Origin of the sequence: Pannonibacter carbonis (genome assembly GCF_003012935.1) — a bacterium.
In the GTDB taxonomy this organism is placed as follows: domain Bacteria; phylum Pseudomonadota; class Alphaproteobacteria; order Rhizobiales; family Stappiaceae; genus Pannonibacter; species Pannonibacter carbonis.
This window is the reverse complement of record NZ_PUDR01000007.1, coordinates 1-57,671: the sequence shown is the minus strand read 5'-3', so window position 1 is coordinate 57,671 and position 57,671 is coordinate 1. Positions and strand designations below refer to the sequence as shown.

Here is a 57,671-nt window from a genome sequence, read left to right as displayed (position 1 = left end):
CATCTGGAAACCGAGCTACCGCCCTATGCCTACAGCCTGACCAAGGCCGCGCGGCTGCGGCCGGTCCTTTCATCCATTCTCGAGACCGTGGCCTCCGGATCCTGGCGCTTATAAGCGTGGGACTGGGCGTCAATTCACTGCACATGAAACGTTGCTTCGGAGAGGAAACATGACCAATCCCCGCCATAACCAGCGCGACATCTTCCCGCCCACCGGCACGACGCTGAACGCCAAGAGCTGGCTGACGGAAGCCCCGCTGCGCATGCTGATGAACAACCTGCACCCGGATGTGGCCGAGAACCCGCATGCGCTGGTGGTCTATGGCGGCATCGGCCGCGCGGCGCGCACCTGGGACGACTTCGACCGCATCGTTGCGGCGCTGAAGTCGCTGGAAGACAACGAGACGCTGCTGGTCCAGTCGGGCAAGCCGGTCGGCGTGTTCCGCACCCATGCCGATGCTCCGCGCGTGCTGATCGCCAACTCCAACCTGGTGCCGCATTGGGCGACCTGGGACCATTTCAACGAACTCGACAAGAAGGGCCTGGCCATGTACGGCCAGATGACCGCCGGGTCGTGGATCTACATCGGCACGCAAGGCATCGTGCAGGGCACCTATGAGACCTTTGCCGAGGCCGGCCGCCAGCATTACGGCGGTGACCTCAAGGGCAAGTGGATCCTGACCGGTGGCCTTGGTGGCATGGGCGGCGCGCAGCCGCTGGCGGCCGTGATGGCCGGCGCCTGCTGCCTTGCCGTCGAATGCGACGAGACCCGCGCCGACTTCCGCATCCGCACCCGTTATGTCGATGAAAAGGCGCATACGCTGGACGAGGCGCTGGCGCTGATCGACCGCTGGACCAAGGCGGGCGAGGCGAAATCCGTGGCGCTGATCGGCAACGCGGCCGACGTGTTCCCCGAACTGGTCAAGCGCATGAAGGCCGGTGGCCCGCGCCCGGACATCGTTACCGACCAGACCTCGGCGCATGACCCGATCCACGGCTATCTGCCCTCCGGCTGGACCGTCGGCGAATGGCGCGCCAAGCAGGAGAGCGATCCGAAGGCGGTGGAGAAGGCGGCCCGCGCCTCGATGCGCGTGCATGTTCAGGCGATGGTCGACTTCTGGAACGCCGGCGTGCCGACGCTCGACTATGGCAACAACATCCGCCAGGTGGCCAAGGACGAGGGCCTGGAGAACGCCTTCGCCTTCCCCGGCTTTGTGCCGGCCTATATCCGGCCGCTGTTCTGCCGTGGCATTGGGCCGTTCCGCTGGTGCGCGCTGTCGGGCGACCCGGAAGACATCTACAAGACCGACCAGAAGGTGAAGGAGCTGATCCCGGACGACGCGCATCTGCACAACTGGCTGGACATGGCGCGCGAGCGCATTGCCTTCCAGGGTTTGCCGGCGCGCATCTGCTGGGTGGGCCTGGGCCTGCGCCACAAGCTGGGTCTGGCGTTCAACGAGATGGTGCGAAAGGGCGAGCTGACGGCGCCGATCGTCATCGGCCGCGACCACCTTGATTCCGGCTCCGTCGCCTCGCCGAACCGCGAGACGGAAGCGATGAAGGACGGCTCGGATGCCGTGTCCGACTGGCCGCTGCTGAACGCGCTGCTCAACACCGCGTCCGGGGCGACCTGGGTGTCGCTGCACCACGGCGGCGGCGTGGGCATGGGCTTCTCCCAGCACTCCGGCATGGTGATCTGCTGCGACGGCACGGAAGCGGCCGACCGGCGCATCGCCAATGTGCTGTGGAATGATCCGGCCACCGGCGTGATGCGTCACGCCGATGCCGGCTACGAGATCGCGCTCGATTGCGCGCGCGAACATGGCTTGAACCTGCCGGCAATCCTGAAAGACTGAACAAGAAGGGACAGGACAAGCAATGACAACCAACCAGAATGGAGGTCTGACCATGAAAAGACGTGATTTCCTCAAGACCGCAGGCATCGGTGCGGCGGCAGCAGCGGGTACGGCGGCGCTTGCCGCCCCGGCCATCGCGCAGGACGTGATCAAGTGGCGCATGGTCAGCGCCTGGCCGAAGAACCTGCCGGGTCCGGGTGTTGCCGCCCAGGCGCTTGCCGACCGCATCACCGCCCTGTCGGGTGGCCGGCTGCAAGTCGAGCTGTTCGCCGCCGGTGAAATCGTCCCGGGACCGGGCGTGTTTGATGCTGTTGCCGAAGGCACGGCCGAGATCTATCACGCGGTGCCGGCCTACTGGGGCTCCAAGTCGAAGGGCATCCTGCTGTTCGGTTCGCAGCCGTTGGGCCTCACCGCCATCGAGCAGATCGGCTGGATGCAGCAGGGCGGCGGCCAGGCGCTCTATGACGAGATGTACGGCCGCTTCGGCCTGAAGCCGTTCCTGTGCGGCAACTCGGGTCCGCAGTGGTTCGGCTGGTTCCGCAACGAGATCAAGACGGTCGACGACCTGAAGGGCCTTAAGTACCGCACCACCGGCCTCAACTCGGAAGTCTGCGCCAAGCTCGGCATGGCCGTGGAAGCCATGTCCGGACCGGCGATGTTCCAGGCGCTGCAGTCGGGCGCGCTGGATGCGGGCGAGTTCATCGGTCCGTGGTCGGACAGTGCGCTGGGTCTGCAGCAGGTCGCAAAGAACTATTACGCCCCGGGTGTTGGCGAGCCGTCCTCTGCCGAGGAATGCGCCATCAACATGAAGGCCTGGGAGGCGCTGCCGGATGACCTGAAGCAGGTCGTTACCTTTGCCTCGCAGAGCCTCTACAATCCGGTGCTGACCGAGTACAACACCAAGCACGCCCTGGCGCTGCGCGAGCTGAAGGACAAGCATGGCGTCACCGTGCACAAGCTGCCGGACGAGATTGTGGTTGCGATGGGCAATGCCATGGGTGAGGTGGTCAGTGAACTGCGCGACAACAGCGACGAGTTGGTGAAGCGCATCACCGAGAGCTTCCTTGCCTACCGGTCGCTGATGACCGAGTACATGCCCTATGCGGACGCCGGCCAGATGAACGCCCGTGGCCTGAGCTACAACTACGGCTAAGATTGAACGGCCCCGGCGCGGCGTGTTTCGCGCTGGGGTCTTGCTTGGGGCGAATGCCGGCTTCTCCTCTCTCCCCCCTTGAGGGGGAGATGTCTGCGTCAGCAGACAGAGGGGGGTAACGGCGCTGCGGCTGGTGACCACTGCTGGTGTGCTATGAGGGGCTGCTTACCCCCCTCTGCCCCCTCAAGGGGGCATCTCCCCCTCAAGGGGGGAGAGGGGCGCTGCGGCGAGGGGAAAGTGCACACCTTCTCCTCCCACCCGGTGTAAGGCTGCCAAGCGCCGGGGGGACTGGATCCCCGCATGCGCGGGGATGACGGGGACCTAGACGTCCGGACAAAAAGAAGACCGCAACAGGGGACGGGGGAATGGAACAACTTGCGAATGCGCTGGACCGGGTAAACCGGGCGGTGGCGGCGGTGACGATCTGGTTTGCGCTGGCGATGGTGCTGTTGCAGTTCGTGATCGTGCTGCTGCGCTATGTCTTCGGTTATTCCTCGATCTTCCTCAACGAAGGCGTCCTCTACCTGCATGCCAGCGTGTTCATGCTGGGGGCTGGCTACACGCTGCTGGTCAATGGCCATGTCCGGGTGGACATCTATTACGCCAAGGCGTCCCAGCGGGCGAAAGCGATGATCGATCTGTTCGGTCATGTGGTGCTGCTCGGTGGCTCGCTGGCGATGTTGCTGTTTTACTCCTGGCCCTCCGTTGCCCGCTCCTGGGCCATTCTCGAAGGGCCGATCTCGGTTGGTGGCATACCCGCCTCGTTCCTGCTCAAGAGCCTGGTCCCGGCGTTCTGTGTCTTGCTGCTGCTGCAGGGCCTTTCGGCGTTTCTGCGTGATTGTCTGCGTCTTTCGGGCCGCGTTTCAGAAGGCGCCATGTGATGCCGCTTGATCTGCTGATGTTTGCCGCGCTGATCGGGTTCATCCTGCTCGGCTATCCGGTGGCCTTCACCATCTCCGGTGTCGCGACGCTGTTCGCGCTGATCGGCTATTTCACTGGCGATTTCTCGCTCGGCCTCATGGGCGCGCTGGGGCAGCGGTTCTTTGCCGTTCTGACCAATCCGGTGCTGACCGCCATCCCGCTGTTCGTGCTGATGGGCGTGATCCTGGAGAAAAGCCGGATCGCGGAAGACCTTCTGGAGACCATGGGCCGGCTGTTCGGCACCATGCGCGGGGGGCTCGGCGTGTCGGTCGTGCTGGTCGGCGCGCTGCTCGCCGCCTCGACCGGCATTGTCGGCGCGACGGTGGTGGCGATGGGCATGATCGCGCTGCCGGCGATGCTGCGCAATGGCTATAACCCGCGGCTCTCCTCGGGCCTCATCTGTGCCTCCGGTACGCTCGGCCAGATTATCCCACCGTCAACGCTGCTGATCATCCTGGCGGACGTGATGTCCTCGGCCTTCCAGCAGGCGCAATACAAGCAGGGCAAGTTCTCGATCGAGACGATTTCCGTCGGGCAGATGTTTGCCGCAGCCCTTTTGCCGGGGCTGATGCTGGTCGGGCTCTACATCCTTTATGTCCTCGTGCGGGCCTGGCTGGTGCCAAATGATGCGCCGGCGATGAAGTCGCTGGACCGGCGGCCGTCTGCCGGAGAGGTGGCTGGCGCCATCCTTCCGGCCGTGGTGCTGATCGTTGCTGTCCTCGGCGCGGTGCTGTTTGGTGTGGCCTCGCCGAATGAGGCGGCTGCGGTCGGATCGGTCGGGGCGATCCTGCTGGCCGGTTACAAGCAGGGGGCCCCCAAGCGCCTGGTGCTGGCCGGGACGTTGTCGCTGTTCGTGCTGGTCCTGATTGCAGGCCTTTATCCGGTGCGGTTGCAGCGGTCCGACGCCGGCGCGCTGGAATATACGCTGGCGACCCTTTATGCCGGGCTGGCGCTGACGGGCCTTGCGGCCGTTCTCGTTTCGCTGCGCCAGTCGTTCAAGGTAAAGACGCTGATCCCGGCGCTGACCCAGACGATGGTTGTCACGTCGATGATCTTTGCCACGATCCTGATGGCCTCTTTCTTCTCGCTGGTTTTCGTCGGTCTCGGCGGCGAGCACCGGGTGGCGGAAATCCTGGCGGCCATGCCGGGCGGGGCGACGGGGGCGTTGATCTTTGCCATGGCCTTCATCTTCGTGCTCGGCTTCTTCCTCGACTTCGTCGAGATCGCCGTGATCCTGTTGCCGCTCTTGATCCCGCCGCTGATCCTGATGGGGCATGATCCGCTGTGGCTGGCCGTGCTGATTGCCATCAACCTGCAGAGCTCGTTCCTGACCCCGCCCTTCGGTTTCTCGCTGTTCTACCTGCGCGGGGCAGCGCCAAAAGAAGTGACCACGGGCATGATTTATCAGGGCGTGGTGCCTTTCATCCTCCTGCAGATCCTCGCCATGGCGCTGATCTGGGCGATGCCGGCAATTGGCACGGCGCTGCCGAAGATCATGTTCTGAGGCCCGACATGAACGTTGAAGAGAAGCCAAGTATCCGGGTGATCCGCTGGGGCGAGGCGAAGGCCATGCCCTGGAAGAATGGCGGCGGTGTCACGCACGAGATTGCCGTCTTTCCGGTGGGAGCGACCTTCGAGACCTTCGACTGGCGGCTCTCGATGGCCGAAGTGGCCGCTGATGGCCCTTTCTCGGCCTTTGCCGGAATCGACCGGACGCTGGCGCTGATGGATGGCGCAGGAATTGATCTGGACTTCGGCGACGGCAGGCGTGAACGGGTTGATGGGCCGGGGGCGTTGTGCCGGTTCGACGGCGGGGCGGCCTGCTCCGGGTACCTCGTTGATGGCCCCATCCTTGATCTCAATGTCATGATACGGCGGGGAAGATTGGCGCATGACCTTGTCCCGGTATCTGTAACAGTGGCCGGCCAGGACCTCTCGGACGTCACTGCGGTGATCTGTCACACGGGGAGTATCGCCATTAAGACTGCTGCCGGTGAGGTGGTGCTCGATGCGAGGGATGTGCTCATCTGCGGCTCCGTGTCCCGGATCTGGTGCAGGAACGCTGCAGAGGCAGGCGCGATGGCCTATGTCTTGCGGATCCGCAACGTGACCTGAGATCAAAAGGACACACGGGCAGGAAAACGACCCCGGAAGTTCCGGATCACCTGCGCTTGGCGTTTTGCGCTTCAGGCCTTGCAGGTGTATATGGAAGTTTGGGATTGACGTGATCCATCGGTTTGTCATCGGTCGGACATAAAACTGTCTCAACTAGCCGCTATGTGCCCCGGACTGAAAACGGTTCCGGGTTTTTCATTCCGCCAAAACGCGCGGGTGTCCTGCAGGCGGCCGGTCTGGGACATGCCCGACAGCAACAGGCTGTCCCGGCATGCATGAGAGGAAGAACAGGGTATAATGAAGAAGCGGACGCCCCTCGGGATCGCATTGGCGAAGTTCCGGACCATTCTCGGGACCACCTTCGTATTCAGTTTCTTCATCAACCTCCTGATGTTCATCGGGCCGCTCTACATGCTGCAGGTCTATGACCGCGTGCTGCAGAGCCGGAACGAGACGACACTGGTCATGCTCACGCTGATCGCCTGCGCCATGCTGGTGGTCTATGGCATCCTCGAATATGTGCGTTCGCGCATGCTGGTGCGTGCCGGGATGCAATTTGACGAGCTTCTGGCAAGTCCGCTGTTCAACCGGGTGCTGAAGGGGACGTTGGCCAACCCGGGCCAGAACACCCAGTATGCCCTCAGCGACATCGACAAGCTGCGCGAGTTCCTGACCGGCAACGGCCTGCTGGCACTGCTTGATGCCCCTTGGGTTCCGATTTTCCTCGTCGTCTGTTTCATTTTCGATCCGCTGCTTGGCTATGTTGCCACCGGTGGCGCCGTCATGATCTTCGTGCTGGCCTTGGCAAACGAGATCCTGACCCATCATGCGCTGCGGGACGCGGGCATTGCCTCGCAGACCGCCAGTCATTTTGCGAGCAGCTCGCTGCAGAACGCTGAAGTGATCCGCGCGCTCGGCATGGAAGGGGCACTGCGCGACCGTTGGAACGATCGTCACCGCGACATGCTGGTGCTGCAGGCCAAGGCCAGCGATCGCGCCGGCGTCATCATGACGGCCTCCAAGTTTGTCCGTATGGTGCTGCAGGTGTTCATCCTTGGCGCGGGTGCCTACCTGGTGCTCGAGGGTAAAGTGTCGCCGGGCATCATGATTGCCGCCTCCATCATGATGGGCCGAGCCCTGCAGCCCGTGGAAATGGCCGTTGGTCACTGGAAGCAGGTTGTCGGCGCCCGCACGGCCTATGCGCGTCTGACACGCCTGTTCGACCAGTATCCGGAAGAGAACGACAAGACCGACCTGCCGGCCCCGACCGGTGCTGTCTCTGTTGAAGGCCTCGTTTCGGTTATTCCGGGCAGCCGCAACCAGGTGTTGACCGGGATTACCTTTGCGCTGGAGCCGGGTGAGGTTCTGGCCGTGATCGGGCCTTCAGGCGCTGGCAAGTCGAGCCTGGTGCGTCATCTCGTCGGTGTCTGGCAGCCGCTCGCGGGGGCTGTGCGTATCGACGGTGCCGAGTTGCAGCACTGGGATCCAGAGAAGCTTGCCGAGTATATCGGCTACCTGCCGCAGGACGTGGAATTGTTCTCCGGGTCAATCGCAGAGAACATCGCACGGTTCAATCCGGACATGGACGAGGAAGTGGTCGCGGCCGCCAAGCTCGCCGGCGTGCATGAGATGATCCTCGGCCTGAAGGACGGCTATGACACGCAGATCGGGGAAGGCGGGCGGCATCTGTCCGGCGGCCAGCGCCAGCGAATCGGCCTGGCGCGGGCCTTGTTCCGGCGGCCGAAATTCGTCGTGCTGGACGAGCCGAACTCCAACCTCGACACCGATGGTGAAGAGGCGCTGATGCAGGCCATCCGTGCGCTGAAGGAAGGCCTGTCGACGGTGATCTTCGTGAGCCACAAGGCCAACCTGCTCGCCCTGTCGGAGAAAGTCCTGGTGCTGAACAACGGCAAGGTTCAGGCCTTCGGCCCCACCGCTCAGTTGATGGCCCCGACGGCCAAGCCGAAAATGGTTGATCCGCGCGCCCAGGGCGCAGCCTGATACCCGCGCAGGCGAGGCAGAGGCCCCGCCTGCAATGCTCCCCGTCCACGGTGCTGTCCTTGCGCCGGAACGGAAGGAATGGAAACTCCATGGCAGACGACAAGAACGACAAGAAATTCAGCACCCGGCCTTTCGTGATTGCCGGCTATGTGACCATCCTGATGACCTTTGGCGTATTCGGTGGCTGGGCGATGACTGCTCCCCTCGACAGTGCCATCATCGCGCACGGCGTTCTCTCGGTGGAGAGTTCGCGCAAGGTCGTGCAGCACCTTGAAGGTGGCATCGTCCGTGAAGTGCTGGTCAAGGACGGCGACCGGGTCAAGAAGGATCAAGTCCTCGTCCGGCTCAGCCCGGTTCAGGCGCAGGCCAATGTCTCTATGATCCGCACACGGCTTGAAATCGCAAGGGCCGAGGAAGCGCGTCTACTTGCCGAGCGATCCAATGCCGAGGATGTGGAGTTCCCTGAGGATCTTCTGGAATCGGACGATCCGCGCGTGAAGTTTGCGCTGCAGGGGCAGCGCAATCTGTTCATGGACCGTGTGTCCGTGCGCGACAGCCAGATCAATATTCTGAAGTCGAAGATGGAACAACTGAAGCAGCAGGCTAGCGGCCTGGAACTGCAGCGTGACTCCGCCAAGACCGAAGTGAGCCTCATCGAGGATGAAGTGTCGCGGCTTCGGGACGGTGAGGGCAAGGGGGTCGTTTCGGCGAACCGGCTGTCGGCGTTTCAGCGTGAAGCGGCGCAGCTCGAAGGCTCCTATGGCCGTTTGATCACGGAAATCGCCCGTGTGAACGAAGGCGTTGGCGAGACGGAACTGGAAGTTGTCCGCATTCGTCAGAGCTTTTCCGAACGTGCAGCAACCGAGCTGAAGGAAGCGCGGCAGCAGATCACCGATCTGGAAGAGCGCAATGTCGTTGCTGCCGATATCCTGGAACGGACCGAGATCAGGTCGGAAGTTGATGGCGTCGTGCAGAACCTTGCCGTGAACACGATCGGCGGTGTCATCCGCCCTGGTGATCCGCTGATGGAACTGGTTCCGGTCAATGACCGCATTGTCATCAACGCGCAGGTCCGGCCCCTGGATATTGACGCCATCCACCCGGGCCTGAAGGCTGAAGTAAAGATTTCCGCCTTCGCCAACCGCTATCTGCCGACCCTGTTTGGGGAGGTCGAATATATCTCGCCCGACATCATTGAGCGCCGCGGCACCAATGCCGAGCCATATTACCTTGCCCGCATTACCGTTCCGGAATCGACGATTCCCGAGGAAATGCTGACCAAGCTTGCTCCGGGCATGCCGGCCGAAGTTATCCTGCCGACCGGCGAGCGGACGATGGCGGAGTATCTCATCTCGCCGCTCAGGGACGCTGTGCGAAACAGCATGCGCGAGGAATAAGACGCGCCAGGCGCTGGACATGAAAAAGCCCGGACCCAAAAGGGTCCGGGCTTCCTTGTTTCGGCTAGGCCTTTATCGCGTTACAGGACCTTGGCGTAGAGGCTGGAGAGGCGGTCGCGGTAGGCGTCCGTCGAGAATTTCTGGGCCTGGGCGAGGCCACGGACGCGCAATTCGGCGCGCAGGTCATCATCTGCATCGAGCTTGCGCAGGCCGTCGCGGATGCTTTCGACGCTGATCGGATCAACCGTGACGGCGGCATCGCCCGCGACTTCGCTGAGTGAAGATGTGTTCGAGGTCAGGACCGGCGTGCCTAGCGCCATCGCCTCCAGTACCGGCAGGCCAAAGCCCTCGTAGAGCGAGGGGAAGGTGACGGCGCGGGCGCCCTTGATCAGGCTGACCAGGAACTCGTATGGCAGATAGCCGACGTGGATGATGCCGGAGTTGTCGGAGCGGCGCGGGTTTTCGGCAATCATCTGCAGCTCGACCTTGTTGAGCCAGCCGCCGGACGAGACAATGACGAGCGGGCGGCGCACGCGCGAGGACAGATAGGCCTCGATCAGGCGGCGGACGTTCTTCTTCGGCTCGATTGCACCGAAGAACAGGTAGTAGCCGTCCGGATCCAGGTTGAAGATGCCGGTGACTTCATCCTCCACATTGGCGCGGGGCTTGTCGATGGCGCTCCTGGGCAGGTCAATCGCCTGATAGGTGTTGGTGACCCGGTTCTCCGGCACGCCGAGAACGTTGATGATGTCCTGGCGCGAGTGCTCCGACACGGTGACGATATGGTCGGCCGTCCGGGCGATCTCCTTCAGCATGGCGTAGGAGTTCTTGCGGTTCTCCTGCGTCGCGTAGGGCATGATCAGCGGCACCAGATCATGCAAGGTGTAGAGATTGGCCGCACCTTTGACCCGCACCGGCAACTGGAAGGTGAAGTGGGCTGCGTCCGGCTTGTGATCGAAGGCAATCGGATAAAGCTTGCGATGGGCCGAGAAGAAGCGTCCGGCGATCGAGTAGAGGTTGCGCGCGATATAGCGGTGGTCCGTATCCATCATCCGGGCGCGGATCGGTTCCTCGAACAGGAAGCTGGCATCGGGCAGCTTGATCGCCTTGGCTGACTTCCAGGGGTTGGACCAGGCCTCGAGCATGTTGCGGACATGGTCGAGCTTTGTCAGCCGCTTTTCCTTGTCCTCGAACAGGATGGCCTTGGCGAGTTCTAGGTTCTTCGGGATGTCGCCCTGATAGTCGTAGATCAGTTCGCTCTGGTAGCCGAGCTGGGTGGCCGTGCGGATCAGGGCGCGGGCATAGGTGGCAACGCCTGTGCCCTTCGGCAGGACGATGTTGTAGGTGTCGAAAAGGATCCGGCCCTTGCTGCCGGTCTCCGTGGCCATGTCCATGTCAGTGTCCTGTGCTGGAGCCGGTCTGGCTTCCTGTCTGGCGGCGCTGGTCGGCAAGAATATCGGTGACCAGCTGATCAAGCGAAACGGCGGGACGCCAGCCGGTTTCCGCCATCAGGCGACCGGGATCAACGTCGACGCGGGGAATGTCGGAGGGGCGCAGGCGCGCCGGATCGATGCGGATCTCGATCGGCGTCCTGGCTTGCGCCAGCATCTTGTCCAGCAGCGCGCTGATCGGCACGGGAGTGCCGCTGGCGATGTTGTAGGTGCGGTGTGCAAGGCTGGGGGCGGCGCCTAGCAGCGCCAGCTCGGCCTCGATCACGTCATCCACATGCAGGAAATCCCGTTCCGCATCGAGATTGCCGACATGAAGGACAGGAGCGCTCTGGCCAGCCTCGATCTGCGCGATCTGGCGGGCAAAGGACGGCAGGACGAATTGCGCCGCCTGGCCCGGGCCGCTGTGGTTGGTCATGCGCGTGATGATCAGGCGGGTGCTGGCCGGCAATGTGTCGAGCAGCAGGTCCTCGGCCGCACGCTTGGAGCGGGCATAGGGGTTTTGCGGTGCGGTTGCTGCTGTCTCGTCGAGGCGGCCGGAGCGAAAGGCGAGGCCATAGACCTCGACGGTGCTGGCAAACAGAAGGATGGCGGCGGGAACATGGCGGGCGACGGCTTCGGCAAGCTGGCGGGTGCCGAACAGGTTGACGTCCCAGGTGCGCGCGGCACCTCCGGTCAGCGAGGCGCTGACGGAGGACTGGGCGGCGAGGTGGAGGATGATGTCCGGCTTTGCGGAGCCAAGGATCGCATCAATAGCCCCTGGCCGGACCAGATCGCAGGCTTCCGGGCGGAAGCAGGCGGGCAATTTGGCCGGGGCATCGGCGCCGGACGGGCCGAAGACCGCGACATGGCCGCCATCCGGATCCACCACTTCGGCCAGCCGCGCCAGCAGCGGGCGGGCGGCAAAGCCGCCTGCGCCGGTCACCAGCACCCGTCCGGGCAGTCTTGCCGTGCTGCGCATGATCGAATGGGTTTCCCGTAGCTGGTGGTGGCACCCGTTCGCCGGGCTGTGCCGTTATAGTCAGGCTGACCGACGATGTCATGGGGTAGTATTCGGGCTGGGCAGTCCGGCTCAGTGCAGCTTGAGGCGCGGGGCGGCTTGCGCCGGGCGGCGGGCCTCGTGCATCCAGTCGGGCCAGATGTCCGAAGGCCAGCCGGCTGTGTCGCTGGCGGCCATCACGATGGCCAGCCACTGGCGCAGTTCCTCGGCGAGGAAGGGGATCTCGGCGGCCAGTGCCGTGTCTGGTGCCCCGGCGCTGCCTTCCTGGGCCTTGAACACCAGCCGCATGGCATCATCAGCGGTGATGATGTCGATGCTGCGGGTGAGGAAGGCGTTGCCGTCAAGGGCTGCCGTAACGGGCGGCTGCGCCGCATGGCCGGCGACGGCGGCCTCCTGTGCCATTGTCTGGCGTACGTCGGCGAGCGGCTGATTGGCGGTCTGACGCTCCAGCCAGCCGGTCAGACGCGGCGTGAGCACGCGGAGCATCCGGGCAGTGAGCCAGATGACGATGGTACGGCCGGTCTCGTCTTCGCCGCGCAGGCACAGCCGGTCTTCCTCGACGCTGTACTCCGTCGTCAGGCGGGTGAGGGTAAGCGGGGCCATGGACGTCTCCTGTCCGGGATCTGCCGGCGCGCTGCGCGCTGGTCTCAGATGCCGAAGCGGCTCCAGTCGATGCTGTCGCTCTCCGTTGTGTCCATCTCGATCTTCGGCAGGGTGGCGGCGAGGCGCTCGTCGGCCTCGCGGTGGGCGTCGGCGAGCTGGCCGAGGTTGGCGAGATGCTGCATCGACAGCATCTGCGTATAGGCGATCACCAGCGCGCCGGCCTGGCGCAGTTCCTCAAAATCGGCGGCGGGCAGCGCGTTGAGCGCGGCCTCGTCGATGCGGTAGAGGCCGCTGACCGCCTGGCGTCCTTTCTCCTTCGTCTCGACCACGGCTTCCCAGGGGGCAATGACGCCCTTTTCCTGCAGCGCCGAAAGGGCGCGGCGGGTGCGCTGCTGGCTGCGGTCGGTCTCCATCAGGAATTCCAGGATGCGCCCAACTTCCGGATGCGGGCCGTTGTCCTCGCCGAAAAAGGGCAGGGCGGCGGGATATTCGTCGGCATCGACCAGCTGGCCGCTGTCCTCGTCGAAGCACAGCACCTGGCGGGCATCATCCAGCGTGGCGAGGCGGAACGGATAGGCGCGGATGGCGGCAGGCGTGTAAGGCACGATCCAGCGGCCGTCGCGGGTCAGGAACAGATTGCGGCCCGGCTCCAGCCCGGTGAGGGCGTAGAGGCCGAAAGCCTCGCCCTCGGGCAGCAGCGCGATCGGGTAATGCAGCACGGCCTTGGGCAGTTCCGCCCCGACGAGGGGTTGGACCGAATCGGCGGCGGCAAAGTCGAAACCCTGACGGCGGACCCAGGCCTTGGCGCCGTGGCGGTCGCGGGAGATGACGTGAAACGTGGGCATGGCGGGGGGATCCTGACGCGAAAACTGCCGCCACTTTAGTCATTGCGGGCGCAAGGTCCACCCGAAATTGCATTGGAATTCAAACAGCGGAGGCCCCGCAGTGGCGATGTCCTGAGCCGCGGCTCTGGTGCTGCGTCCTATCCAAGCGTCAGAACATTGGTGCTTGTGCCGTTGATGGTGGCGATGGAGAGATCGTAGAGGCCCACCAGCTTGACGACGACATCGGTGCCATTGGTGAAGGTGGTGTTGGCGCTGCGGTCCTGGACGAGATAGGTGTCGCCGCCGAACTGGAACCAGACCACCCGGTTGGCTGCTCCATTGGTGGCCGCCTCGAGCAGGTCCGCATAGCTGGGCGCGCCGCCTGCCGTGATCGCCGCCGACTGGAAGGACGCCGTTCCGGATATGAACTGGATCTTGTCACCTGCGTTCATGCCGGTGATCGAGGGGAAGATCGTGCCGTTCGTGTTTGCGGCCGTCAGGATGACTGTATCGTTGCCCGTGCCGACGTCGATCGTATCGGCACCGAGACCGGGAGTGATCGTGTCGTTGCCTGCACCGGCATCAATCGTGTCGGCCTTCGAGCTGCCAATGATCGTGTCATTGCCGTCGCCGGACTCGATAGTGACCGAAGCGGTTGACGCTGCCGCATCCAGCGTGTCGTTGCCCGTGCCCCCCTTGATCGTGGCGGCGTTCGCCAGTGCCCCTGTCGCCCAGTTGACGTTGCCAAGGGTGACACCGGAGGCATCGAATGAGGTCAGTGTTGTGCCGGTGAAGGTGAGGGCCAGCCCGGCATCGCCGCTCACCGTGATCTTGCTCGTGGCCGCAGCGACGAGGGTGGAGCTGTGCTGGATGGCGGTCGGTGTGGCGGATGTGTTGTCGGTCAGGAAGTTGATCGTCTCGACATTGGCCACATTCACCGTGTGTGCAGCTCGCGCAGAACTGCCGGAAATGCCGATGTTGAGGACATCAGCGGATCCGGTGGCCGCATCGATGATGTTGATGGTTGTCTGGGCCGTGTTGATGCCCCGGAACTCGACCGTGCCGCCCGTTGCCAGGCCATTCACCGTGAAGGGCTGATTGACGACAGCCGTCGAAGCGACCACCTTGGTGATTGTGTTCGCCCCGCCGCTGTTGAGGTTGGCAATGTTGACGTCAATTCCCGCAGCAAAGCTGTCCTTGAGGAGCAGAATCTCGAAATTCTTGGCCTGGGCAGCGAAGGCCGTCGTCGCAGTCACCGTCTTGGCGGTCAGAGCGCGCAAGACGAGCGTGTCCGTGCCCTCGCCTGCATCGACCAAGCCGCCAATGCCGATGCCAGTGCCAGTTGCTTCGTAGCTGTCATCGCCCTTGCCGAGCGTCATGGTGCGGGTCGTCGCGCTGGCAATGATCGACTCGTTCGCGTCGCTGCCAGTGAAGCCTACGCCCGACGCCAGAGTTGCCGTGATCGTGACGCCGGCGGTGTTGGTCGTGGTGATGGTTGCGTTGCTCGCAAGCGTGAGGCCAGATAGGCTGACCGACTGATCTCCGCTGAACGTCAGCGAGGTGGCATTGGCCGCAGTCAGCGTGAAGGCCTTGGAGCTGTTTCCAGTCGCCGCGAGTGTCACCGCCGTCGCTGTGGTGTCGATGATCGCTCCGCCGGTCTGATTGTTGAGCGTCAGGTCGAGAGTCCGGGCTCCTGCAGCCGCGGTGATGGTGACGCTCTGGTTCGAGTTCGCCAGAGACAGGCTCGTCAGCGCGTCGGACTGGATCGTCGAGGCGGAGCTGTAGCCGTCAAGGCTGACGGAGCTAAGTTTGTCGCCACCGGCCGTGGCGCGGTCGTTGATCGTGACCGTGGTGCCGCCCGTGACGGTGAGGGCGCTGACATTGCCGCCCGTGTCGACGGTGATCGCCGCCTTGGTGCCGGTCTGGGTGATCTTGGCCGTCTGCAGCTCGGCCCAGTTCCGCATGTCGGCCGTCACCGCGTTCTTGCTCGACTGCAGCTCGATGGTCTCGACGTTCTTGACCACGGCCGCCGTCGGCAGGGTCATGGTGCCAGCGGTGTTCACCAGTTTCAGTGTGTCATTGCCCGCGCCGCCGTCGATGCTGTCGACAGCGGTGAAGGTCTGGTTGACGCTGCCGTCGACGATACCGTCGATTGTGTTGTCGCGGTCGTCGCCAACATAGGTGTCCGCCGCGGTGGTCAGGGTGAAGTTGGCCGGGTTTGGCGTCGGCTCCGGCGTCTTCGGCGTCTCCACCGGCGCGGGCGGCAGCGGCGTGTCGGCAACAAGCTGCTTGATCTCGGTGACGCGTGGGGCAGACGTCTTCTGGAACTCGGCCGAGTTGGAGAAGCCGATCAGGATCTGCGTCATCGGCTGGCCGGTCGCCTTCCAGGCGTCGATCTCGGCCTGCGAGGGGATGCGGCCGAGGACGTTCTGGTACAGCGACTGCAGCACCGCGTCACTGACGCTGTTGTTGCCGTGGCGGTTCATCCACTCGGTCGAATTGACGAAGCCGAGCGCCACCTTGGAGAGCGCGGTCGGATCCTCGCGCAGCAGGTTGGTCCAGCCGTTGAGACCGACCGGATCCGGCGCGCGGCCGAAGGCGGCCTGGTAGATGCGGATGATCTGGTCGACGTAAGTTGTCGCTTCGGGGCTCGCCGCAATCGCATCGCGCACCTGGAGGAGTGTCATCTGCCCGGTCGTCACCATCGCCGAGAAGTGCAGCATCTCGCCAGGAGAGGGGGAGCGCTGCAGGATGTTGACGAAATACTGGGTGATCTGATCTGCCACTGCCATGCTACACCCAATAAAAATCGAACATTAACCAAGTCAGGACAATCGCTTAGCGGGGTTTGCTGTGGACTGGCAAGGTGTGCCGGAGGGCAGAACGGTGGAAGATTTTTGACGCCGGGAAGACACTCGCAAAACGAGCAAGGGTTAGGCAGTGCCGGGCTGAGAGAAGGCAAGGAAACCGGTGGAGTTTTGCCTGGGCGGCTGTGCGGGCCTGCAGCTCTTGCGGGAAATGGATCCACGCCCGTTTAGAAATGACTTTAGAAAGCGGCTGGTGTTGCCTGTGGAAAACCTGTGGCGATCTGCTGCCGGATCGGCGGCGGCAGCATTGCAAGGCCTCGAGTCTGCGACGGGAACGGCCTCCCGTCCCGTCGCATGGGGTGTTCCGGCCCTCAGACGACCTCAAGGCCGCGCAGGACGGGGAGGAGGGTTACGGCGAAGTCTTCGGCCTGGGCGAGCAGTTCGGCGCGGTTCTCGGCCTCTGTCTCCAGCGTCTTGCCGTCCTTGACCAGTTTCTGGCCCTGGGCGGTGAGGATCTGCAAGGTGAGATCGGCCCAGTCGGCCGGGCTCTTGCGGCCGGATTTGAGGGCGGCTGCGAAGAGCTGCTGGAAGCGGGTGACGGTGAGCGCGCCGCCGGTGACGGGCGAGGCGAGATAGGCGATGTCGCCGGAGCCACGGGCGCGCTGCATCAGATGGGCGTTGAGGCGGTCGGTGCGCTTCTTCACCTTGGCGACCACGCCGGGCTCCTGGGCGAGGGCCGTGGTGCCGGAGCCGGTGAGGATGACGGCGGCCTGAACCACCTGGGCAAGGTTGATGCCGGCGCCCCGGACGCCCGCCTCGATGTCGGCAAGGCTGCGCGGCTTGTGGTCGGACAGCAGGTCGAGGATCGGCGGATAGACCGTCTCGGACAGGTTGGCCTCGCCGAGCCCGCCCTGGGCGGTCATCTTGACGCCGGCGCGCGGCACGGTGAGCACCAGGCGCAGGGCGCGCAGGGCCTCGGTCTGGTCGAGCGGCGACAGGCGGCGCGGGCCCTTGACCCAGAGATCGCGGCGGAACTGCTGGTTGACGCAATAGTCGCGCAAGGTCTCGCGCAGCAAGGGATCGGGCATCTCGGCCAGCAGCGCCTGCTGCTCAGATGTCAGGTTGATCGCCGGGATGGCGTCGAGCAGATGCGCCGAGGCGGCGAAGCTCAGCTTGGCCGGGGTCAGCCAGCGCGCCATGTCGGCGACATACATCGGCTGCCAGTCGCGGTTGAAATATTCATGCGCCAGATAGGAGCGGTTCTGGGTCTTCAGCCGGTCGAAGCGCTCCTTGACGCCCGGATTGGCGCGCAAATAGGCCGGGTTGCTGGCCAGGACCTTGTCGACAAGGCCAAGCGCGCCCTCGACACGGGCGGTGCTGCCGCCGGCGGGCGAGGTCATGGCCGCGCCGATCTCCGTCATCAGATGGCGCAGCGGCGCGCCGGAGGCCCAGCCGGGCAGGGTGTTGTAGCTGACATAGACGATGCCGCCGACCTTCAGCTTGCGGGCGATGAAGTCGGTGATGACGGCGCGGTTCTCGTCGGAAATCCAGGTCCAGATGCCGTGCAGGCCGATGTAGTCGAAGTCCGGCAGGTCGGCCCTGGCGCAGAACGCGGCAAAGGCGGCGTCGCCGAGATCGGCGCTGACGTCGGCGGCCTGGCACAAGCTCTGCGCGTGGCCGGCCTGGGCCGGGTTGAAATCGGTGCCGGACCAATGGGTCTCGCTGGCGGCGGCATGGACGGCAACGCTGACGCCCTGGCCGAAGCCCAGCTCGCAGGCGGTGGCAATCTCCGGTGCGGCAATGCCGGCATTGAGCAGCGCCAGCCGCGCCCGGAGCGGGTTCAGCTCGGGATAATAGCCATGGGTGTAATTGATGTCGGCGACATAGCCCGCCGTCCAATCTGCATTGCCAGTCAAGGACATGTGAAAACTCTCTCCTGAAGTCCGGGCGCCATCCAAGCAGGGTTTGGGATGTGACGCAAGGGCGGGGTGGGGTGGCATCACAGGCCTCGCCGCTCCCCTCCCCCTGGTGGGGAGGGGGAAGGGGTGGGGGGGCTCTGGGCACGCTGCGGGCTGAGGTAACCTGGCAAGCTGCTCTGACTACACGCTTCTGATCCCCTTCCCATTGTCGAAACGACAACTGGATGGGTCCTTCGTTAGAGCCAATACTTTGTCTGGGTTCGGCTCAAAGTCCCCCTTTTCAGAACGGGGTCGAGCTCAGAGCCCCCCACCCCCAACCCCTCCCCACCAGGGGGAGGGGAGCGGAGAGGCTGCGCCCCTTTTGCCCCTGACCTGCGAGAGGAAATGAAGGCCTTGGCTACCTGACGCGACGCGCGGCAGTCCCTGCCGGCTCCCCGCCCGGACCTGAACAGGGGGCGGGGAGCCGGGAACCCCGGTGCCGGAGGGTGTCGCCATCGCCGCTGCCGGGGCGGCGGCGGAGGGGGGCATAAAGTCCTGAATCAGGATCATATGCCTAAAAAGGGGAACCAAAAGTGCGGACATGCGGTTAGAGGCGGCTTTTCATCCTGTAAAAGCAGATTAAATTCTTGGGCTAAGATTAAAAGCCTGAATCCGGTTCGCGAGGCGGGTCCTGCAAGGCTGTGTCCGCAGGCTGGGCCGCGCGGGGCCGGCCTTCTGTGCCGGAGCTTTCGTGCCAGAGCTTGTGTGTCTGGGCCTTTCTCTCAGGCCACGCCGCAGGCACGGCGGGAGGCTGGGCCGAGGTTGGGCCCCAGGAGCGCCCAAGTTGGTCCCAAGCTGGGCCCAAGGGGACCAAAGCGTGGGCAAGGCGTGGGGACGGCGTGGACCGGGGCGGCGGCGGACCGGTCGCGGCTGGGAAAACGAGAAAACCCCCGGCGCGTAAACGCCGGGGGTCTTGTTTCGTCTCGCTTCAAGCCCCTCCCGGAGGAGGGGCCTGTCTCCGAAGGAGAATTAGCCGAGGGTCAGGATGTTGGTTACAGCGCCGTCGATGGTCGCGGTGGAGAGGTCCACCAGACCGACGAGCTTGACAACCTGGTCAGCACCGTTGGTGAAGGTCGCACCGGCGGTTACGTCCTGAACCAGGTAGGTGTTGCCCGACCACTGGAACCACACGACGCGGTCAGCGCCGCCGGCAGCAGCAGCCTGCAGGTAGTCAGCGAAGGCTGCGGTGTCGGCAAGAGTGATCTTCGCGGATGTGAAGGTAGCAACGCCGCCACCAGCCAGGAAGTCGATCTTGTCGCCCTTGTCCATGCCGGTCAGCGAGGCATAGATGTTGCCATTGGCGTTCGCGGTCAGGATGAAGGTGTTGTCGCCGGAGCCGACGTCGATGATGTCGAGGCCTGCACCCGAGTTGATGGTGTCGTTGCCGGCACCGCCGTTGATGGTGTCGGCACCAGCGCCACCGGTGATGGTGTCGTTGCCGTCACCGCCGTTCAGGGTAGAGCCAACCGTCGACGAACCGGTGATGGTGTCGTTACCAGCGCCACCTTCGATGGTCACAGCCTTGGTAGCTGCAGCAGCGTTGATGGTGTCGTTGCCAGCACCACCCTTGAGGGTGGCAGCGGTGGTCAGAGCGCCCGTGGTGTAGGACACGTTGCCCTTGGTCACGCCCGAAGCGTCGAACGAGGTCAGGGCCGTACCAGCGAAGGTCAGGGCCAGACCGGCGTCACCCGTGACGGTGATGGTCTTGGCAGCAGTGTCCACCAGGGTAGCGGTGTGCTGGATGCCAGTTGCAACAGTCGCTGTGTCGTCGGTCAGGAAGTTGACGGTCTCGACGTCAGCTGCGTTGATCGTGTTGACGTTGATGCCAGCAACATTGGTGATGCCGATGTTCAGCACGTCAGTGGTGCCGACTGCAGCATTGGTTACGGTTGCGGTGGTCGCAGCGGCGTTGGCAGCCTTGAACTCAACCGTGTTGCCCGAAGCCAGACCGGAGATGGTCACGGCATGGTCAACTGCACCGCCTGCAACAACCTTGGCGATGGCGTTGTTGCCAGCGTTGTTCAGGTTGGTCAGGTTGATGGTGCCAGCACCGGCAGTCGCACCGAACTGCAGCACTTCAAAGCCCTTGACGACACCAGCGAAGGTGGTCGCGCCGGAAGCCGTGTAAGCGTCAGCAGCCGAGAGAACAACGGTGTCCGTGCCGTCGCCAGCCGTAACCGAGCCGCCAGCGCCGAGAGCTGCAGCGTTGATCTGAACGGTGTCATCACCAGCGCCGGTCGTGATGGCCTTGGTGGTTGCGCCGATGATGATCGAGTCCTTGCCAGCGCCGCCGGTGAAGGTGACGTCGGTGTTCAGGGCGGTGGTGATCGTCGTGCCAGCGGTGTTCGCGCTGGTGATGACGAGGTTAGCAGCCTGAGCGCCGAGAGCGGTCGAGACGGCCTTGTCGCCTGCGAAGTCGATCTTGGTTGCCTTGGCAGCCGTCAGCGTGCCGCCGGTGGAGGCGGTGCCCGTGCCGGTGACCTTCAGCGAGGTTGCTTCAGCGTCAGCGATGACGCCGCCGGTGACGTTGTTCAGGGTGATGTCCAGAGCGCGGGTGCCAGCAGCAGCCGTGATCGTGACGTTCTGGTTGGTGTTGGCAACGGTCAGCTTGTTCAGGACGTCCGAAGCAATCGTGGCTGCACCGGTGTTGCCGTTCAGCGACACGGTGGTCAGTGCGTCGGTGCCGGCTGCGCCCTTGTCGTCGATTGCGACCGTGGTACCACCAGTGACGGCGACGGACTTGACGTTGCTCTTGGTGTCAACGGTGACGGCAGCAAGGGCGCCAACCTGCTCAACGGTGACGTTCTGGAGACCAGACCAGGCCTGGACGTCCGCGGTCACAGCGTTCTGGCCGGAGCGCAGGACGAGGTTCTCGACGTTCTTGACGGTGGCGCCAGTGGTCAGCGTCATCGTGCCGGCAGTGTTGGTCAGGGTGATGGTGTCGTTGCCTGCACCGCCATCGATGCTGTCGAGAGCGCCGAAGGTGTTATTGGCAGTGCCATCGGCAACGCCGTTGAACTTGTCAGTGCCGTTGCCGCCAACGAAGGTGTCGATGCCGGTGGTCAGGGTGAAGGTGGTGCCACCGAAGTCAACGCCGAGCGGGCTGGTGCCGTTGAACACGGTTGCCAGGTTGGCAGTGGTGACGTCACCGGCTGCACGCTTCAGAGCAGACACGCCAGCGGCAGAGTTTGCCTGGAACTCGGCAGAGTTGGAGAAGCCGATGAGGATCTGGGTCATGGACTGGCCAGTGGCCTTCCAGGCAGCGATTTCAGCTGCGGAACCGGTGCGGCCCAGAACGTTCTGGTACAGACCCTGCAGGACGGCGTCGTTGACGGTGTTGTCGCCGTAACGGTTCTTCCACTCGGTCGAGTTGACGAAACCGGCAGCAACCTTCGACAAGGCGGTTGCGTCATTGCGCAGGTCGTTGGTCCAGCCGTTGATGCCGGTGGTGTCCGGAACGCGGCCGAAGGCAGCCTGGTAGATGCGAATGATCTGGTCGACGTAAGTGACGGCTTCACCGCTGGAGGCGATGGCGTCGCGGGCCTGGGTCAGCGTCAGGGCGCTGGAGTCGACCAGTGCGGTCCACTGGGCGGATTCAGCTGCGGACGGGTTACGCTGCAGGATGTTTACAAAGTACTGCTTGATGGTATCGGCGGTAGCCATATCTCAAGTCCTCTCTCGTGATATCACGGGCCTACAGGGAAATACGCCTGCGGGCCGCGTCGAGGCCGGAGGGACACGAAATGTGCGACTCCCCCGGGCGCGGTGTCATCCTTAGACCAGCAACAGAAGCGCTGCAAGTCTGTGATTCTTCCGCTTGGGTTTGGTGTATAGTAAATTCACTACAGGTGCAAGCGGCGGATTGGCCGGGATTGGCGCTTGCAACCGCAGGCATGTGAGGTGACGCTGCGTCGCCCGTGGGGCGATCAGCGGGGCGGGGGGGGGGGGGGCTGTGGTGGGGGGGGTTTGGGGGGGGGGGGTGGGGGTTTTGGTCCGGGGGGTGGGTTTTGGGGGTGGTTCCTTTCGCTTCGTCGCTCCTGCGCAGGCAGGAGCCCAGTAATCGGGGCGGGTGATGGTTCGGGAAGCGCCTGAGAAACACATCGTCATCCGGGGTTACTGGGCTCCTGCCTGCGCAGGAGCGACGAGGGAGAGAGGGGATGCAGAGCGGGAGACAGAGGGGGCAAGAAACCACGCGATCTGCCCTTGACGTTAACGGAATGTGCGGGCAGGGTCCGGGGCGATGTGATCCACTCCCGCAGGAGACCCGACATGCCCATTCCCGCCGCGCTGACCAAGGGCCTCAAGCTGCCGGCCATTGCCTCGCCGATGTTCCTCGCCTCCGGGCCGGATCTGGTGGTGGAGACGGCCAGGGCCGGCGTGGTCGGCACGTTTCCGGCGCTGAACCAGCGCACGACGCAGGGCTATGGCGACTGGCTGGACGAGATCGCCGGGCGGCTGGCAGAGGCTGGCGAGGCCGCAGCGTTCGGCGTCAACCTGATCGTGCACCGCTCCAACGCCCGCATCGAGGCCGATGTGATGATGACGGTGGCGAAGAAAGTGCCGCTGGTCATCACCTCGCTCGGCGCGGTGAAGGATGTGGTCGATGCGGTGCATTCCTATGGCGGGCTGGTGTTCCACGATGTGATCAACGCGCGCCACGCCGAAAAGGCGGCAGAGGCAGGCGTCGACGGCATCATTGCGGTGGCGGCCGGGGCGGGGGGCCATGCCGGCTCGTTCAGCCCCTTTGCGCTCGTCAGCGAGATCCGCAAAGTCTGGTCCGGCACGCTGGTGCTGGCCGGGGCCATGAACACCGGCGCCGACATTCTCGCCGCCCGTGCCATGGGCGCCGACATGGGCTACATGGGCACGCGGTTCCTGGCCACCCACGAGGCGCAGATCGAGCCGGCCTACAAGGAGATGATCGTCGATGCCAGCGCCCGCGACATTCTCTACACGCCGGCAATCAGCGGCGTGAACGCCAATTTCCTGAAACCCTCGATCATCGCCGCCGGGCTCGACCCGGACAATCTCACGGCCCATGGCAAGATGGACCTGGAAGGCGAGGCCAAGGCCTGGAAGACCGTGTGGTCCGCCGGCCATGGCGTTGGCGGGATCTCCGAGGTTCTGCCGGCGGGCGAGCTCTGCGCCCGGCTGATTGCGGAGTACAGGGCCACCAAGGCGGCGGTGGCGGCCGATCCGTTCTGAGGGCGGGTGAGGGAGGACGCACAGACATCCCCCCCTCGTCGCTCCTGCGCAGGCAGGAGCCCAGTAAACGGGGCGCTTCTTGGTTTTCCATGCCGCAAAACAACGCTTGTCGGTGGTTACTAGGCTCCTGCCTGCGCAGGAGCGACGAGGGCTGACGAGGATGGAAGCCATTTCCAAGAAACAAAAAAAAGGCCGGACGTGCTGTCCGGCCTTCTGTCCAAATCACGGCTGAAGGCTGCGCTCAGCCCTTGGCGCCCTGGCCGCGGGAATAGATGTCCTCGTAGCGGATGATGTCGTCTTCGCCCAGATACGCCCCGGTCTGCACCTCGATCAGCACCATCGGCACCTTGCCCGGGTTCTCCATCCGGTGGATGGCGCCGAGCGGGATGTAGACCGACTGGTTTTCCGTCACGAGCCGGACGTCCTCGTTGACGGTGACGCGTGCGGTGCCCGACACCACGATCCAGTGCTCGGAGCGGTGCACGTGGCTCTGCAGCGACAGCGCCGCGCCGGGATGCACGACGATGCGCTTGACCTGGAACCGGTCGGCGAGCGCCAGCGTCTCGAACCAGCCCCACGGCCGGTGATCGCGCGGGAAGGTCTCGGCCTGGCGCGCGCCCTTCTGCTTCAGCGCCTCGACGGCGAGCTTCACGTCCTGGGCGCGGGACTTGTCGGCCACCAGCACGGCGTCATTCATCGCCACCGCGATGACATCCTTGAGGCCGATGCCGACGAGCTGCAGCCCGTCGCTGTCGGAGCGCAGGAGCGTGCCGTCGCAGTCGATGGCTGTCGCCTCGCCGCCAAGGCTGTTGCCGCGCGCGTCCGGGCCCATTTCCTTGGCCACCATGTCCCAGCCGCCCAGATCCGACCAGCCGGCGCCGAAGGGCACGGCGGTCAGGTTGGAGGCGCGCTCCATCACCGCATAGTCGATGGAGATCGACGGCGCACGGGCAAAGGCCGCCGGATCGAGCCGCAGGAAGCCGAGGTCGGACTTGGCGTCCGCGACCGCGCTTGTGACGGGCTCCATCAGGTCCGGCGCCAGCGCCTGGAACGCGTCCAGAATGGTGGAGACCTTGAACAGGAAGATGCCAGCGTTCCACAAGTATGAGCCGGCGGCGAGCATCGCCTCGGCCTTCTCCCGGTTCGGCTTCTCGACAAAGCGCTTCAGCGCAACGGGCTCGCCTTCGGCGGCGGCGGCCGACAGCTCCAGCCAGCCATAGCCGGTTTCGGCATGGGTCGGGCGGATGCCGAAGGTGACGATCTGGCCGCTTTCGGCCGCCGGAACGCCAGCCGCCACGGCGGCGCGGAAGGCAGCCGGGTTCGGCACAACATGGTCGGACGGGGCAACGAGCATCAACCCGTCCGGATCTGTCTTGGCGATGTGGAGTGCTGCGGCCAGCACGGCGGGCGCGGTGTTGCGCGCTTCCGGCTCGATCAGGATCGCCCCCGGGTCAATGCCCACAGTGGTCAGCTGCTCGGTGACGATGAAACGGTAATCCGACCCGGTGATGACGACGGGCGCGGCAAAACCCTCCGCCGACAGCCGTTTCGCCGAGCCCTGGAACAGGCTTTCCTCACCGATCAGCGGCGCAAACTGCTTGGGAAAGCTCTTGCGCGACAAGGGCCAAAGGCGGGTCCCGGAACCGCCAACCAGGAGAAGGGGAGTGATCATGACGCCTCTGAAATGCACAATGGCTGGATTCTGTCTGGAGATGCAAAGAACGCGGCACGCGGGCTCGCGTCAAGCTCAACCTTCGCGCCCCCGTCCCACGCTTGCATAGGCAAACCCGTGCCGGGTGACGTCGGCGGCCTTGTAGACATTGCGCAGGTCGACGAGGACCGGGGCTTTCATCACGGTCTTGAGGCGCGGGAAGTCGAGGGCGCGGAAGGCGTCCCATTCGGTGACAATGACGAGGGCGTCCGCGCCGGTGGCGCAGTCATAGGCGTCCTTCGTGTAGGTCACGGTGTCGAGCAGGCCCTTCGCCGCCTCCATCCCCTCCGGGTCATAGCCGCGCACGGTGGCGCCGCCATCCAGCAAGGCCTGGATGATCGAGAGCGAGGGGGCCTCGCGCATGTCGTCGGTGTTCGGCTTGAAGGTGAGGCCGAGAATGGCGATCGTCTTGCCGCGCAGGTCACCGCCGACCGCCGCCACCACCTTGCGCGCCATGGCGCGCTTGCGTTGGTCGTTGATCGCCACCGTCGTCTCGATCAGGCGCACCGGGCTGTCATGGTCCTGCGCGGTCTTGACGAGGGCCAGCGTGTCCTTCGGGAAGCACGAGCCGCCATAGCCGGGGCCGGCATGCAGGAACTTCGAGCCGATGCGGCCGTCAAGGCCGATGCCGCGTGCCACGTCCTGCACATCGGCGCCAACGCGCTCGCACAGGTCCGCCATCTCGTTGATGAAGGTGATCTTCATGGCGAGGAAGGCGTTGCCGGCGTATTTGATCAGCTCCGACGTGCGCCTTGCGGTGAAGAGCAGGGGGGCCTGGTTGAGATAGAGCGGACGGTAGACCTCGGTCATCGGCTCGCGGGCGCGCTCGTCCTCGATGCCGATGACGATGCGGTCCGGGCGCTTGAAGTCGCCGATGGCCGCACCTTCGCGCAGGAATTCCGGGTTGGAGACGACCACCACATCGGCGTCCGGGTTGGTGTCGCGGATGATGCGCTCGACCTCGTCGCCGGTGCCGACCGGCACGGTCGACTTGGTGACGACGACGGTGAAGCCCTGCACGGCCGCGGCAATCTCACGGGCGCAGCCATGGACATAGGAGAGATCCGCATGACCATCGCCGCGCCGCGACGGGGTGCCGACGGCGATGAACACCACATCGGCGTCACCGACGGGGCCGGCAAGATCGGTGGTGAAGGAAAGGCGCCCGGCCTTGACGTTGGTGGCGACCAGCTGGTCGAGGCCCGGCTCGAAGATCGGGATCTCGCCGCGCTTCAGCGCCTCGATCTTGTCGACGGCCTTGTCGACGCAGGTCACTTCATGGCCGAAATCGGCAAGGCAGGCACCAGAAACCAGGCCCACATAGCCGGAGCCGATCATCGCAATCTTCATGTCAAAATCCTGAACGCGGGACCAGGGCATTGCCTGTCCGGGCAACGGGGCTGCAACCGAGTGGCGTTCCATCTTCGACCACACAGGGTAACCAGCGGCGTGGCCGGGACGTCCGACGAGCCCGGCGACGGTGTTAGCCGGGTTTCATGTCGGTTTCAATTCGGCGCTGACACGGATGCGATGTCAGATGCCCTGCAGGATGTCCCGCAGCATGTGGGACATCAGGTCGATGCGGCCGAGCGCCTCGCGCAGTTCATCCTGGTCGCGGTGGCTGAGCCGGGCGATCTCCACCCTGTTGGATGGAGGTATACCCGCCTGAAGATCAGCGATCTGCTGCGTCAGGACGAGGCGGATCAGGAATCCGTGGATGTTGGCGAGAAGGTCGGCATCGGTCTCGGACCGATGCGCGGCGCTTGCTGCGGCCACAAGGCGGCGCGGGGTGGCAAGATCGGTAATGCCGTAGCGAAGGGCGATAGTCCGGGCGCCCGCAACAAGCGGCAGGAGGCCGCCGGCCTTCAGGTCAACGCGCCCCTGATCATCCTTGCGTATGCGGCCGAAAAGGCCGAGTGGCGGGCCGTGGCTTGCGGCGGTTTCGCCAAGCGCCCGCAGCATGCCGAGCGATCCGCGGGCGGTGTCCATGGCATGCACGCGCAAGGATTCCGCAAGACGTGCACCACCACTGCCGGACACATGCGCCGGGGTGAAATCATAGAAGATGTCGACATTTAGCAGCGACTGGGGGGAAGGGTGGCTGGCCCAGTCTGCCAGCTGGCTTTCCCATTCCGACAGCCTGCGCCGCCAGGTGCGGTTGCGAGCCATCACGCCGCCGGAGCACAAAGGAATGCCGGCGCGGTCCAGTATCTCGTTGATCCGGCCCGCAAAGCGCGTGAACCAGTCGTCGGCGCTGTCGAGGTCGCCGGGATAGGCATTGTCGATGACCAGCGCATTGTCCTGGTCTGCCGCCAGCATGCTTTCGCCGCGCCCGCCCGAGCCAAGAACAAGAAGGGCATAGTTGGCGGGAGCGGGACCTGCACCGGCGGCGATGAGCTCTGCCTCGGCCAGTTCCGCTGCGCGGGCGGTCATGGCCTTGCCTTCTGCCGCGATGATGGCGCAGACACTGCGGGCATCCTGGCCGTCGTCGAGCAGGCCGCTGGCCAGGGCCGGCAGTGCGGACTGGACCTTGGCCAGATCGCGTGGCCGGGTTGCGGCAGCAATCTCGTCACCAACGGTCAGTGTCGCCAGCGCACGTTCCCGCAACAACGTGCGCAAGGTGAAGATGCCCGACACGCGGCCGCCGCCATCGGTGACGCCAAGATAGCGCAGGTTGCGCCGGGCCATCAGGCCGAGGGCGCGATAAAGAAACGTGTCGGCCGGCGCGGAAATGATCGGAGCCGTCATCAGTGTGCTGACGATGAGATCCGGTGCGCCGGCTCCGGACTGCGCCAGGGCATGGAGGACATCACGCTCGGTCAGGATGCCCGGGTCCTCGCCGTCCCGGTCGATGATCAGGCAGCCAATGCCCCGCTCTGCCATGAGGGAAGCTGCGGCCGACAATGGCGCTGTCTGCGGAAGGCTGATCGGGGGACTGCTCATGACATCAGACAGGCGGTTGCGATAGAGGTAACTGTCGATGGCCTTGCGCGAGCCACTGCGCAGAACGGCCTGGGCGAAGTCGCGCTTGTCCTTCGGCCGGTTGAACCAGCCCGCTTCCTCCTGGCGGGCGATCAGGCCGGTCGGCTTGCGGCAGAGATTTTCTGCCTCTGCCAGCGTGCGGATGCCCTTGGCAATAAGGCGTGGCTGGAGGCCGACATAGACCTCGGCGGTGGCGAAGGCGTCGCCGAGCGCCGTGTGGCGGCCCTTGATGTCGATGCCGAGGCTGAGGGCGAGACTGTCGAGTGAGGTGTCGACCAGGGCGGGATCCAGCCCGGCGATCATCAACGCCACGTCGAGGGCCAGCGGATCTTTCCAGTTTGTCCCCGTGCGTTCCGCCTCGTGGCGCAGGATTGCCAGGTCGAAATGGATCGAATGCCCCACCACCACGGCACCGCCGATGAAGGCGGCCAGTTCCGGCAGGACTTCGGCAATCGTCCTCTGTCCGGCAACATCGCCATCGCCGAGCCCGTGGATGCGCTGCGCCACTTCAGGGATCGGCATCTGTGGATCAACGAGGATATTGAACACTTCGCTGGCCAGGATCTCGCGGCCGTACATGCGCACGGCGCCGATCTGAACGATGCGGTCCTTGCGGATATCGAGGCCGGTGGTCTCGGTGTCGAGAACCACGACATCGAGCGCGATCAGGGGCGTCAGGCCACCAAGCGCCGGGGCAGAGAGCGGGATCCGCTTCAAGCTGCAACGTCCATCTTGCCGGAGAGCTCGCGGGCGAAACCGACAAGGTCAAGCCGCTTGCGCAGGGTTGCCTGATAATCGATGAAACGGAAGGCGACGTTGTTCAGCACCATGATCTTGTCAGCTTCGCGGACATCGTCGGTGATGGGCGCGTGGTCCAGAAGCCGAAGGGCCGTGGCGGTACAGATGGCATCCGGTTTCAGCGGCGCCCGCTCCATGAACACCGGCAACCGCGCCTCGAACTCGGCGATGGCTTCGTCCCAGCCGCGGTCCTTGCGGTGCTCGGGGATGGCTTCGGACGCAAGCACGTCCCGGTAGAGCTGCAACAGGCCAGTGGCCCGGACGACCGGATCCTCTGGCAGGTTTTCCCGCATTTCAGCTTCCATGATCAGGATCAGATCCTGCGCTGCAACCGCAAAGCCTTCCCACTTGCAGATCTGCAGGGCAAAACCGAATCCCTCGTCCTGGAACAACTTGGGGCCGGCGAGGAGGGTTCGGGCGCGCAAGTAGGAGTAGCTGGAGCCCTGCGCGAGGAAGGCCGCGCCGGCACGGATGGTTTCTACTGCGGCAGTCCAGTCGGAACGGCGCCTTTTCGGCAAAATAGATCCAATGAAGTCAAGCACTTGCTTCCGCTCCCTTAGGACAATGCCTTGTTTTGGCTGCCCGATTAGTCTTTAGGATAACTTCCCTTATGCAGTTTGAAGGGAATATTCTGATCCCGCAAGTATCTCGGCAACGCAATATATTTTATGTTGCTGTGCGAAGCAGGGACATCCGTGCTTTGCCGGTTCATGAATATTGCGGGGAGGCAGGAGGCGGCGCGCCAGGTAAGGGGGTGCGGCGGGTCCGGCGGCCGAGGTGCTCCAACGGGAGGAATGACCTTGACCGACAAACTGCCACCGGAAGTTGCGGCGGCGCACTGGCGTAAGACAAGCAGTCTGATGTGGACTACGCTTGCTGTCTGGGCGGTGTTCAGCTTTTTTATTCACATGTTCGTATCGTCGCTGAATGGCGTCGTGATCCTGGGCTTCCCGCTCGGCTATTACATGGCCGCGCAGGGCTCGCTAATCGTCTTCGTCGTGTTGATCTTCTGGTTCTCGAGCCGGCAGAACGCAATTGATGAAGAGTTCGGCGTAGCCGAAGACTGAGGAGACCCCAGATGGCAATGAGTATGAAAGGGGACTTCACCGAAAACCTGGGCAAGATCTACACGGTCTATGTCGGCGGGTTTGCGGGGTTTGTCGTTCTTATGGCGATCTTCGAGATGCTGGGCGTCCCGGAGCGTGTCATCATGTGGTCCTACATGGCCGCGACCATCGGCATTTATGCCTTCATCGGCATCATGTCGCGCACCGCCGTCGTGTCGGAATACTATGTCGCTGGCCGCTCGGTTCCGGCGATCTACAACGGCATGGCGACCGGTGCGGACTGGATGTCCGGTGCCAGCTTCGTCGGCATGGCGGGCACGCTGTTCGTGCTGGGCTATGACGGCCTTGCCTTCGTTCTTGGCTGGACCGGCGGTTATGTGCTGGTCGCGGTGCTTCTGGCACCGTATCTGCGCAAGTTCGGTGCCTACACGGTGCCAGACTTCCTGGGCACCCGCTATGGCGGCAATGCGGCGCGGCTGGTCGGCATCATCGTGCTGTTTGCCTGCTCGTTTACCTACATTACCGCACAGGTCTATGCCTCTGGCATCATTGCCTCGCAGTTCCTTGGCATTGACTTCCAGTACGCGGTGTTTGCAGGGCTTGCCGGCATTCTCGTCTGCTCCATGCTGGGCGGCATGAAGGCCGTGACCTGGACCCAAGTGGCTCAGTATATCGTGCTGATTGTTGCCTATCTGCTGCCGGCAATCTGGATGTCGACCGTCACATTCGGTATTCCGCTGCCGCAGCTCACCTACGGCGGTGCCCTGTCGAAGATTGCCGAGTATGAACAGGTCCTGGGAATTGCGAAATCCTATGTCGCACCTTTCCAGAACTATACTCCGCTCGACTTCTTCTCGCTGATCTTCTGCCTGATGGTCGGCACTGCATCACTGCCGCATATCCTCATGCGTTTCTTCACGACACCGACGGTTCGTGAAGCCCGCAAGTCGGTGGGCTGGTCGCTGTTCTTCATCTTCCTGCTGTATTTCACGGCTCCGGCCTATGCAGCCTTCTCGAAGATGAACCTGATGAGCCTGTTTGCAGGTGCTGAGGGCAACATCCTTGCCTTCTCGGCAATTCCGCAGTGGATGCTGAACTGGGGCTCGATTGCCGGCCATCAGCTGGTAACGATCTGCGGTGTGAAGGCTGAAACCGTACAGGCCATCACTGCGGCCTGTGAGGCCAAGGGTCTTGTCGGCGGCTTCCCCTACGCGGAACTCAGGCTCAACAACGACATGATCGTGCTGTCGACCCCGTCGATTGCCGGCATGCCGATCTGGGTTGTCGGTCTCGTCGGTGCGGGTGGTTTTGCCGCCGCGCTTTCGACCGCCGATGGGCTTCTGCTCGCCATCGCCAACGCGCTGTCGCATGACGTCTACTATCGCATGATCGATCCCAAGGCCGATGCCAAGCGTCGCCTGATGATCTCCAAGATCCTGCTGGTCGTCGTTGCTCTTGCGGCCGCGTTCCTCGCCCGCACCAAGCCGTCTGACATCCTGTCAATGGTGGCCTGGGCCTTCTCCATCGCCGCTGCGGGTCTTTTCGCCCCGCTCGTCATGGGCGTGTGGTGGAAGCGTGCGACGAACCTAGGTGGCATCATGGGCATGATCGCCGGCTTCGGCATCACCATGTACTACCTGATTGGCAATGTGTACGGCTTCGATTTCGTCAAGGGCACCGGGGATGAGATCTCTTGGTTCGGTGTCAAGGCGATCTCCGCCGGCATCTTCGGCGTGCCTGTGGCCTTCGTCGTCACCTATGTGGTGTCGCTGGTGACCCCGGCTCCAAGCCAGGAGATGCAGGACTTCGTCGACCGCCTGCGGCTGCCGAAAGGTGGCACGATGATGGTCGCCGGGCACTGAGTTTGCCGCTATAGATCGGGCGCAGGATCTTCACGGTCCTGCGCCCGTCGCTTTTTAACTCCAAGGGAATTCCAGATGCAGCAGGGGTCGGCCATTACTGGCATCTTCATTCTGGCCGGGACCTATGTCATGGCCATCGCAACGTTTCTCCTTGGCGGCATGCCGGGGGAAGTGGCGGTCCTGCTAGGTGGGACCTATGCCCTGACCGCGATTGCCGCGTTCCTGTTTTCGCGCGGTGTGCTGGAATTCGTGGTCGGTTCCGACCGGAACATCACCTTCTTCGTCGTGCTGCGCAAAGTCACTGATCCGCTGCTGGCGCTGGTTGCGCCAATCACGCCAGGCTTTCTTATGCCTTTTGCCATGGCGCTTTACGGGGCTTTCCTCTTCTTCTTTCTGAAGGTGTTCCTGTTCGGGGACGCTTTCCTCGAAGTCCCGCCGCTGTTCATCGTCATCTACCTGATGCTGATGTCGTGAGCGGTCCCGCTCACGGCTGATCCATCGCGGCCTGCCATTCGTCCAGAAAGCCCTGGCGGGTGAGGCTGTCGAGCTGGGCCAGCAGTCCAGGATCGAGCCGGATTGGCCGCAGATGCGGTTTCTCCGCGTAGACACGCGGATCGATCAACGGCAGGCCGGCAGCCTCCAGCACGAGGGACTGGCCGGCGGGCGACAGGAGATAGGCGAGAAAGGCACCGCCCTCCGCCGGCCGTTGGGCTTCCTGCGGGATCAACGCCGTGCGCAGCAGCGTCACGGTGAAATCCTCCGGTTCGACGAGGATGATCTTGTCGCGGTAGAGGTCATCCTTGCGGCTGTAGCTGCCCAGGACATTGTAGGCCAGCAGCAACTCGCCGCTGAGCATCGCCTCGATCATGTTGGCTGAGCAGCAATAGAGTTTCGTGTCCAGCCGTCCCATCACCTCGGCAAGGCGCCAGAAGGTCTCGCTGAGCCGGGCGTCCTGGGTCGCGAAAAGGTAGCCCGCGCCCGAGACCTTTGGATCATAGGTGCCGATGCGACCGCGAAACCGGTCGGCGTGATCGCGCAGCAATGCAATCACATCGCGCCGGCTGCGCGGCACCGGCAGGCCACCGTCCAGCGCCTCGCGGGCGATCAGCAGCACGGCTGGCTCCTGTGCCACGGCGACCAGCGTGTCCCGCCATCTTGCCCAGGCCGGCCGCCCGGCCAGGATGCCATCGGGCAGTGGCCTCGCGCGGCCGTCATTAGCAAGTTTCATCTGCAGGTCCATGGCCGAGGATATCACCACGTCAAACGATGCCTTCTCCCGATCAATCGCAGTGAACACTTCCTGGCTGGAGGCCACCACATAGGAGACGGCAATGTCAGGCCGGGCGGCAATGAAGCCGTCGAGGACGGGGGCGAAAACAGCGATATCCGTGGTCGAGAGGACCCGGATGCGGGTTGCCGCACCGGGGTTGCCAAACAGACGTTCGGCCTCGATCTCAAAGGCACGGGTGGGCGAGCCGGGCAGACAGGCCGCAACCAGCAGTAGCAGCAACAAGCGGATGAAGCGCCCGGTCGGGGGGCGCTGTTCGAGCTGATGCTGGCAAGGCCAGCGTCGTACCTCGGCCTGTCCGGAGCAGTGGGTCATGGCGTGTCCTGTGCTGTCAGGGCGACCGGGCCTGAGGTCTGATCTGATGTCCGCAATTCGGCTGGTGCAAGGGGCAGGGACAGGATCGCGGCTGTGCCGCCGGACGGGCGGGCCTCCAGCCTGAAGCTGCCACCCATGGCTTCGACCGCTTCGGCGACAATTGTCAGGCCGAGCCCGGAGCCGACCACGTCCTCAACATTGCTGCCACGCTGAAAGCGGACGCGCAGGTCATCAGCCACAGCGCCGTCCAGACCGCGGCCCTGATCGAGACACCGGAACGTGGCGATCTCCGCCGTGGCCGACAAGGTGATGTGGATGTCGGACTCCTCGGAGGAATATTTGATCGCATTGTCGATCAGGTTGCGCAGGGCCGCTTCCAGCAGCACTGCGTCACCGGAGACCACCAGGAGACCGGCCGGCTTGTCGAGGTGCAGCCGGATGTCCTTGAGATCCGCCGTGGTGCGGTAGCGATCCACCAGGCCGCGAGCGAGTTGGCCAAGGTCGACCCGGGCGAAGGCCTGTTGCTCGGCACGGTAGAGGACGGTGGCGTGGTCCAGCAACTGCCCTGCCGAGCGGGAGCCTTCATCGACGGTGCGCAGCAGTCGGCGCAGGCGCTGGCGCATAGGCTCGTCCTTGGCGAGGCGCAGTGCCAACTCGACTTCACTGCGCAAGGTGGCAAGAGGCGTACGGATGTGGTGCGCGGCCTCGGCAATGAAAGTCTCGGTCTGGGCGAGGGTGGACTTCAGGCGGGCGATGAAACTGTTGAGGGCGCCGATCAGCGGGGCCAGTTCCTCCGGCACGGGATGGCGCACCGGCCTGAGGTCGCGCGGGCCACGCCGTGTCATTGCTTCGGCAAGCCGGTCCAAAGGGCGCAGCAGGCTGGTGGCGGCCACGAGACTGGCTGGAATGGCCAGGAGAAACACCAGCAGTCCGAGCAGGGCGGCCCGATTTGCCAGGTGCTGGGCGATAACGCGCTGGCCCTCCCGCGTCTGGCCGACAATCACCAGTGCAGTCACGGGCAGGCCGTCGATGATCAGGTTGCGCGAGACCGCAGCCAGGCGCAGGTCGGCCTCGCGGTAGGTGCGGGAATAGAACACCGGGGCAACGGCGGTCGGTGTGTCGCGGGGCAGGGGCAGGTCGGCGTAGCCGGTCAGCGTCGTCTCGCCGATCAGGATGCGGTAGAAAACCCGTTCCTCGCCCATGGCGGCGAGCATCGAGAAGGTTTCCGGTGGCAGGCTGACCCTTGCCCCGCTTTCGCCGCTGCGCAAGTCATCGGCAATGGAGGCGGTGGCAACGCCGAGGACCGCGTCGAGTGTGGTCTCGGAGGCGGTCTCGGCGCTGAAGCGGACGGCGACAAACAGGATGACAGCGAGAATGCCGGCGATGGCCAGCAGGCGAATCACCAGCCGGCGGCGCAGGGACGGTGCGATACGGGCCGTCGTCATGTTCCGCTCAGCCGATAGCCGAGGCCGCGCATGGTGTCGATGCGCAGGCGGCTGCCTGCCAGTTTCTTGCGCAGGCGTCCGACATAGACTTCGATGGCGTTGTCGCTGACCGGTTCAGAGAAGGAAAACAGCCGGTCGCACAGGTGGTCCTTGGACAGGATGCGGCCCGGTGCCCCGAGGAAGACCTCCAGCAAGCGCAGTTCCCGGCTGCGCAGTTCCCGGGTCTCGCCGTTGACCTCGATGGTTCCGGCGAGCGGATCGAAAGTGAGGTCGGCATGACGATGGCGAGTGTCGGCGACGCCGCCACGACGGCGCAGGATGGCGCGGCAGCGCGCTTCCAGTTCGGCATAGTCGAAAGGTTTGGTGATGTAGTCATCCGCGCCCATGTCGAGGGTGCCAACCCGATCGCTGATGGCCGCGCGGGCTGTCATGACAATCACCGGCGTGGTGTTGCCGGCCTCGCGCTGGCTCGTCAGGAAGACGCGGCCATCGCCATCGGGCAGCATGATGTCGAGTAGCACCAGGTCATAGACTGCGGCCTGCTGGAACTCCCGCGCCTGGGCCAAAGTCTGAGCGAGATCAACGGCATGCCCCTCCAGCATCAGGCGTTCCTGGACGGACCGGCCGAGGTCTTCATGGTCTTCGATCAGAAGAAAGCGCAAGGTCTTACCCGTTGTTAAAGCCTGTGACAGGTTTGTGTCAGGTTTCCCGCAAATGAATGGCGGACGCAAGGGGCTGAGGAGCCCGTGCGCCATATCCATTCCCCAGGGAGGAGAACCAGGGATGAAAACGACTTTCAAGGCGTTCGCGCTTGGCGCGGCGCTTGTCGCAGGCCTGTCCGTCAGCGCATCCGCCACCGAGTGCATTGCTCCGGCCAACCCGGGCGGGGGCTGGGACTTCACCTGCCGCCAGGTTGGCCAGATCATGCATGAGATCGGCGTCGTGCCGAACCCGGTGCAGGTGACCAACATGGCCGGTGCCGGCGGCGGAGTTGCCTACGGTCATGTTGTCGGCGAGCGGGGCTCTGATGCGGACCTGATCATTGCCGCGTCGTCCGCCACCACCACCCGCCTCGCCCAGAACGCATTTTCCGGCATGACAGCGGACCAGGTCCGCTGGCTCGGCACACTCGGCGGTGATCCGGGCGTGATCGTCGTTGCCAAGGACAGCCCTTTGCAGACACTCGCCGACTTGGTGGAAGCGGTGAAGACAAACCCGAGCAAGGTGGCCTTTGCCGGCGGCTCGGCGGTGGGTGGTTTTGACCATCTCAAGGTCCTGATGCTGATGGACCGCGCCGGCTTCAAGGACGCACGCGCCATCAAGTACATCGGCGTTGACGGCGGAGCTGATGCGATCACCCAGACGGTTGGCGGCTTCACCGCAGCCATGACTGGCGATATCTCGGAAATCAGCGGTTTCATCAAGTCAGGCGATGTCCGCGCGGTCGCTGTCCTGGCCGATGAACGCATTGCAGCTTTCCCGGATATTCCGACAGCCAAGGAACAGGGCATCGACATGGTCGCGGTCAACTGGCGTGGGTTCTATGTCCCGAAGGACATTTCCGATGCCGACTTTGCGAAGTGGTCGGACGGCCTGAAGAAAGTTGCCGAGTCGGCGCAGTGGCAGAAGGTCATGGCCGACAACGGCCTGGCTCCCTACACGCTGATCGGTGACGACTTCGAGAAGTGGGTCGGCGAGAACATTGCCGAAATCCAGACCATTTCTCGCGAGATCGGGATCATCAAATAATGCGCGGCGACCGGATCTTTGGTCTGGTCATGATCTTTGCGGCGCTGGGGTATCTCCTCAGCGCCGCGGGCATCGAGACCAGCTTTCTCTCCGACCCGATCGGTCCGAGGGTGTTTCCTTACATCATTGGCGGTGTGATCCTGGTTTCGGCAGTTGCCATGCTGCTGCAGCCGGATCCGGATGCGGACTGGCCCCGCTCAGCGACGCTGGCGAAGCTGGCCCTGACACTGGCGTTGCTGATCCTCTATGCCATGTCGGTGCGGCCGCTCGGTTTCATCGTGCCGACCATGATTGCTGCCGGTGTGCTGAGCTTCCAGATTTCGCCGCGCCCCGTGCCCGCCGCCCTGACGGGCGCTGGTCTCGGGATCGGCCTGTTCCTTGTCTTCAAATATGCCCTCGGCCTCGGCCTCGTGGCGCTGCCGCGCGCCCTGATGGGCTAAGGAGACCTCATGGATATCCTGTCGAACCTTGCGCTTGGATTCTCCATTGCGCTGACGCCGACCACGCTGTTCCTGGCAATCGTCGGCTGTTTCCTCGGAACCATCATCGGAGCCCTGCCGGGGCTCGGGCCATCGAATGGCGTCGCGCTGATGATCCCGATTTCCTTCACCCTTGGGCTCGATGCCATGTCGGCGCTGGTCCTGCTGACGGCTGTCTATTACGGCTGCATGTATGGCGGACGCATCTCGTCGATCCTGCTCAACATTCCCGGTGATGAACCGGCGATGATGACGACGCTCGACGGCTACCCGATGGCCAAGCAGGGCCGGGCAGGCGACGCGCTGGCCATCTCGGCGGTTGCCTCCTTCGTCGGTGCGTTCCTTGCGACCGTCGGTCTTGCACTCATGGCCCCGCTGCTGGCCCGCGTTGCCTATCAGTTCGGACCGGCGGAGTATTTTGCCCTCTACATGCTGGCGTTCTGTACCCTCGGCGGTCTTGGTTCGAACAACCAGGCAAAGGCAGCCATGGCAGCCGCGCTCGGGCTCGCGCTGGCCATGGTCGGGCTGGACAAGACCACCGGCATGCCCCGCTTCACCTTCGGCAACATGCATCTGTTTGATGGCATTGACTTCCTCGTCGCGATTGTCGGTCTGTTCGCGGTGGCGGAAGTGTTCTTCTTCATCGAGAGTCACGGCAAGAACAGCGCGATTGGTGTCAAGCTCGGCAAGTTGACGATGCCGTGGAAGGACTTGTTCGCGGCACGCTGGACAATGTTGCGTTCCACACTCGTCGGCTTCATCGCCGGTGTCTTGCCCGGTGCAGGGGCGTCGCTCGGATCGTTCCTCGCCTATGCCGGCGAGAAGGCCATTGCCAAAGATAAGGACACGTTCGGCAAGGGCAATCCGCGCGGCGTGGCAGCCCCCGAGGCTGGCAACAATGCCGCCGCAGGCGGCGCTCTGATCCCGATGCTGACGCTGGGTGTTCCTGGGTCTGGAACGACGGCGGTTTTGCTGGCCCTGCTGCTGACACTCAACATCACGCCGGGTCCGCTGCTCTTTACCGAAAGGCCGGAAATTGTCTGGGGCCTGATTGCCTCGCTGTTCATCGCCAACATCGTCCTGCTGGTGATGAATATCCCGATGGTGCGGGTGTTCGTCTATATCCTGTCTGTGCCGGGCTATATCCTGTTGCCGGGGATTACCATGATCGCCTTCGTCGGCATCTTCTCGCTGACTGGTTCGTCCTTCGACATGCTGATGATGGTCGCCTTTGGCGTGCTCGGCTATGTCCTGCGCAAGCTCGACATACCGACCGTGCCGGTGATCCTTGGGATCCTGCTCGGCAATCACATGGAAGACAGCCTGCGGCGGGCCATGGTGCTGTCGGATGGGGACTGGACCTACCTGTTCTCGTCGGGCATCTCGATCGGCCTGTGGACGGCTGCGGTGCTGGGCTTTGTCGCGCCGATGTTCCTGCGTCATTTCCTCAAGAAGCCGCAGACGCCGGCCTTTGCTACCGAGCACATGGCGGACCACATCGCCGACAAGGACTGACACAAGCATGTCTGGTCTGCGGATCCGGGGCTGGCCCCGGATCCGTCCTTGTGTCAAACCGGGTATCTCACCCTTTGCTGGCAAGGCCAGCCGTACCTTCGGGGACAAGCTTTCATGCCCACACGTGTTCTGGTGCCCTCCGGGGTGCTTGGTCTCGGCTTTGACAGGGCGGCGCTGAAGCGCGGCGTCGACAACAGGCCGGATATCATCTGCATCGACGGCGGCTCGACAGACAGCGGGCCATTTTCGCTTGGCGCCGGTGTGTCGAAATACTCCCGCGCCGCGACCAAGTCGGAGTGGCGCGACCTGATGCGCGCCCGCGCCGAAGCCGGCGTGCCACTGGTGATCGGCACCGCCGGCACCTGCGGCACCGATGCCACCGTCGACTGGATGTATGACATCACGGTCGAGCTTGCAGTTGAACTCGGGCAAAACCTCAAGATCGCCCGGCTTTACTCCAGTCAGCCGGCAGATCGCATCATCGCAGCCCTTGAGGCTGGACAGATCAGGCCGCTCGAGCCGGCGCCCGTAATCTCGCCGGCACTGCTCGACAGTCTGTCCAACATCGTCGCCCTGGCCGGTGCCGAGCAGGTGCAGGCGGCGCTGGCAACCGGGGCCGATATCGTCATCGCCGGCCGCACGACGGACACAGCAACCATCTCCGCGCTGCCGCTTCTGCGCGGGGATCATGCGGGCGGGGCATGGCACGGGGCCAAGATCGCCGAATGCGGCGCGCTCTGCTCCACCCACCCGACGTCCGGCGTGATCCAGGTCGACTTCGATGCCGATGGCTTCACCGTCGAGCCTCTGGCCGAGACGGCGGCCTGCACGCCGCATTCGGTGTCGGCCCACATGCTCTACGAGAACTCCGACCCCTATCAGCTCTATGAGCCGGGCGGTTATCTCGACGTGCGCGGCGCGCGCTACACGGCGCTCGACGAGCGGCGGGTCCGGGTCGAAGGCTCGCGCTGGGTTGAGGGCTCCTATACGGTGAAGCTCGAAGGCGCACGCGTAGCCGGCTACCAGACGACGATCCTCGCGATCCTGCGCAACGAGCGTTATGTGAAGGGCGCGCGCGCCTGGGTCGACCGCTTGTCCGCGTTCCTCGAAGGCGAGATCCGCAGCCGGATGGGGCTTGAGCCGGGGGAGGCCTACACGCTCGAATTTCGCTTGATCGGCGTTGACGGCGCGCTGGGCGGCCAGGAAAACCGCGTTGGCGATCCGGTCGAAGTTGGCGTGCTCGGCATCGTCACGGCGCAAAGCCAGGCGGAGGCGGCCGAGATCGGCAAGCTTATCAATCCCTTCGTATTGCATTATCCGCTCACCGATCATGAGGAACTGCCGACCTTCGCGTTCCCCTATTCGCCGGCCCAGTCCGACCGGGGCGCGCTCTACGAATTCGCCCTCAATCATGTGATGGAACTGGACGACCCGATGTCGGCCTTCCGCCTTGTCGTTACGGAGGTTGCCCATGGCCCGGCTCGGTGATGTGGTGCTGAAGGTCCGCTCGAAGAACGCTGGCCCCTTCTGGGTCACCGTTGACGTGTTCTGCGGATCGCCCGAGGTCTATGCCAAGGTTGTGCCGGCCCTGGCGACGGGTGAGGTTGCCGCGCTCTACCGCGTCGAGCCCCAGCATCTGAAGCGGTTCGACATCGAGGAGCTTTCGGTGATCAAGTTCTCGCTGCCACGACCCGTGGTCCAGGGCAGCCGTGATGACCGCGACATGCACGGCGCGCAATGGGCGGTGCTGCTGGAAGAGGCGGACGTCCGTGTCTGATCTCGTCAAGGCGCGGGCGACGACATTTGCGGTCGCCGCGCTCGGTGCATTTGTCTTTGTCCTTGCCGGACTGCCGCTGCCCTTGCTGCTCGGGCCATTGATGGCCTGTCTGGTGGCGGCGCTCTGCGGCGCGAAAATGGCCAATGCCGGTGGCTTTGGCACCTTCATGCGCACCTTCCTGGGTGTCGCCGTCGGCGCCTCGATCACTCCGGCCATCGTCGGCGATCTGCCGGCCATGGCCGGCTCGCTGGTCTTCGTGCCGCTGTTCATCGCAGTGATCGCGGTGATCGGTTACCCGCTGTTCCGCTTCGGCTTCAAGATGAACCACCCGACGGCGTGGTATGCGGCCATGCCCGGCGGTTTGCAGGACATGCTGGTGTTCGGCGAGGAGGCAGGCGGCGATGTCCGGGCCCTGTCACTGATCCATGCAACTCGCGTGCTGGTGGTCGTCACCGCCGCACCCATCCTGATGACGCTCGTCTGGAATGCCGATCTCACCGCAGCACCGGGCCGTCCCTTGCTGGAGGCGGACCCCATGCAGCTTGCCCTCATGCTGGTTTGCGGTGTAGGCGGCTGGAAGATTGCCGAACGCGTCGGGCTGTTCGGCGCGTCGATCCTCGGGCCCATGATCCTGACGGCGATCTTCTCGCTGTCCGGCATCATCACCGAGCGGCCCCCGGCAGAGATCATCTGGGCGGTTCAGTTCTTCATCGGCATCGCGGTCGGGGCGAAATACACCGGCATCACGCTGCACGAGCTGAAGGTCGACGTGCTGGCAGGCTTTGTCTATGCCGTGCTGCTGGCGGGCATCAGCCTCGTCTTCATCGAACTGATCTATCTGACCGGAACGGCGCCAGCGATTGATGCGTTTCTCGCGTTTCTGCCCGGCGGGCAGGCCGAAATGGTCGTCATCGCCATCATGGCCGGCGGCAACCTCACCTATGTGATCTGCCATCACCTGTTGCGCATCGTCCTCGTCATCCTGCTTGCGCCGGTCGTGGATCGCCTGTTCAGGCGGCGCGGGGGCGGCTGAGGCGGAGTTCCACATGAGGGGGTAGGCCAGTGCAAGTCCTTGGTTTTCTTGAATGCCATACACTGCTGAGGTCATCCCCGCCTTGTGCGGGGATCCATGCTGCCTCGGGATGCGATCAAGGTCTCTTGTCCGAACGAGCCGATGGCCGGATCCCCGCACAAGGCGGGGATGACCGCTGTGTGTCTGGTTTGATCGCTGTGATCGAGAGGGCGCGGAAGCGGCAAGGCGAATTGATGCCTGAACGAAAACGGGCGCCGAAGGACGCCCGCCTTGTTTTGAGAGTGCAGTGTGTCAGGCGGCGCGGATCGTCGACAGGAAGCGGTTCAGCTCCTGGTTCAGACGTTCCGACTGGCTTGCGAGTTCGCCGGAGAAGCCCAGCACCTCGTTGGCCACGGAGCTGGCCTCGCCAGCGGCGCGGGTGACCGTGGTGATGGCTTGCGAGACCTCGGCGGTGCCCGTCGAGGCCTGCTGCACGTTGCGGGCGATCTCCTGGGTGGCGGCGGCCTGTTCCTCTACCGCTGCGGCCACCGCAGCGCTGATCTGGTTCATCTTGCGGATCGATTCCGCGATGGCATTGATGGCCGAGGCGCTGTCGGTTGTTGAAGCCTGGATCGAGGAGATCTGGGCTGCGATTTCCGTTGTCGCGCTGGCCGTCTGTTCTGCAAGCTGCTTCACTTCGGAGGCAACGACCGCAAAGCCACGTCCTGCGTCACCGGCGCGCGCGGCCTCGATGGTCGCGTTGAGGGCCAGAAGGTTCGTCTGGCTGGCAATGCCATTGATCAATTCGACGATGTCGCCGATCTTCTGGGCGGCGTTGGACAAGCCATGCACCTTGCTGGCGGCCTCGTCTGCATCCTTCACGGCCACGGCTGACATGCGGTTGGACTGGTCGACCTGACCTGCGATCTCGCGCACCGAGGCGGTGAGTTCTTCGGTGGCCGCTGCCACGGTCTGGACGTTGGCCGAGGCCTGTTCCGAGGCAGCTGCAACGGTTGTGGACTGCTGCGAGGTTTCCTGCGCGCTGCCGGACATCACACGGGCAGAGGCATCAAGACGAGTGGCAGCGGACGATACCGAGCGGATGATACCGCCGACGGCCTGTTCGAATTCCTGCGCAAGCCGCGCCATCATCTGCCGCTGAACTGCTTCGTTCTCGGCCTTCTGGGCTTCGCGCTCGGCCGTCAGGCGGTCCTTCTCGAGACCGGCATCGCGGAAGACGGCGGCCGCGCGGGCCAGAGCGCCTACTTCATCACGGCGTTCACCGCCCTCGATGGCAGCATTGTAGTTGCCATGGGCCAGTTCTTCGAGCGTGCCGACAATGCGGCGGATCGGACCGGCGACGCCGGCCTGGCTGACATAGAACCCAAGCGCGAGGCCAAGAACGATCACGACGCCTGCCGTTACCAGCATGGTGGTGACTGCGCCGAGCGCGGTGGTCGCAGCCGTTTCGCGCTGGGTGGCCATCATCTCGGCGGAATAGGTGGAATAGACCTTCACGGCGTCGGTGACGGCCTTCTGTCCGTTCAGCGCGGTGCCCAGAGCCGCCTTGATGGCTTCAGCATTGGCAGCATCCTTGGCAGCAACGTCTACCATCGCGGTGATGGAGCGGAAGTAACTGTCGAGCGCTGCACGGATGCCGGTAAGCTGCTGGCGCTGCTGTGTGTCGGCGACTTTTTCCAGGATCGGCAGACGGCCCAGCATTTCCTCGGCGCGTCGACCGGCTTCGGCACGGAAATCGGCAGCCTTTTCAGGAGCAAGGGCCAACTGGTAGGTCATGCGGCTGATGGCGATGATGTCGACGCGAAGATCCATCGCCTCTCGAGCGGCTTCCTCGGACTTGCCGACCTCGGTGAAGCTGCCGGTGAGGCCAGTGATCTCACTCCAGGCAACGACGGCAAGCCCGGTGGCGCAAAGCCCCATCAGGATCAGGACGGCCAGCATCTTCTGGACAATCGGAATGTGTTTCAGCGCCATGACACTACCTTCTGAAATCAAGGACCTGTCACCGCAGGCCTTCAGGAGAAGATAAGATGTCGTGCTTACTCAAGCTTTAATTGCCGGTTCAGAAGCCGAATAATTGTTGGAACTCAAGGGACTAAGTCGGTTAATGTGCAGGGTGTTGAGCCCGCAAGGTAATTTTCGTCTGATTTATACTTGTCCTGCAAATAGTGACAGTGGCGCAGAATAGAGTTTCTGTCGTGACAAGGGCGCCACGTCAAACAGTTCAGATGCTGCCCCGGCCAGGCGCGGCATCGATGAGACTGCGCGTATAGGGATCTTTCGGTGCCAGCAGCACCGCCTCGGCCGGCCCCTTCTCGACGATTCGCCCCTTGTGCATGACCACGATCTCGTCGCTGATCTGGGCCGCGACGCGCAGGTCATGGGTGATGAACAGAATGCCAAGATTCAGCTTCTCCTGCAGCGACTTCAGGAGTTCCAGCACCTGAGCCTGGACCGAGACATCCAGCGCCGATACGCTCTCGTCGGCAATCAGCGCCTCCGGGTGCATCGCCAGCGCCCGGGCAATGCCGACCCGCTGGCGCTGGCCACCGGAAAAGGCGGCCGGGCGGCGGTGGTAGGCGGACTTCTGCAGTCCGACCAATTCGAGAAGGTCTTCTGCCCGCCGCGTGGCCTCGGCCCGGCTGGCGCCTGACAGGATCGCCGCGCGGGAAATCATCTCGCCAACGGTGCGCCGCGGATTGAGCGAACCGACCGGGTCCTGGAACACCATCTGGATCAGCCGCCGCTTCTGGCGCAGTGCCGCGCCTTTCAGCGCGAGGAAGGGCGTGCCGGACACGGAGATCGCGCCGCCGGTCGGGTCAATGAGACGGATCGCGGCCTTGGCGAGCGTCGACTTGCCCGAGCCGCTCTCGCCGACGATGGAGACGACCTCGCCCCGGCGCAAGGTGAGGGAGATGTCGTTCAACGCCTTCGTGCGGCCGTAGTGGTGCTCGAGGTTGCTGATCTCCAGCACCGGCTCGGCTGCGCGGGCGGCGCGCGGGGCACGCGGCGTCAGGCTCGGAACGGCGGCGATCAGGGCCCGGGTGTAGTCATGCGCCGGCTGTGTCAGCACCTGCGCGGCGCTGCCGATCTCGACGATCTCGCCGCCGCGCATGACGGCGATGCGGTCGGCGATGTCGGCGACGACGCCGAAGTCATGGGTGATGAACAGGATGCCGTGGCCGTGGCTGTCCTTCAGCTCGCGGATCAGCTTCAGAACCTGCGCCTGGGTGGTGACATCAAGCGCCGTGGTCGGCTCGTCGGCGATGAGCACCTTGGGATCCAGCGCCAGCGCCATGGCAATGACGACACGCTGGCACTGGCCGCCGGAGAGTTCATGCGGATAGGAGGCGAGGATCCGGTCCGGGTCGGGCAGATGCATGGCCTCGACCAGCGCGCGGGTGCGGGCGCGGCGCGCCTCGGCGGCCAGATCCGTATGCAGGACGAACATCTCCTCGATCTGTTCGCCCACAGTCAGCGCCGGGTTGAGCGCCGACATGGGTTCCTGGAAGATCATGGCGATGTCGCGGCCGCGGATGCGCGTCAGCTCGCGCTCGCTGGCAAGGGCGAGATCCTTGCCCTGCAACAGGATCCGGCCGCTTTCGATGGCGAGCCCCTTCGGCACGGCGCCCATCAGGGCCGCCGACAGGACCGACTTGCCCGAGCCGCTTTCGCCGACGACGCAGAGGATCTCGCGCGGGAACAGCTCGAGGCTTGCGCCCTTCACCGCATGGCGGCGGTCAGCGCCGCGCGGCAGGGCCACGGTCAATCCGTCGATGGTCAGGATCGCCGTGTCGGAGGAGGGGGTCTGTGTCGTCATGCGCCGCGCCCCTTGGCTTCGGAGAGTTCCTTGAGACCGTCGGCCAGCAGGCTGAGGCCCAGCATCAGCGAGGAAATGGCAATGCAGGGGAAGATCACGAGATGGGGGAAGGCGATGGCCATGGCCTTGCCTTCGTTGACCATGGTGCCCCAGTCCGGCGTCGGGGGCGGCAGGCCAAGGCCGAGGAACCCGAGGGTGCCGATGGTGATGGCGGTGTAGCCAAGACGCAGGCAGAAATCGACGGCAAGCGGCCCGGTGGCGTTGGGCAGGATGTCGACCAGCATGATGCGCAGCGACCCTTCCCCTTGCGTGCGGGCGACCTGGACGAAATCGCGGGTGGCGATGTCGATGGTCAGCGCGCGCACGATGCGGAAAATGGCCGGCGCGCTGGAGAACACCACCGCCAGGATGATGTTCAGCGGCGAGGCGCCGATCACCACGATGATGACGATGTAGAGCACCAGCACGGGGAAGGAGAGCACCACGTTGGCGAGGAACGACAGGGTGGCATCGGCGCGGCCGCGCAGGTAGCCGGCCGAGAGCCCGAGCGCGATGCCGACCGCATAGGCGGAGAGCGTCGCAAGCGTCGAATAGAGCACAACGGTGCGCGCGCCGTAGATGAGGCGGGAGAGGATGTCCCGGCCGAGCATGTCGGTGCCGAGCCAGAGTGTTCCGCCGCCGGGCGCCGGCGTCAACGGCCGGGCGAGCGGCAGGATCGTCTTCAGCGGATCGAAGGGGGCGAGCAGTGGGGCAAACAGTGCCAGCACCAGCCACAGGAGCGTGACGGCACCGCCGACCGCCACCAGCGGATGGGTAAGATAGGGACGGACGAGACGGATCATGCGGCGTCTCCCTTGGCAGGCTTGGGCGCGCCCAGCAGGTTGACGCGCGGATTGAGGAGGCCGTAGGCGAGGTCGGACAGGATCTGGGTGGTGACGACCACCAGCACGGAGACCATGGCGCAGGCCTCGATCAGGTAGATGTCGGAGTTGATCGCGGCCTCGTAGAGCAGGGTGCCGAAGCCCTTGTAGGCATAGAACACCTCGACCACGATGACGCCGGACAGGAGCCACGGCACCTGCAGCAGGATGACGGTGATCGGCGTGATCAGCGCGTTGCGCAGGGCGTGATGGAAGACGATGCGCGGCAGGCTCGCCCCCTTCAGCCGCGCCGTGCGGATGTAGGGCGTCGCCATCACCTCGGCCATCGAGGCGCGGGTGATGCGGGCGAGATAGCCGGTGGAATAGAGCGCCAGCACCAGCACCGGCAGCACCAGTTCCTTCAGCGCGAAGCCGCCGATCATGGTGCTGGCACCGGGCAGGAGCCCCAGCCAGAAGACGAAGACGATCGACAGGAACACCGCGCTCGCGAAATCCGGGATCGAGGTTGTGACCACCGAGAGGACCGAGACCACGCGGTCCGTGAGCGAGCCGGGCCGCATGCCGGCGAGGACGCCGAGGCCAAGGCCGAAGGGCACGATCAGCGACAAGGCGCCGAGCGCAAGCCAGGCGGTTGCGGCAAGCCGGTCGGGGATCAGGTCTGTGATCGGTGCACGGTAATAGGTCGACATGCCCCAGTCGCCGGTGACAAAGCCGCCGAGCCATTCCAGATAGCGCCAGAGGAACGGGGCATTGTAGCCGTTGGCCTCGAGCCAGGCTGCCCGCTGCTCTGCGGTGGAGAACTGGCCCAGCACCTTCACCGCAACGTCGTCCACATTCACCTCGAGGGCGAGGAAGACGAGCAGGGAGACCGCCAGCATGGTCGCCAGCGCCTGGCCGGCCTTGCGCAGGATGAACAGGATGAGGGGCATGGGATCTCCGTTGCGCGCGGGGCAAGCCGCGTGCGGTGAACTGTCAGTCAGTGTGTCAGGCTATTGGCAGCCCTGCGGGGCCGCAAGTTCTGTCGCCGCAAAGGTGCGTGCAGGGGCGACCAGGCCTAGCCCCTCCCCGCAATTTGGGGGAGGGGAACCGATGCGGCCAATCAGGCCTTGGCGAGCCAGACGCCATCCATGCGGAAGTAGTCGGCCGGATGCAGCACGAAGCCGCGGACGTTCTTGCCGGCGGCGCTGAAGCGGGCCGGCCAATAGGCCTGAACCATGACGGCCTGATCGCGCAGGATGGTCTGGCAGGCTTCCATGGCCACTTTGCGGGCTTCCGGATCGACCGTGCCCATGGCGCTGTCGAGAGCGGCGTCGAAGGCCGGATCGGCAAAATGGCTCTCGTTCCAGGCCGCGCCCGAGCGGTAGGCGAGGTCGAGGGTCATGGAGCCGAGCGGACGGTGCGCCCAGTAGGTGGCGCCAAAGGGAACCTTGTCCCACACCGGCCAGTACTGGGCGGCGGGCAGAACGTTGAGCTTCAGGCGGATGCCGGCTTCGGCTAGGTTCTGCTGCAGCACCTGGGCGGTGTCCTGTTCCCAGCGGCCTTGCGTGTTGCCAAGAGTCAGCTCGATGTCGATGCCTTCGGGATAACCGGCTTCGGCCAGCAGGGCCTTGGCCTTGGCGACGTCACGGGCGACGGGCTCGAGCGGGAAGTGGTCCGGCTGGATCGGCGAGACGTGGTAGTTGCCACCGATTTGGCCCTCACCGCGGTAGACAACATCAAGCATCTGCTTGTTGTCGGCGGCAAGCTGCACGGCCTTGCGGACGCGGATGTCGTCGAAGGGCTTGGCGTCGACCTGCATGCGCATGACCAGGGTATGGGCAGCGCTGCCGGTCAGGATCTGGATGTTCGGCAGCGACTTCATCAGGTCGTACTCGGCGATGGTCGCGCGGTAGATGAGGTCAACCTGGTTGCTGGCCAGCGCCGCCAGATGGGTGGCGATATCGGTGCCGAGGTCGATGTACTGGATCTCGTCCAGATGCGCCGGCGTGCCCCAGTAGTCGGCGCGCTTGGCAAAGGTCGCCTGACGGCCGACCTCGAAGGAGACCAGCTTGAACGGACCGGTGCCGATCGGGTTGGCCGGCCAGTTGGCGCCGGACGTGTCGAAGTCGCGATGCACGATGGCGCAGGTGTAGGAATAGAGCTGCTCGGGCAGCGATGCGACCGGACGCGACAGGGTGAAGCGGACCGAATGCGGGCCGGTCTTTTCAACCAGCTTGATCGCCTCGAAGGCGGTCTTGTTGGAGGACTTGCTGTCCGGCGACGTCCAGCGCTGAATGTTGGCGATCACGTCTTCCGGCGCGAAGGCATCGCCGTTCGACCACTTGGCGCGCTCGTCCAGCTCGAAGTCCCAGACGGTGAGATCGGCCGACGGGGTCCAGCTCTTGGCCAGATACGGATGCACGATGTTGTCGGCATCGACGTAGGTCAGGTACTCGAGGCTGTTGCGGTAGAGGTTGGACGCCTCGATCCAGCTGGTCAGCGCCGGGTCGGTGATTTCCTGGATGGCGCAGCCGAAGCGCAGCTTGCCACCGGCAACCGGGGTCTCGGCACGGGCCGGGGCCGGAATGAAGCCGGCGAAGGCCGAAGCCGAGGCGGCCGTGACGCCGAGCCAGGTCATGGAGCGCAGGAAGCTGCGGCGGTCGATCCGGCCAGCGGTCAGCTGGTCGCACAGGCTTTCGACCTGCGGGTGGGCCGGCTTGCCGGACGTGGTTTCGATCTTGCTCTTTTCAGTCATTCGTTTTCCTCCCAGTCGGCATCGTCCACATGGCGCGATGCGTCGGCAGTCACGGGGCATCAGTTGCCTCGGCCGTTCCTTAGCCGAGAATTATGTCAACTACACCCGCGCTCCCGCGTTTCCGGATCCTCCATCCGGTTGTCCCGGCGTCTTTCGCCGGAACCGCAGTGCCCGTTTCCCGACAGACACTGCGTTATCCCTGTCGTTTTCGCCCCTCAGCCGGTCAGTCCGCCAAAGAGCACGTATTTCGTTTCCAGATATTCCTCGAGGCCATGGCGCGAGCCCTCGCGGCCGAGGCCCGACTGCTTGACGCCACCGAAGGGGGCGACCTCGGTCGAGATCACGCCTTCGTTGATGCCGACCATGCCGGCCTCAAGTGCCCGCGCCACGCGCCAGGCGCGCTTCAGATCATTTGTAAAGAAATAGGCGGAAAGGCCTGTTTCACTGGCGTTTGCCAGTTTGATGGCTTCGTCCTCGCTGTGGAAGCGGAAAAGCCCGGCGACTGGGCCGAAGGTCTCCTCGCTGGCCAGTGCCCAATCTGTCGTCGCCCCAGTCAGCACGGTCGGCTCGAAGAACAGGCCGCCCTTGCCATGCGGCTTGCCGCCGGTGATCGCCGTGCCGCCCTTGGCGAGAGCGTCTTCCACATGGCGGGCCACCTTGGCATAGCCGCCGGCGTTGATGAGCGGACCCTGGGCGACGCCGTCTTCCTCGCCGTTGCCGACCTTCATCGCGGCAACCGCCTTGGCCAGCGCCTCGGCGTAGCGGTCGTAGATGGCATCCTCGACCAGGATGCGGTTGGCGCAGACGCAGGTCTGGCCGGTGTTGCGGAATTTCGAGGCGATGGTTCCGCGTACGGCCACGTCGATGTCGGCATCGGCAAAGACGATCAGCGGGGCATTGCCGCCGAGTTCCAGGCTGATGCGCTTCACGGTGTCGGCGCTCTGGCGCATCAGCAGCTTGCCGGTGGCGGTGGAGCCGGTGAAGGAGAGCTTGCGCACCACGGGGCTCGCCATCAGCGGGCCGACGGCCTGCGGCGCCTTCAGCGTCGGCAAGACGTTGACGACACCGGCCGGCACGCCCGCCTCGACGCCGAGCTTGGCCAGCGCGAGGGCGCTGAGCGGCGTGTCCTCGGCCGGCTTGATGATGATCGAGCAGCCGGCGGCGAGCGCCGGTCCGACCTTGCGGGTGATCATGGCATAGGGGAAGTTCCAGGGCGTGATGGCTGCCACCACGCCGACCGGCTCCTTCAGCACGACGATCTCCGCGTCCGCCCGGTGCGAGGGCACCACCTCGCCATAGGCGCGGCGGGCCTCCTCGGCAAACCAGGTGAGGAAGCTGGCCGCGTAAGCGACCTCGCCGCGGGCCTCGCTGAGCGGCTTGCCCTGTTCGCGGGTGAGCAGCAGGGCAAGGTCGTCCTGATGCGCGAGCATCAGATCGCCCCAGCGGCGCAGCACCTTGCCACGCTCTGCCGCCGTCACCTTGCGCCAGGACTGGAACGCTGCCTCGGCCGCGACGATGGCCGCTTCTGCATCGCTCGCCCCGCAGTCGGCCACTTGCGCAACCACGGCGCCCGTGGCGGGATTGCGCACGTCGAAGCGGGCCCCATCCGCCGCCGGGCGGAACTGGCCGCCGATGAAGGCGAGGTCGGTGAGAAGGGGAAGATCGCGGGCGAGGCTGTCCATCAACGGGCTCCAGGCGTGTAGAACGGATTGGAAACGGTTCTCAGACCCTCGGCCAGAGCCTCGCGGCTCGGCCAGCCAGGCGTGAGCGCCCGTTTCGCGGCCATGTACAGTGCCTCATTGTTGTTGGCAAAGACAGCGTCTGCATCATCGGCCGAGGGATTGACCCACACGGCCGCGATCGCCAGCCAGTCGTCCTCCGCTTCCGCCGGCAGAACGCCGTCGAGAAGCGCCCGCGTCATGCCGGCGGCAACGCCGGCCTGGGCCGGGCCCCAGGTCATGGTCTCATGGGTGCCGGGCACCAGCACGGCCTTGGCGATGAACAGGGTCACCGGCTTCACCGGCAGGTTCGGCTTGAGGATGGTCTGGAACGGCAGGTGGCCGGGACCGGGGCTGGCGGCGGCGGTTGCCAGCGCACCGGCGATGGGACCTGCCTTCGGCCCGATGTAGAGGTTGATATGGGCGGCGTTGGGGCCGGCGCCCTCGAAGCCTTCACCGATGTAGAGCATGGTCTGAACCTGTCCTGAGAGTATGCGGATCACGCCTTCGGCGCGGCGGGGGCGGCAGCTGCGCTCGCCACGCTCAAGGCGCGGGGGCGGCGGACCGGATTGTAGTCGTTGATCATGTCACGCGGCCGGTAGGGCTCTTCCAGGTAGGCGCGCTCCTCTGCCGAGAAGCTGATCGACAGCGCTGCGATGGCGTCGCGTACCTGGTCGGGATGATCGGCGCCGAAGATCGGCACAGTGGAGTTGCCGGTCGACAGCACCCAGGCCTGCGCGACCTGCGACGGCGACAGGCCGCGCTGCTTCGCCAGATTGACCACGCGTGCGGCGATCTCCCGGTCGATTTCATCTCCAAAGAAATCAAGGAACGGATCGAATTCCTTGCGGGCCGCCGAGCCGCCGCCGACAAGATAGCCGCGGGCCAGCGGCGAGAAGGTGGTGACCGCGATGCCCTCGGACTGGCAGTAGGGCATCATTTCGCGCTCTTCCTCGCGGTAGAGCAGGGAATACTGGCACTGCATGTTGACGAAGCGCGCCCAGCCGTTCTTCTCGGCGACCGCGTTCATCTTGGCAAACTGCCAGGCGTACATGGTCGAGGCGCCGATGTAGCGGGACTTGCCGGAGCGCACGATGTCGTTCAGCGCGCACATGGTCTCCTCGATCGGCGTGTCCGGATCGAAGGCATGGACGATGTAGAGGTCGACGTAGTCGGTGCCCATGCGCTGGAGCGAGCGGTCGATGGAGCGGAACAGGTGCTTGCGCGACAGGCCCTGGTCGTTGGCATCCGCGCTCATCGGATAGAAGGCCTTGGTGGCCAGCACCAGGTTGTCGCGATGGGTGAGTTTGGTCAGCGTGCCGGCGACGACTTCCTCGTTGACGCCAGTCGAGTACCAGTCGGCCATGTCATAGAAGGTGATACCGGCATCAAGGGCTGCCTTCAGGATCGGCACCGACTTGTCCGCGTCCAGAACCCAGCCCTTCCAGGCCGAAGAACCGATACCCATGGTGCCCATGCACAGCCGCGAGGTCTTCAGCCCCGTGGCGCCAAACCTGATGTAATCCACGTCGTTCCTCCCGCCCCGGCGCCAGCTCTGCCGGGCTGTTGATGGCATCATGGAAAAACGGGAGGCGCACTGACAAATGGTGATTTTAGATGCAAGCATCAGGAAAACGCATGCTGCAACGCATTTGACTGCTGGCATGATGCGCCCGGCCCCAAGGGCCGGAAACCTGTGCTTCTGGGGGATATGATGCGCCGAATGCCAAGCCTGGCCGCCATGCGTGTGTTCGAGACTGTGGGCCTGACAGGCAGCTTCACCCGCGCGGCCGAGCGGCTCAACCTGACGCAGAGCGCCGTCAGCCGGCAGGTGAAGATCCTCGAAGACCAGCTCGGCGAGCCGTTGCTGATCCGCCATCATCACCGGCTTGATCTCACTCCGGCCGGCCACATGCTGCTCAATGCGCTGGGCCGGGCGTTTCACGAAGTGGAACTGGCGCTGCGCGGCATCGAGGAGGAGAGCAATGCCCATCGTCTCAGGGTCAACGCCCCGCCAACCCTCTCCAAGCGCTGGCTGGTGCCAAGGCTCAAGGACCTGCGCCGCGCCTGTCCGGACATCGACATCAGCCTGACGACGGACCTGTCCGATTCGCTGGCGGAGAGCAGCCTGCTGGACTGTGCCATCCGCTTTGGCGATGGCGAGTGGCCGGCCTTCAATTCGGTGCATCTGATGACCGAACGCCACATCGCGGTCTGCGCACCGTCGCTGATTGCCGGCCTCAGCAAGGACGAAACGATGGACCTGACACGTTTCACGTTCCTGCATGTGCTGGCCAGTTCCGATCAGCGCTATCTGACCTGGCGCCACTGGCTGAGCGCTGCCGGGCTTGAGGAGATGGACATCAGCGGCGGGCTGGAGTTTGACCTGCTTGATACGGCCATCGAGGCGGCGGTCTGCGGCCTCGGCATTACGGTGGCTGACCGGCATATGGTGGGCCGGGAACTTGCGGACGGGCGGCTTGTGCAATTGCTCGATGTCGAGGTCGACGGGCACGAATCCTACTGGCTGGTCACGCGGCAGGAAAAGAAGCCGGCGAAGATGCTGCTCGCCTTCTGCGACTGGCTGACAGGGCAAAGCGCCGGCGAAACGCCGCCCGCCTGAGGCCACAACCGAAGCATCAGTTTTCCGCATGCGTCCATGACCAACCGGCATTTGCAGTTCCGCGGCGGCGGCTTCTAGCTAGCAGGGCGGGAGTGGTGCAGTGCCAGCGCTTCCGGCAAGGGATCTGAAGATCCGGACCCCAAAGGCATGAGGCGAGGCAGATGACGGTTGGCGCGTTCTTCATCGGCGGCAGAAATGTGAAGCCGGCAGGCCGACGCAGCCAGCCCGTGCTGTCGCCGGCCACCGGCGCGGTCATCGGTAAGGTGGCGCTGGCCGAGGCGGACGAGATCGACACGGCGGTCGCGGCGGCAAAGGCCGCGCAGCCGGGCTGGGCGGGACTTGCGGCCTGTGACCGGGGCGCGGCGCTGCGCCGTCTGGCAGCCGAGATCGAGGCTCGGGCCGATGCGATCGGGGCGGTGCTGGCGGCCGAGACCGGCAAGAGCCTCGGCGATGCCACGGGCGAGGCCGTCTATGGCGCCGAGATCACCCGCTATCACAGCGAATGGGCGCGGCGCATCGAGGGCGAGATCATCCCCTCAGACACGCCCGGCGAGACGCTCCTGTTGATGCGCGCCCCCATCGGCGTCGTAGTCTGCCTGATCCCGTTCAATTTTCCGATCTACACGCTGCTGCGCAAGGTGGCGCCGGCGCTGATGGCCGGCAACAGCGTGGTTGTGCGCCCGTCGAACACGACGCCGCTGTCGGCACTGGCGCTGAGCGAGGCCATTCAGGCGGCCGGACTGCCGGACGGGGTGATCAACATCCTGACCATGGACCATGCCGGGGCCGGGCGGCTGTCGCAGGCCGAGGCGGTCGGCATGATCACGCTGACGGGCAGCGTCTCGGCCGGGCGGGCGGTGATGGACTATGCCAAGGCCAACATCGCCAAGACCTCGCTGGAGCTGGGCGGCAAAACGCCGGTGCTGGTGGGGCCGGATGCGGATGTGGCCGATGTCGCCCGCCGGCTGGTGGCCAACAAGACCAACCATTGCGGTCAGGTCTGCACGGCGGCGGCCCGTGTTTATGTGGTCGAGGCCCTGCATGACGCGCTGGTCGCTGCGCTGACGGAGGCCTTCCGCGCGCGGCGCTTCGCCGACCGGGCGCAAGAGCCCGACGCGATGGGGCCGGTGGCGAGCGAAAAGGCCCGGGCCGAGATCCATGCCATGGTCGAGCGGGCGGTGGCCGAAGGGGCGAGCCTTGCGGCCGGTGGTGTGTTGCCGGAAGGGCAGGGCTGGTTCTATCCGCCAACGCTTTTGACCGGCTGCCGGCAGGAGATGGAGATCATCCGGGAAGAGGTGTTCGGTCCGGTGCTGGCGGTGGTGCGGGTGAGGGACCTCGACGAGGCCCTGCGGCTGGCGAACGATCACCAGTTCGGCCTGAGCTCGGTGCTCTTCAGCAATGACCACCGCAAGGTGATGCAGATCGCCAACAGCATGGAGGCGGGTGAGCTCTACGTGAACCGCTTCCCGGCCGATCCCTACCAGGGCTACCACGCCGGCTGGAAACGCTCGGGTCTGGGCGGCGACGACGGCAAGCACGGGCTGCTGGAGTTCACGCAGACCCGGCTCGTGGTGCTGGCACCCTGAAATGTTCTCAATTTGTTCTCATGCTCCCTCAAGCCAGGTGCGCTCATGAAGCTCGTTTCGCTCACCACCGATGTCGTCGCCGTGCCTCCGCCGCATCTGGGCGGGATGTACTGGATCTTCGTCACGCTGAAGACTGCCTGCGGGATCGAGGGCGTGGGCGAGATCTATGCCACGGCCTTCCATCCCAGTGCCCTGGTGCCGGTGATCGAGGACGTGTTTGTGCGGCATCTGGAAGGGCATGATCCGCACCGGATCGAGCGTTTCTGGCGCTCGGCCTATTCCAGCGGATTCACCCAGCGCCCCGACCCGACAATGATGGGCATCGTCTCGGGCCTGGAGATGGCCTGCTGGGACATCATCGGCAAGGCCGCCGGCCGGCCGGTGATGGATCTCCTGGGTGGGCAGGTGCATGAGCGGCTGCGCGCCTATACCTATCTCTATCCGAAGAACGCGGCCGGCGAGTACGACTACAACGACCCGGATCTGGCGGCGGACTGCGCGGCCGAGATGGTGCGGCAGGGCTTCACGGGCGTGAAGTTCGATCCGGCCGGGCCCTATACCGCCTATTCCGGTCACCATCTGTCGCTGGGGGTGATGGAGCGCTGCGAGACCTTCTGCGCCAAGGTGCGCGAGGCGGTCGGTGCCTCGGCTGATTTGTTGTTCGGCACCCATGGCCAGATGGTGCCGTCCTCGGCGATCCGGCTCGCCAAGCGGCTGGAGCGCTTTGATCCGCTGTGGTTCGAGGAACCGGTGCCGCCGGGACAGGAAGCGGCCATGGCCGAGGTGGCGCGGGCGACCTCCATTCCGGTTGCGACGGGCGAGCGGCTGACCACCAAATACGAGTTCCAGCGGGTGCTGGAGCTGAAGGCGGCCTCGATCCTGCAGATGAACGTTGCCCGGGTGGGCGGCCTGCTGGAGGCCAAGAAGATCGCCGGCATGGCCGAGGCGCAGTATGCCGAGGTCGCGCCGCATCTCTACAACGGTCCCGTCGGAGCAGCAGCCTCGATCCAGCTGGCTGCGACCCTGCCGAACTTCTTGATCCACGAGGCGATCCTCGATTTCTCCGGGTTCCATGCCGAGGTGCTGAAGACCAGGCTCACGCTGGAGGATGGCTACCTCATCCCCAGCCGCGAGCCGGGGCTCGGCATCGAGCTGAACCGGGAGGTGATTGCACGCCACTCGCCCTACACGGGCAAGCGGCTGCACCTTCAGATGGGCGACACACCGGCGGACGTGAAACAGTTCGCTCCCGCCAAGGGCTGAGACCGACCATGACCGAGACATCCCGCGCTGACCTGGCCGCTGCCGGCCGGGAGGAGTTCGACTTTGTCATCGCAGGGGCAGGTTCTGCCGGGGCTATCCTGGCGGCGCGGCTGAGCGAATGCGGGCGCTACACGGTGGCGCTGGTGGAGGCGGGCGGCGAGGACCGCTCGTTCTGGCTGAAGATCCCGGTCGGCTATGCCAAGAGCTACTACAATCCGGCGGTCAACTGGATGTATCGCAGCGAGCCGGAAGCGGCGCTGGGCAACCGGCAGGTCTATGTGCCGCGCGGCAAGGTGCTGGGCGGCTCCGGGGCGATCAACGCGATGATCTTCGTGCGGGGCGCGCGGGAGGATTTCGACGACTGGCGCGCGGCCGGCAACCCCGGCTGGGGTCATGAGGATGTGTTGCCCTATTTCCGCAAGCTGGAAACCCACGCGCTGGGCGAAAGCCCCTTCCATGGCGGCGACGGCCCGATCCATGTGACGCCGATGCGGGGGGAGACGCATCCGACCGCGGATCGCTTCCTCTCTGCCTGCGCCGAGTTGCAGCTGCCGGCGACGCCCGACTTCAACGGCGCAAGCCTGGAAGGGGCGGGGATCTATGACGTGAACACCCGGGCGGGGATGCGGTCTTCGTCCGGCGTGGAATATCTGAAGCCGGCGCGGCGGCGGAAGAACCTCACTGTGTTTACGAGGACGCGCGCGCTGGAAGTCGTGCTCGACGCCGGGGGCCGCGCGCGGGGACTGGTGGTGCGCGCGGAGGGGGCAGGACATGACGAGACGGGACAGCGGCTGCTCCTGGCGCGGCGCGACGTGATCCTGGCAACTGGAGCCATTGCCACACCGGTGCTGCTGCAGCGCTCCGGGCTTGGCGCTGCTGCCCGGCTTCAGGCGCTGGGCGTGCCCGTGCGGCGCGATCTGCCGGGCGTTGGCGCCAATCTGCAGGATCATCTTTGCGCCAGCTTCTATTTCCGCTCCCGCGTGCCGACGCTGAACGGGCCGTTCGGGTCGATCTTCGGGCAGGCGGCGCTGGCCCTGCGCTGGGCGCTGACGCGCAAGGGGCCGTTTGCCGGCAGCGTCAACCAGGCCGGCGGGTTCTTCCGCTCGCGGCCCGACGCACCGCGGCCGAACCTGCAGCTCTACTTCAATCCGCTGTCCTATCGCATCCCTGAGGACCCGAAGAAGGGGCTGGCGCCGGAACCCTATCCGGGCTTTCTCGTCGCCTTCAACTCCTGCCGGCCGACCAGCCGGGGGCGGGTGGATCTTCGCGTCAATGGCGGGCTCGACGACCTGTCGCCGGTGATCCACGGCAATTACCTCTCAACTGAGGAAGACTGCCGCGAGGCGGTGGAGGGAAGCCAGTTCGTGCGCCGGCTGATGCAGGCCCCCTCGCTTGCCGCCATCACCGAGGCGGAGATGAGCCCTTCGGTCGAGGCGCGGAGCGACCAGGAGCTGCTGGAGCATTTCCGCGCCAATTGCGGCTCGATCTACCACCCCTGCGGCACGGCGGCGATGGGGCCGGACCCGTCCAGCTCGGTTGTCGATCACCGGCTGCGGGTACATGGCGTGCCGGGCCTGCGGGTGGTCGATGCGTCGGTGTTTCCCAACATCACCTCCGGCAACATCAACGCCCCCGTGATGATGATGGCCGAGAAGGGCGCGGACATGATCCTGGAAGACGCGCGGGCCTAGGGGCGATGCGGTAGGGGGGCGTTCCCCTCCCCCTCGTGGGGGGGGGG

44 protein-coding genes (1 of these 44 running past the window's edge) are annotated in these 57,671 nt (G+C 64.7%); 22 read left to right on the top strand and 22 right to left on the bottom strand.

Translation table 11 applies throughout. The annotated features are described in order from the left end of the window. From hutG to C8348_RS11095, 8 genes are all read left to right on the top strand, one after another. Positions 1-114, top strand: the final stretch of a protein-coding gene (gene hutG, locus C8348_RS11130) for an N-formylglutamate deformylase (protein WP_106753412.1). It extends 693 nt beyond the left edge of the window; the window shows 114 of its 807 coding nt (coding positions 694-807); its start codon lies beyond the left edge, outside the window; its stop codon occupies positions 112-114. A 55-nt stretch (positions 115-169) separates the two neighbouring features. Continuing rightward, on the top strand, positions 170-1,855 hold the full coding sequence (hutU, locus tag C8348_RS11125) for a urocanate hydratase (RefSeq protein WP_106753411.1): 1,686 nt from the start codon (positions 170-172) through the stop codon (positions 1,853-1,855). Positions 1,856-1,907: 52 nt separating this feature from the next. After that, a complete protein-coding gene (locus C8348_RS11120) occupies positions 1,908-3,008 on the top strand; it encodes a TRAP transporter substrate-binding protein (RefSeq protein ID WP_106753611.1) in 1,101 nt (366 codons plus the stop codon). A 365-nt stretch (positions 3,009-3,373) separates the two neighbouring features. Continuing rightward, positions 3,374-3,889 (top strand): TRAP transporter small permease subunit, encoded by a 516-nt coding sequence (locus tag C8348_RS11115; protein WP_106753410.1) that lies wholly within the window; start codon positions 3,374-3,376, stop codon positions 3,887-3,889. Then, a complete protein-coding gene (locus C8348_RS11110; RefSeq protein ID WP_208983708.1) occupies positions 3,889-5,433 on the top strand; it encodes a TRAP transporter large permease in 1,545 nt (514 codons plus the stop codon). Before C8348_RS11115 ends, C8348_RS11110 begins: the two co-directional genes overlap by 1 nt. Positions 5,434-5,441: 8 nt before the next feature. Next, positions 5,442-6,044 carry a HutD/Ves family protein gene (locus C8348_RS11105; RefSeq protein WP_198647016.1) on the top strand — a complete coding sequence of 201 codons (603 nt, stop codon included), beginning with the start codon at positions 5,442-5,444 and terminating at the stop codon, positions 6,042-6,044. Positions 6,045-6,341: 297 nt separating this feature from the next. Further along, positions 6,342-8,045 carry a type I secretion system permease/ATPase gene (locus tag C8348_RS11100; RefSeq protein ID WP_106753408.1) on the top strand — a complete coding sequence of 568 codons (1,704 nt, stop codon included), beginning with the start codon at positions 6,342-6,344 and terminating at the stop codon, positions 8,043-8,045. Between the two features lie 89 nt (positions 8,046-8,134). Beyond that, positions 8,135-9,442 carry an HlyD family type I secretion periplasmic adaptor subunit gene (locus tag C8348_RS11095; protein WP_106753407.1) on the top strand — a complete coding sequence of 436 codons (1,308 nt, stop codon included), beginning with the start codon at positions 8,135-8,137 and terminating at the stop codon, positions 9,440-9,442. 80 nt (positions 9,443-9,522) lie between these two features. On the opposite strand, the gene C8348_RS11090 is transcribed toward C8348_RS11095, so the two are convergent. From C8348_RS11090 to C8348_RS11060, 7 genes are all read right to left on the bottom strand, one after another. Next, a complete protein-coding gene (locus C8348_RS11090) occupies positions 9,523-10,836 on the bottom strand; it encodes a glycosyltransferase family 4 protein (protein ID WP_106753406.1) in 1,314 nt (437 codons plus the stop codon). A 1-nt stretch (position 10,837) separates the two neighbouring features. Then, positions 10,838-11,851, bottom strand: a complete 1,014-nt coding sequence (locus C8348_RS11085) for a GDP-mannose 4,6-dehydratase (protein WP_106753405.1) — start codon at positions 11,849-11,851, stop codon at positions 10,838-10,840. A gap of 111 nt (positions 11,852-11,962) precedes the next feature. Beyond that, positions 11,963-12,493, bottom strand: a complete 531-nt coding sequence (locus C8348_RS11080; RefSeq protein WP_106753404.1) for a hypothetical protein — start codon at positions 12,491-12,493, stop codon at positions 11,963-11,965. Between the two features lie 44 nt (positions 12,494-12,537). Then, a complete protein-coding gene (locus C8348_RS11075) occupies positions 12,538-13,338 on the bottom strand; it encodes a SapC family protein (RefSeq protein WP_106753403.1) in 801 nt (266 codons plus the stop codon). Positions 13,339-13,475: 137 nt separating this feature from the next. After that, positions 13,476-16,109: a DUF4214 domain-containing protein gene (locus C8348_RS11070; RefSeq protein WP_106753402.1), complete on the bottom strand. Its 2,634-nt coding sequence runs from the start codon at positions 16,107-16,109 to the stop codon at positions 13,476-13,478. A 386-nt stretch (positions 16,110-16,495) separates the two neighbouring features. After that, positions 16,496-18,046, bottom strand: coding sequence for a class I SAM-dependent methyltransferase (locus C8348_RS11065; protein ID WP_106753401.1), 1,551 nt, complete (start codon positions 18,044-18,046; stop codon positions 16,496-16,498). A gap of 1,005 nt (positions 18,047-19,051) precedes the next feature. Further along, entirely contained in the window at positions 19,052-21,745 is a 2,694-nt protein-coding gene (locus tag C8348_RS11060; protein ID WP_106753400.1) for a DUF4214 domain-containing protein, read from the bottom strand. A 606-nt stretch (positions 21,746-22,351) separates the two neighbouring features. Between C8348_RS11060 and C8348_RS11050 the strand changes: the two genes are divergently transcribed. Beyond that, positions 22,352-23,287 carry an NAD(P)H-dependent flavin oxidoreductase gene (locus tag C8348_RS11050; RefSeq protein WP_106753399.1) on the top strand — a complete coding sequence of 312 codons (936 nt, stop codon included), beginning with the start codon at positions 22,352-22,354 and terminating at the stop codon, positions 23,285-23,287. Between the two features lie 241 nt (positions 23,288-23,528). Here the strand turns inward: C8348_RS11050 and C8348_RS11045 are convergent, their stop codons facing one another. From C8348_RS11045 to C8348_RS11030, 4 genes are all read right to left on the bottom strand, one after another. After that, positions 23,529-24,959, bottom strand: coding sequence for a mannose-1-phosphate guanylyltransferase/mannose-6-phosphate isomerase (locus C8348_RS11045; RefSeq protein WP_106753398.1), 1,431 nt, complete (start codon positions 24,957-24,959; stop codon positions 23,529-23,531). Between the two features lie 75 nt (positions 24,960-25,034). Beyond that, a complete protein-coding gene (locus C8348_RS11040) occupies positions 25,035-26,348 on the bottom strand; it encodes a UDP-glucose dehydrogenase family protein (protein ID WP_106753609.1) in 1,314 nt (437 codons plus the stop codon). A 183-nt stretch (positions 26,349-26,531) separates the two neighbouring features. After that, entirely contained in the window at positions 26,532-28,697 is a 2,166-nt protein-coding gene (locus C8348_RS11035) for a DUF294 nucleotidyltransferase-like domain-containing protein (RefSeq protein ID WP_208983707.1), read from the bottom strand. After that, positions 28,694-29,320 (bottom strand): esterase, encoded by a 627-nt coding sequence (locus C8348_RS11030; RefSeq protein WP_106753397.1) that lies wholly within the window; start codon positions 29,318-29,320, stop codon positions 28,694-28,696. The genes C8348_RS11035 and C8348_RS11030 overlap by 4 nt, the downstream gene beginning before the upstream one ends. A 252-nt stretch (positions 29,321-29,572) precedes the next feature. Between C8348_RS11030 and C8348_RS11025 the strand changes: the two genes are divergently transcribed. The 3 genes from C8348_RS11025 (at position 29,573) to C8348_RS11015 (ending at position 32,181) form a co-directional block, all read left to right on the top strand. Then, on the top strand, positions 29,573-29,845 hold the full coding sequence (locus C8348_RS11025) for a DUF4212 domain-containing protein (RefSeq protein WP_106753396.1): 273 nt from the start codon (positions 29,573-29,575) through the stop codon (positions 29,843-29,845). Between the two features lie 11 nt (positions 29,846-29,856). After that, positions 29,857-31,707 (top strand): sodium:solute symporter family protein, encoded by a 1,851-nt coding sequence (locus C8348_RS11020; protein ID WP_208983706.1) that lies wholly within the window; start codon positions 29,857-29,859, stop codon positions 31,705-31,707. Between the two features lie 75 nt (positions 31,708-31,782). Then, positions 31,783-32,181 (top strand): hypothetical protein, encoded by a 399-nt coding sequence (locus C8348_RS11015; protein ID WP_106753394.1) that lies wholly within the window; start codon positions 31,783-31,785, stop codon positions 32,179-32,181. Positions 32,182-32,191: 10 nt separating this feature from the next. Here the strand turns inward: C8348_RS11015 and C8348_RS11010 are convergent, their stop codons facing one another. From C8348_RS11010 to C8348_RS11000, 3 genes are read right to left on the bottom strand one after another with little or no spacing between them, the layout of a single operon-like run. After that, positions 32,192-33,310, bottom strand: coding sequence for an ABC transporter substrate-binding protein (locus C8348_RS11010; protein ID WP_106753393.1), 1,119 nt, complete (start codon positions 33,308-33,310; stop codon positions 32,192-32,194). Beyond that, positions 33,307-34,755: a sensor histidine kinase gene (locus C8348_RS11005; RefSeq protein WP_106753392.1), complete on the bottom strand. Its 1,449-nt coding sequence runs from the start codon at positions 34,753-34,755 to the stop codon at positions 33,307-33,309. The genes C8348_RS11010 and C8348_RS11005 overlap by 4 nt, the downstream gene beginning before the upstream one ends. Next, positions 34,752-35,417, bottom strand: coding sequence for a response regulator transcription factor (locus tag C8348_RS11000; protein WP_106753391.1), 666 nt, complete (start codon positions 35,415-35,417; stop codon positions 34,752-34,754). Before C8348_RS11000 ends, C8348_RS11005 begins: the two co-directional genes overlap by 4 nt. A gap of 121 nt (positions 35,418-35,538) precedes the next feature. Between C8348_RS11000 and C8348_RS10995 the strand changes: the two genes are divergently transcribed. The 6 genes from C8348_RS10995 to C8348_RS10970 all read left to right on the top strand — a co-directional run bounded on the left by C8348_RS10995 (position 35,539) and on the right by C8348_RS10970 (position 41,308). After that, on the top strand, positions 35,539-36,504 hold the full coding sequence (locus C8348_RS10995; RefSeq protein WP_106753390.1) for a Bug family tripartite tricarboxylate transporter substrate binding protein: 966 nt from the start codon (positions 35,539-35,541) through the stop codon (positions 36,502-36,504). After that, positions 36,504-36,944, top strand: coding sequence for a tripartite tricarboxylate transporter TctB family protein (locus C8348_RS10990; protein WP_106753389.1), 441 nt, complete (start codon positions 36,504-36,506; stop codon positions 36,942-36,944). The genes C8348_RS10995 and C8348_RS10990 overlap by 1 nt, the downstream gene beginning before the upstream one ends. 9 nt (positions 36,945-36,953) lie before the next feature. Next, entirely contained in the window at positions 36,954-38,498 is a 1,545-nt protein-coding gene (locus tag C8348_RS10985; protein WP_106753388.1) for a tripartite tricarboxylate transporter permease, read from the top strand. A gap of 114 nt (positions 38,499-38,612) precedes the next feature. Continuing rightward, entirely contained in the window at positions 38,613-39,986 is a 1,374-nt protein-coding gene (locus tag C8348_RS10980; protein WP_106753387.1) for an acyclic terpene utilization AtuA family protein, read from the top strand. Further along, entirely contained in the window at positions 39,970-40,275 is a 306-nt protein-coding gene (locus C8348_RS10975; RefSeq protein ID WP_106753386.1) for a DUF4387 family protein, read from the top strand. Before C8348_RS10980 ends, C8348_RS10975 begins: the two co-directional genes overlap by 17 nt. Beyond that, positions 40,268-41,308: an AbrB family transcriptional regulator gene (locus C8348_RS10970; protein WP_208983705.1), complete on the top strand. Its 1,041-nt coding sequence runs from the start codon at positions 40,268-40,270 to the stop codon at positions 41,306-41,308. The genes C8348_RS10975 and C8348_RS10970 overlap by 8 nt, the downstream gene beginning before the upstream one ends. A gap of 291 nt (positions 41,309-41,599) precedes the next feature. Here C8348_RS10970 and C8348_RS10965 read toward each other — a convergent pair whose 3' ends face one another. The 8 genes from C8348_RS10965 to C8348_RS10930 form a co-directional block, all read right to left on the bottom strand. After that, a complete protein-coding gene (locus tag C8348_RS10965; RefSeq protein ID WP_106753384.1) occupies positions 41,600-43,282 on the bottom strand; it encodes a methyl-accepting chemotaxis protein in 1,683 nt (560 codons plus the stop codon). 250 nt (positions 43,283-43,532) lie between these two features. Continuing rightward, entirely contained in the window at positions 43,533-45,128 is a 1,596-nt protein-coding gene (locus tag C8348_RS10960; protein WP_106753383.1) for a dipeptide ABC transporter ATP-binding protein, read from the bottom strand. Next, complete coding sequence (locus tag C8348_RS10955; RefSeq protein ID WP_106753382.1) at positions 45,125-45,970, bottom strand: ABC transporter permease; 846 nt, start codon at positions 45,968-45,970, stop codon at positions 45,125-45,127. The genes C8348_RS10960 and C8348_RS10955 overlap by 4 nt, the downstream gene beginning before the upstream one ends. Further along, a complete protein-coding gene (locus C8348_RS10950) occupies positions 45,967-46,938 on the bottom strand; it encodes an ABC transporter permease (RefSeq protein WP_106753381.1) in 972 nt (323 codons plus the stop codon). Before C8348_RS10950 ends, C8348_RS10955 begins: the two co-directional genes overlap by 4 nt. 170 nt (positions 46,939-47,108) lie before the next feature. Continuing rightward, on the bottom strand, positions 47,109-48,743 hold the full coding sequence (locus C8348_RS10945; RefSeq protein WP_106753380.1) for an ABC transporter substrate-binding protein: 1,635 nt from the start codon (positions 48,741-48,743) through the stop codon (positions 47,109-47,111). Between the two features lie 215 nt (positions 48,744-48,958). Continuing rightward, a complete protein-coding gene (locus tag C8348_RS10940; protein WP_106753379.1) occupies positions 48,959-50,425 on the bottom strand; it encodes an NAD-dependent succinate-semialdehyde dehydrogenase in 1,467 nt (488 codons plus the stop codon). Beyond that, a complete protein-coding gene (locus tag C8348_RS10935; RefSeq protein ID WP_106753378.1) occupies positions 50,425-50,931 on the bottom strand; it encodes a formaldehyde-activating enzyme in 507 nt (168 codons plus the stop codon). The genes C8348_RS10940 and C8348_RS10935 overlap by 1 nt, the downstream gene beginning before the upstream one ends. A gap of 29 nt (positions 50,932-50,960) precedes the next feature. Then, entirely contained in the window at positions 50,961-51,989 is a 1,029-nt protein-coding gene (locus C8348_RS10930; protein ID WP_106753377.1) for an aldo/keto reductase, read from the bottom strand. A gap of 195 nt (positions 51,990-52,184) precedes the next feature. On the opposite strand from C8348_RS10930, the gene C8348_RS10925 reads away from it, so the two are divergent. The 4 genes from C8348_RS10925 to C8348_RS10910 all read left to right on the top strand — a co-directional run bounded on the left by C8348_RS10925 (position 52,185) and on the right by C8348_RS10910 (position 57,624). Then, entirely contained in the window at positions 52,185-53,084 is a 900-nt protein-coding gene (locus C8348_RS10925) for a LysR substrate-binding domain-containing protein (RefSeq protein WP_106753376.1), read from the top strand. A gap of 161 nt (positions 53,085-53,245) precedes the next feature. Next, the gene (locus C8348_RS10920) at positions 53,246-54,670 is read left to right on the top strand and encodes an aldehyde dehydrogenase family protein (RefSeq protein ID WP_106753375.1); all 1,425 of its coding nucleotides are present in this window, start codon (positions 53,246-53,248) and stop codon (positions 54,668-54,670) included. Between the two features lie 45 nt (positions 54,671-54,715). Beyond that, positions 54,716-55,933: a mandelate racemase/muconate lactonizing enzyme family protein gene (locus C8348_RS10915; RefSeq protein WP_106753374.1), complete on the top strand. Its 1,218-nt coding sequence runs from the start codon at positions 54,716-54,718 to the stop codon at positions 55,931-55,933. An 8-nt stretch (positions 55,934-55,941) separates the two neighbouring features. Further along, positions 55,942-57,624 (top strand): GMC family oxidoreductase, encoded by a 1,683-nt coding sequence (locus C8348_RS10910; protein ID WP_106753373.1) that lies wholly within the window; start codon positions 55,942-55,944, stop codon positions 57,622-57,624. The last annotated feature ends 47 nt before the right edge of the window (positions 57,625-57,671 follow it).

Excerpts from the sequence above, each read along its gene's own strand:
- C8348_RS10960 (WP_106753383.1), bottom strand. The coding sequence starts at position 45,128 with ATGACGACACAGACCCCCTCCTCCGACACGGCGATCCTGACCATCGAC.
- C8348_RS11110 (WP_208983708.1), top strand. The coding sequence starts at position 3,889 with ATGCCGCTTGATCTGCTGATGTTTGCCGCGCTGATCGGGTTCATCCTG.
- C8348_RS11040 (WP_106753609.1), bottom strand. The coding sequence starts at position 26,348 with ATGAAGATTGCGATGATCGGCTCCGGCTATGTGGGCCTGGTTTCTGGT.
- C8348_RS11010 (WP_106753393.1), bottom strand. The coding sequence starts at position 33,310 with ATGACCCACTGCTCCGGACAGGCCGAGGTACGACGCTGGCCTTGCCAG.
- C8348_RS11120 (WP_106753611.1), top strand. The coding sequence starts at position 1,908 with ATGAAAAGACGTGATTTCCTCAAGACCGCAGGCATCGGTGCGGCGGCA.
- C8348_RS11065 (WP_106753401.1), bottom strand. The coding sequence starts at position 18,046 with ATGTCCTTGACTGGCAATGCAGATTGGACGGCGGGCTATGTCGCCGAC.
- C8348_RS11115 (WP_106753410.1), top strand. The coding sequence starts at position 3,374 with ATGGAACAACTTGCGAATGCGCTGGACCGGGTAAACCGGGCGGTGGCG.
- C8348_RS10950 (WP_106753381.1), bottom strand. The coding sequence starts at position 46,938 with ATGCCCCTCATCCTGTTCATCCTGCGCAAGGCCGGCCAGGCGCTGGCG.
- C8348_RS10995 (WP_106753390.1), top strand. The coding sequence starts at position 35,539 with ATGAAAACGACTTTCAAGGCGTTCGCGCTTGGCGCGGCGCTTGTCGCA.
- C8348_RS10945 (WP_106753380.1), bottom strand. The coding sequence starts at position 48,743 with ATGACTGAAAAGAGCAAGATCGAAACCACGTCCGGCAAGCCGGCCCAC.
- C8348_RS10985 (WP_106753388.1), top strand. The coding sequence starts at position 36,954 with ATGGATATCCTGTCGAACCTTGCGCTTGGATTCTCCATTGCGCTGACG.
- C8348_RS10925 (WP_106753376.1), top strand. The coding sequence starts at position 52,185 with ATGCCAAGCCTGGCCGCCATGCGTGTGTTCGAGACTGTGGGCCTGACA.
- C8348_RS10935 (WP_106753378.1), bottom strand. The coding sequence starts at position 50,931 with ATGCTCTACATCGGTGAAGGCTTCGAGGGCGCCGGCCCCAACGCCGCC.
- C8348_RS10955 (WP_106753382.1), bottom strand. The coding sequence starts at position 45,970 with ATGATCCGTCTCGTCCGTCCCTATCTTACCCATCCGCTGGTGGCGGTC.
- C8348_RS10915 (WP_106753374.1), top strand. The coding sequence starts at position 54,716 with ATGAAGCTCGTTTCGCTCACCACCGATGTCGTCGCCGTGCCTCCGCCG.
- C8348_RS11105 (WP_198647016.1), top strand. The coding sequence starts at position 5,442 with ATGAACGTTGAAGAGAAGCCAAGTATCCGGGTGATCCGCTGGGGCGAG.
- C8348_RS11025 (WP_106753396.1), top strand. The coding sequence starts at position 29,573 with ATGACCTTGACCGACAAACTGCCACCGGAAGTTGCGGCGGCGCACTGG.
- C8348_RS10975 (WP_106753386.1), top strand. The coding sequence starts at position 39,970 with ATGGCCCGGCTCGGTGATGTGGTGCTGAAGGTCCGCTCGAAGAACGCT.
- C8348_RS10990 (WP_106753389.1), top strand. The coding sequence starts at position 36,504 with ATGCGCGGCGACCGGATCTTTGGTCTGGTCATGATCTTTGCGGCGCTG.
- C8348_RS11070 (WP_106753402.1), bottom strand. The coding sequence starts at position 16,109 with ATGGCAGTGGCAGATCAGATCACCCAGTATTTCGTCAACATCCTGCAG.
- C8348_RS11085 (WP_106753405.1), bottom strand. The coding sequence starts at position 11,851 with ATGCGCAGCACGGCAAGACTGCCCGGACGGGTGCTGGTGACCGGCGCA.
- C8348_RS10940 (WP_106753379.1), bottom strand. The coding sequence starts at position 50,425 with ATGGACAGCCTCGCCCGCGATCTTCCCCTTCTCACCGACCTCGCCTTC.
- C8348_RS10965 (WP_106753384.1), bottom strand. The coding sequence starts at position 43,282 with ATGGCGCTGAAACACATTCCGATTGTCCAGAAGATGCTGGCCGTCCTG.
- C8348_RS11100 (WP_106753408.1), top strand. The coding sequence starts at position 6,342 with ATGAAGAAGCGGACGCCCCTCGGGATCGCATTGGCGAAGTTCCGGACC.
- C8348_RS11095 (WP_106753407.1), top strand. The coding sequence starts at position 8,135 with ATGGCAGACGACAAGAACGACAAGAAATTCAGCACCCGGCCTTTCGTG.
- C8348_RS11045 (WP_106753398.1), bottom strand. The coding sequence starts at position 24,959 with ATGATCACTCCCCTTCTCCTGGTTGGCGGTTCCGGGACCCGCCTTTGG.
- C8348_RS10910 (WP_106753373.1), top strand. The coding sequence starts at position 55,942 with ATGACCGAGACATCCCGCGCTGACCTGGCCGCTGCCGGCCGGGAGGAG.
- C8348_RS11090 (WP_106753406.1), bottom strand. The coding sequence starts at position 10,836 with ATGGACATGGCCACGGAGACCGGCAGCAAGGGCCGGATCCTTTTCGAC.
- C8348_RS11020 (WP_208983706.1), top strand. The coding sequence starts at position 29,857 with ATGGCAATGAGTATGAAAGGGGACTTCACCGAAAACCTGGGCAAGATC.
- C8348_RS11075 (WP_106753403.1), bottom strand. The coding sequence starts at position 13,338 with ATGCCCACGTTTCACGTCATCTCCCGCGACCGCCACGGCGCCAAGGCC.
- C8348_RS11005 (WP_106753392.1), bottom strand. The coding sequence starts at position 34,755 with ATGACGACGGCCCGTATCGCACCGTCCCTGCGCCGCCGGCTGGTGATT.
- C8348_RS11080 (WP_106753404.1), bottom strand. The coding sequence starts at position 12,493 with ATGGCCCCGCTTACCCTCACCCGCCTGACGACGGAGTACAGCGTCGAG.
- C8348_RS11050 (WP_106753399.1), top strand. The coding sequence starts at position 22,352 with ATGCCCATTCCCGCCGCGCTGACCAAGGGCCTCAAGCTGCCGGCCATT.
- C8348_RS10980 (WP_106753387.1), top strand. The coding sequence starts at position 38,613 with ATGCCCACACGTGTTCTGGTGCCCTCCGGGGTGCTTGGTCTCGGCTTT.
- C8348_RS10920 (WP_106753375.1), top strand. The coding sequence starts at position 53,246 with ATGACGGTTGGCGCGTTCTTCATCGGCGGCAGAAATGTGAAGCCGGCA.
- C8348_RS11060 (WP_106753400.1), bottom strand. The coding sequence starts at position 21,745 with ATGGCTACCGCCGATACCATCAAGCAGTACTTTGTAAACATCCTGCAG.
- hutU (WP_106753411.1), top strand. The coding sequence starts at position 170 with ATGACCAATCCCCGCCATAACCAGCGCGACATCTTCCCGCCCACCGGC.
- C8348_RS11015 (WP_106753394.1), top strand. The coding sequence starts at position 31,783 with ATGCAGCAGGGGTCGGCCATTACTGGCATCTTCATTCTGGCCGGGACC.